Below are 47,284 nucleotides of genomic sequence, written 5' to 3'. Positions count from 1 at the left end.
GGGGGGCCGCCTGGTCAAATGCGACGGGGGCGTGCTCGGCCGGCCCCCCCCGCCCCGGGGGCCCCGCGCTCCCCCGGGGGGGGGGGGGGCCCCCCGCCCCCCCCCACCCCCGTCGTCGTGTCCGTACAGCCGTGCGTCTTGGCGTGTCCGTTCAGCCGTGTGTCTTGGCGAGGAGTTCGAGCACCTCGTCCGTGGTGCCCGTCTCGCCCAGCCGCGGGAAGATCCGCTCCACGCTGCCGCGGTGCGCCTCCGCGTCCATGTCCGCCATCGCGTCGGTGGCCAGCGTGACGTGGTAGCCGTGCTCGTGGGCGGCGCGCGCGGTCGACTCCACGCCGATGCTGGTGGCGATGCCGGTCAGCACGATCTGCGTCACCCCGCGGCGGCGCAGCTGCACATCGAGGTCGGTGCCGTGGAAGGCACCCCAGTTGTGCTTGGTGACGGTGATGTCGCCGGGGTGGCCGGCCAGTTCGGGCACGATCACGTCCCAGCCCTCGGGACGGCTGCCGCCCCCGGAGCGCGCCGCCTCCGTACGGCCGGGCACGGCGTCGGCGAAGTCGGCGGCGAAGGACACCCGGACCAGGACGACGGGCAGGTCCCGGGCGCGGAACGCCTCGGCGAGCTGCACGCTGCGCGCGACCACTTCGGGGCCCGTGTGGGGCGCGGTCGGGGCGGCGGCGATGCCTGCCTGGAGGTCGATGACCACGAGGGCGGTACGGGGGTCGAGGGCGGTGAGCGCCATGGGGTTCAGGCCTTTCGGGGCTTTGGGGGACAACGGGGATTACGGGGCTCTGGGGTTTCAGGGGGGCGGGGGATCAGAGGGTCGGGTGTTTCAGGTGTTCCCCGGATTCCGGGAGGTGGGGTGTTTCAGGTGCTCCCGGGTTCCCGGGGCGTGAGCCGGGCCAGCGACCGGTCCGGGAGGGTGCTCACGAGGAGCAGCACCGAACCGGCGATCATGAACAGGGCCAGGCCGTGCAGCCCGCCCGTGTCGGCGCGGTGCGGGAAGTACCCGGCGGTGGCCGCGGAGGCGCCCAGCGCGCCCAGGTACATGAAGGTGCGCAGCAGTCCGGCGGCCGAGGCGATCCGGGCCGGGTCGGCCTGCCGGTAGAGCGCGTTCTGGTTGGCGAGGCCGATCAGCCCCTGGGGGATGCCCATCACGGCCCCGGCGGCGAGCAGCAGCCACAGGGGGCTGCGGGAGCCGATCAGCAGCAGGACGCCGCAGGCGGCGACCTGGACGGCGGCACCGGTCACGAGTTTGACGCGGACGGCCTCGCGGCGTCCGGTGAGGGTGGAGACGACGAGCGCGGCGCCCGACAGCGGCAGCAGCACCAGCCCGGCCGTCGAGGCGCTGAGCCCGCGTCCCTCCTCCAGCCACTGCGTGTAGCCGTACATGAAGGCGTACGTGGTGGTGTAGCCGAGCAGTTGGCGGACGTAGGTGGCCAGCAGCGGCGTGTTGCCGCCCAGCACGCGCAGGTCGATGAACGGCTGCCGCGCCCGCAGCTCCCGCACCGCGAAGGCGGCACCCACCGCGGCGGCGAGCACGGGCAGGTACCAGCGGTCCGCCCGCGGTGCCATGAGGAACAGCATCAGCGAGACGAGCGTGCAGGCGAACAGGACCATGCCCGCCGCGTCGATGTCCCGCCGGGAACGCCCGGCTCGCCCCTGCGCCCCCTTCGGCTCCCTGGGCAGCCGCAGGGCGCCGAGGACCAGGCAGGCCGCCGAGAGCGGCACGTTGACCGTGAACACGGCACGCCAGCCGCCGGCGCCGATGAGCAGCCCGCCGAGGGCGGGGCCGACCACGGCCACCGTCTGGTTGGCGACGGCGAGCGCGGTGAGGATGCCGGCCGGACTGTCCCGCCCGGTGCGTTCGGCCTCGCGCCGGGTGAGCTGCATGGACGCCGGATACGCCGCGGACGTCCCGAGACCGAGCAGCACCCGTGCCCCGATGAGCGCGCCGAGCGAGGGCGCGAGCGCCCCCAGCAGCCCGGCGACGCCGACCAGACCCGTACCGGTCAGGTAGAGGCGGCGGGGACCGTACATGTCCACCAGCCGCCCGATGACGGGCTGTCCGACGGCCGTCGCCAGGTAGAGCGCCGACACCAGCCAGACGGTCTGCGCCGGGGGCGCCCCGAAGGCGGTGCCGATCGGGACGAGGGCCACCGCGATCATGGAGGAGTTGACCGGGTTCAGCACCGAACCCAGGAGCATCGGGGCGATCAGCCGGCGGTCGAAGGCGTCGGGGGCCGGGCGTATGCCCGCGCGCTCGCCGGCCGCCCGGCGGGCGAGCCTGGCCTTCACGACCGCGTCAGCCGTTCCATCAGGCCGAACGCCTCGAGGAGCGTCTGCCGTTCGGCCTCGGTGAACCGGTCCTCCAGGGCGCGGGTCAGCCATTCCTCACGGATCTGCCGGTCGCCCTCGATGCGCTCGCGACCGCCCTCCGTGAGGGTGACGAGCTGGCGCCGGCCGTCGTCGGGGTCGGGGCTGCGCCGGATGAGGCCGCGCTGCTCCAGGGCGGCCAGCGTCGTCGCCATCGACTGCGGCCTGACCCCCTCGGCGGAGGCGAGCGCGCTCGCCGTGGCGGCCCCGTGCTTGCCGACCAGGGTCAGCGCGGACACCTGGGACGGTGTGAGGTCCTCGTCCTGGGCGACCTCACGGATGCGGCGGCGCAGCCGGCTGAACACCACCCGCAGGTCACGCGCGGCCCGGGCGGCGGAGGCGGAGATCCCGTCGGGTGCTTCGGTGGACTTCTGCTCCATGCGGTCACCGTAGACCCGTCAGTCTGGACTGTCCAGTTGCAACTGTTCAGTTCATCTGCTCAACTCAAGCTGTCCAGCTTCGGCTGCCCATCGCCGACTGCTCCGTGCTGTTCCGGCTGGTCGGTTTCAGCTGCTTCAGCTGCTCAGTTCCGACTGTGTTCTTCTCCGCGCTGCGCACTTCCTGCCGCGATACGCTGACGGCGTGCGTCTGCTCCTCACCTCGGACACCCACCTCCCCCAGCGCGCACGCGATCTGCCCGCTCAGCTGCTCGCCGAACTCCCGCGCGCCGACGTCGTCTTCCATGCCGGAGACTGGGTCGACACCGCCACCCTCGACCTGCTGGAGAGCCGCAGCCGCCGGCTGATCGGCGTGTACGGCAACAACGACGGCCCCGCCCTGCGCGCCCGGCTCCCCGAGGTGGCCCACGCCGACGTGGGCGGCCTGCGGTTCGGTGCCGTGCACGAGACCGGGCCCGCCCGAGGCCGCGAGGCCCGGTGCGCCGCGCGCTTCCCCGACCTCGACGTGCTGGTGTTCGGCCACAGCCACATCCCCTGGGACACCACGGCGCCCTCCGGGCTGCGGCTGCTCAACCCGGGGTCCCCGACCGACCGCCGGCGCCAGCCCCACTGCACCTACATGACCGCCACGGTCACCGACGGCCGCCTCACGCAGGTCGAACTGCACCGGCTGCCACCGCGCCGGGCCGGGTGAGGGAGGACGTGCGCGTCACCCTGCGGACGGGTTCGCCGCGCGCCGTCAGGGGCGGATGGTGCGCAACGGCCTGATGGTGCTGCTGTGACCAGCTAATTCCAGTGAATTTCCGGATTCAGGAGACTTTTCGGAATTGGATGGTTTGTTCCCTTGAGGAGGGGTAGGCGGCCCACAACGGATGAGGCGTGCACGCCTCTGCGGCACATGTGCGGCACACCCCGCTGGAAGGAGGTCCGTGAGAGCTGTACGCAGCCACCGGGCCGCTTTCGCGCACGGAGCGGCCCGGATCTCGCCGAGAATTCGGAAACGAGAAAGGGAAGTGTGACCTCGGGGCGGCCCCTCACCGGGCCGCCCTCCTCCGTACCGCCGCGACGACCAACGCAGCCACCGCCGCAGGGCGTGCTCGCGGCGTGCTCAAGCGGATCCGTTCACGTGGATGGCTCCCGCTGTCGCCGTCAGGGGAGCACCGGTGCCGCCCCAGCGCAGCGAGATGATCTCGGCCGCGACGGACACGGCGACCTCCTCCGGCGTACGGGCACCGAGATCGAGGCCCACCGGGGAGCGCAACCGGGACAGTTCGGCCTGCGTCAGCCCTGCCTCCAGCAGACGCTGCACGCGGTCGTGGTGGGTGCGGCGGCTGCCCATCGCGCCGACGTAGGCGGCGGGCCGGCGCAGCGCCTCCTCCAGCAGGGGCACGTCGAACTTCGGGTCATGGGTCAGGACGCAGATCACCGTGCGCTCGTCGGTGTCCGTCGCGTGCAGATAGCGGTGCGGCCACTCCACGACGACCTCGACGGCGTCCGGGAACCGCTTCGGCGTGGCGAAGACCGGGCGGGCGTCGCACACCGTCACCCGGTAGCCGAGGAAGGCGCCGATCCGGGCTACCGCGGCGGCGTAGTCGATCGCGCCGAACACCAGCATCCGCGGGGGCGGCGCGAAGGAGTGGAGGAACACGGAGACGGCGTCCTCGCGGCGCTCGCCGCGCGGCCCGTAGTGCCGCGTCCCGGTGGCGCCCAGGGCGAGTTCGCCACGGGCGTCCGCCGTGACCGCCACGTCCAGGCCGGGCTCGCCCAGCGTCCCCGCCACCGTGTCCGGCCACACCGCGAGCGTCGCCCCGCGCGGCGCCGGGCCGTCGACCACCGTCGCCACGGTCACCGGCTCCCCGGCGGCGACCGACGCCGCCACCGCCCCGAAGGCCGGGTCCGACTCCGCGGTCACGGGCCTGACCAGCACACCGATCTCGCCCCCGCAGGTCAGCCCGACCGCGAACGCGTCCTCGTCGCTGTAGCCGAACGTCGCCAGGCGTGCCTCGCCGCTCGCCACCACCTCCTGGGCCAGGTCGAAGACCGCGCCCTCCACACAGCCCCCGGACACGCTGCCCACCACCTCGTCGTCCGGACCCACTGCCATCGCCGCACCGGGGTCGCGCGGTGCGCTGCGGCTGACGGTGACGACGGTGGCGAGCCCGAACGGCACGCGCGCCGCGTACCAGCGTTCGAGCACCGGGAAGATGTCACGCACGTTCCCGTACCTCCTCCCTGTCACTGTTGTCCTTCTCGCCCTCCCCGTCGTCCTCCCTGTCCTCCCCGTTGTCCTCCCTGTGCTCCCCGTCGTCCTTCACGTCCTCCCTGTCCTGCCTCTCCTGCCTCTCCTCCCTCTTCTTTCCCTTGCTCTTTCCTTCCGGCTCCGCCTCCGCGCCCCGCACCACCGCGGCCAGTCGCTCCAGGGCGGCCAGGCTGTGGCCCTCGACGAAGGCGTCCACGCTCGGCAGGGCCGCCGCCATGCCTCGCGTACGGTGCCATGGAGCCGCTGACGTCGACCAGGAGCACCACCCGCCGGGGCCGCTCCGCCCGTGCGTGCCGTCGCAGCAGTGCGGGCTCTCCGCCGCGCCGCAGCAACTCCCGCACGGTGCGGTGCGGATCGACGTCCCCGCGCCGGGCCGGGCGCCGCCGCGCGGTGCGCCGCGGCTGACCGCGCAGCGCGAACGCCGCCAGCAGCCGGCGTGCCTGGGGCCGTTCGGCGGGGTCGAGTCCGGCGACGTCACGGTGGCGCAGCACCTCGGCCGCACTGGCGAGCGAGGCGACGGGCGGCCCTTGCCGCCGGTCCTCCGCATCGCCCCCGTGCCGTCCGGCGGGCGCCTCCCGCACGCGGGGCCGGAGCCGGGGCGGGGGAGCGGTTCGTCCGCGCCCGGGCGCCGGCTCCCCGGAGGCCGGACCGAAGTACGCGCCGAACACCCGCTCCTACCGTTCCAGATCGTCCCGGTCCCCGCACAGGGTCAGCCGCCCCGCCCAGTACACGTCCGCCCGCATCCCCGGACGCAGCGCGTCCACCGCGCGCAGGAATGCGTGGACCCGCTCGGTGGGTCATGGGCCCTCCAGAGACCGAATGGGCGTACGTGAGGGAAATCAGCGACCAGCGTGGTGTACGTCACTCTATGACCGGGCCCCGGGCACGGCGAGTGGTGCGACGCGGTTCACGACAACCCCCTCCACCGCGCAGAGCACCTGTCAGAACCTGCCCCCGCGCCCGGAACCGCGTTTGACCCTGCCCCTACGTCAGGCTTCACGCTGTACGCCGACGAAAGGGCAGGTGGATGAGCTACTCCGTGGGACAGGTGTCGGCGTTCGCCGGGGTGACGGTACGGACGCTGCACCACTACGACCGGGCGGGGCTGCTGTCGCCCGGCGGCCGCAGCCACGCCGGGTACCGGCTGTACGACGACGCCGACCTGGCACGCCTCCAGCAGATCCTCTTCTACCGGGAACTCGGCTTCTCCCTCGACGAGATCGCCGACATCCTCAAGGACCCGCAGGCCAACGCGCTGGAACACCTGCGGGCACGGCAGCGGCGGCTGGGCGAGGAGATCGCCCGGCTGCGGCGGCTGGCCGAGGTGGCCGAGCGCGCCATCGAGGTCCAGCAGACCGGCGTGTCCCTCACCCCCGAGGAACGCTTCGACGTCTTCGGCGAGATCGCCTTCGACCTCAGCTACGCCACCGAGGCCCAGCTGAAATGGGCCGACTCGCAGGGACAGCGGGAGTCGATGGCACGGGCCGCCGCGCACAGCAAGGAGGACTGGAGGCAGCTCATGCGCGAGGCGGGCGCCTGGCGCGCCGAACTGCTCGCCGCCTTCGACGACGGCGAGAGCGCCGACGGGGAACGGGCCATGGACCTCGCCGAGGAGCACCGCCTGCACATCTCCCGCTGGTTCACCTCCTGCCCGCCCGACATGCACCGGCGCATCGCGGACGACATCGTCGCCGACCCGCGCGCCTTCGCCCTCGTCGTCCCGCCCTCGCAGCAGCGCCCCGGCCTCGCCGCCTACCTCGGCAGGGCCGTGCACGCCAACGCCGCCCGCCGCACCGAAGACGGGGAGGACCGATGAGAATACTGATCGCCGCGGCCGGATCGCGGGGCGACGTCGACCCCTACACGGGCCTGGGCGCCGGGCTGCGCCGGGCCGGACACGACGTCGTCCTGGCCGCGCCCGACACGTTCGCGCCGCTGGCCCGCCGCGCCGGTCTGGACTTCCGCGGCCTGCCCGCCGACCCCCGGGCCCACGGCGACGTCACGGGCCGGCGGGGCCTGATGCGCAGCGCCGCCGCGTTCGTCGACCGGCTCGCGCGGGGCTTCGCCGACGCGGTGCGCGAGGACACCGACCTGCTCGTGCTGTCCACCATCACCGCCCCGCTGGGCTGGCACCTCACCGAGGCGACGGGCATCCCGAGTATCGGCGCTTACCTCCAGCCCACCACGCCGACCGGCGACTTCCCGCCCGTCGTCACCGGCACCCGCTCCCTGGGCCGCCTCGGCAACCGCGCCGCCGGCCGCCTCGGCGTGCGCATGGCCGACCGTCTCTACGACGAAGCCGTCGCCGGGCTGCGCCGCGACCTCGGCCTGCCGCCGCTCGGTCCCGCCGCCGCGCGACGCCGTCAGGAGGCCGCGCGCTGGCCGGTCCTGCACGGTTTCAGCGAGGCCGTCGTACCCCGCCCGGCCGACTGGCGGCCGGGACTGGACGTCGTCGGCAACTGGTGGCCGTACGTCGGCCCGGACGAGCGGCTGCCCGCCGAACTGGAGGACTTCCTCGCGGCCGGACCGCGGCCGGTGTTCGTCGGGTTCGGCTCCATGGCGCGCGGCGAGGGGGAGCGGCTGAGCGAACTGACGGTGGGAGCCCTGCGCCGGGCCGGGCTGCGCGGCGTCCTCCAGCGCGGCAGCGCCGGGCTGGCCGCCACGGGCGACGACGTCCTGACCGTCGGCGACGTGCCGCACGCCCTGCTCTTCCCGCGCGTCGCCGCCGTGGTGCACCACGCCGGGGCGGGCACCTCGGCGGCGGCGCTGCGCGCCGCGGTGCCCTCCGTGCCCGTGCCGGTCGCGGCCGACCAGCCGTTCTGGGCGGCCCGGCTCACCGCGCTCGGCGCCGCCCCCGGGCCCCTGCCGTTCGCGGAGCTGACCGCCGAACGACTGGCGGCGGCGCTCGACTCGGCCGTACGGGACGCCGGTCGCGCACACACCCGTGCCGCCGCCGGCGTCGCCGAGCGCCTCACGGCGCAGGACGCGGTGGCCCGGACAGTGGAGACGATCGAGCGAGTGGCACAGGAGGCGGGGCGGTGAGCCCGCGCTGACGGCTCCCTCAGCCGGTCAGCCCGTCGACCGCGTGGAGGACCGGGGCGACGCCGTCCTCCTCGCGGATGCGGGCGCCCAGGCGCTCGGCGCGCTCGCGGTGAGCCGGGTCCCGGGTGGCCCGGACGAGAGCGGCGGCCAGGCGGTCCGCGGTCAGGCCGCGCAGCGGGACGGCGCACGGCGCCACCTCGAGGGAGACCAGGCGCTCGGCCCAGAAGCCCTCGTCGAACTGGACCGGCAGCGGCACCGCCGGAACCCCGGCACGCAGCCCCGCGGCGGTCGTGCCCGCGCCGGCGTGGTGCACCACGGCCGCCATCCGCGGGAACAGCGCCGCGTGCGGCACCTCGCCGATCGTCAGCATGTCCTCGCCGGCCGCCGCGAGCCCGCCCCAGCCGCGCTGCACCACCCCGCGCAGCCCGGCCCGGCGCAGCGCGCGCACGATGGTGCCGCTCAGCCGCTCGGGATCGGGCACGGTGGCGCTGCCGAGCCCGACGAAGACCGGCGCCGGCCCCGCGTCCAGGAACTCCCGCACCCGCGCGGGCAGCAGGTCGTCGCGGTCGTAGGGCCACCAGTAGCCGCACACCCGCAGCCCCGGCCGCCAGTCACGCGGCCGGGGCACCACCAGCGGACTGAACCCGTGGAACACCGGCAGCCGCAGCCCCGCCCGGATCCGGCGGCCGGTGCCCAGGCGGGCGGGCGGCAGGCCCAGCCGGGCGCGCACGGTGGGCACGGCCGCCGAGAACACCCGCTCCACCGCGAGGTTCACCCCGTGCCCCGCGAGCCGGTTCGCCGCCGCGCCCCAGTGGCCGCCGCCGAGCAGCGGCGGCGCGAACTCGCGGGTCGGCGAGAGCGGTTGCAGGTGCGTGCCCATGCTGGGCAGGCCCAGCGCCTCGGCGATGGCGTGCCCGACCGGGCCCAGCGACCCCGACAGCAGCAGGACGTCGCTCTTCCCGGCTGCCACGACCAGGTCGTCCGTCATCCGGGCCAGCGCCGCCCGCACGATCCCCACGGCCCGCAGCATCTTGCCCACGTCCGTCGCACTGCGGTGCAGCCCCCGCCCGCGCGTGGACTCCAGTTCGGCCCGCGGATCCACCGGCAGCGCGTGGAAACCGAGGCCCGATCCCGCGACCAGCGGCTCGAAGCACCCGTGGGTGACCAGGGTGACCGCATGACCCGCCCGGGCCAGGCCGTGCCCCAGTCCCGTGAAGGGGGCCACGTCTCCCCGGGAACCCGCCGTCATGATCGTTACGCGCACGTCGGCCAGTATGGCCGCGCCACCGCCCGCCACCGGCGAACGACCCGTCCACGTCGGCGCGGCCACCCGCGCAGCCGCAGGAGCGCCACCGGCCGGGCGCCCCGGCGCCCGGCCGGTGCCCTCAGGCCCCCAGCTGCCGGGCGGCGGCCTCCACCGTCTGCTCCAGGAGCGTGGCGATGGTCATCGGACCGACCCCGCCCGGCACCGGCGTGATCAGCGAGGCGCGCTCCACCGCGGAGTCGAAGTCCACGTCCCCGACGTTGCCCGCGTTGTAGCCCGCGTCGATGACCACCGCACCCGGCTTGACGTCCTGGCCGCGCACCAGCCCGGGCCGGCCCACGGCCGCCACGACGATGTCTGCCTCCCGCACCACCTGCGGCAGCTCCCGGGTCCGCGAGTGGCAGTACGTCACCGTGGCGTCCCGGGCCAGCAGCAGCATGCCCACCGGCTTGCCGAGGATCGCGCTGCGCCCCACCACCACCGCCCGCTTCCCGGCCGGATCGACGTCGTAGGCGTCCAGCAGCCGCAGGATGCCGCCGGGCGTGCAGGAGACGAACCCCGGCAGGCCGAAACTCATCGTGGCGAAAGAGGCGAAGGTGACGCCGTCGACGTCCTTCTCGGGGGCGATCGCCTCGAACGCGGCCCGTTCGTCGATGTGGTCGCCGACGGGGTGCTGCAACAGGATGCCGTGGACCGACGGGTCCGCGGACAGCGCCCGCAGCGTGCCGACCAGCTCCTCGGTGCCGGTCGTGGCGGGCAGCTCGACGTGCCGGGAGGCGATGTTCGCCGTGCGGCACCGGTTCTGCTTCATCCTGACGTAGGTCGCGGAGGCGGGGTCCTCGCCGACCAGCACCGTGGCCAGACACGGCCGGGTGCCCGTGCGGGCGGTGAGGTCGACGGCCTTGTGCGCGGTCTCCTCGACGATGCGCCGGGCGAGCGCGGTGCCGTCCATGAGGCGGGCTGGGGACATGTCCACTCCTGAGCGTTCGGCGGATCGCCCAGGCGCGCGGCTGTGACTTCGGCGGGGGCCGCTCCCCGGTGGTGCTCCACCTCAGCGCCAGTCACGGCCCGGCCCGAGCCTATGCCAGGACCCCGCCGGCACTCAACGCCGGGGTGCGGCCCCGCTCACCGGCGGCGGCCGCGGCGCCGGCGCGGCGCGTACGGCACCGGGGGTCCGGCCCCGGGCCGCGCCGCGCGCAGCACCGACCGCAGCAGGACGGACGTCAGGGACCGGGCCGCCGCACCGGCCGGGCGGGGCCGGCGAAACAGCGGGGAACGCGCCTGCCCCAGCCCGGCCCGGGCCGAAAAGGACCAGGTCAGCCTGGAGCTGACCTGGAACCTCGCGGCCCTCCTCGTCACTCGTCCCATGCCTGGATCATCATCTGGTCGGTGATCTTGCCGTCGCGCAGCGAGATCATCGACTCGGCGAGCACCCGGACGCCGTCCGGATACGCGCAGGACTCGACGTACGCGGCGTGGTCGCCCTGGACGACGCACTGCTCCAGCCGGTGCGTCATGTCGCGGCCGTAGACGTCGTCGAGCATCGGGCCGATCTCCGCACGGCCCCTGAGGACCTTGGGGTGACTCGGCTGGGTGTCGCGGTCCACGATGCGTATCTCGGCGTCGTCCGCGTAGAGCGACAGGAGCGTGGACGCCGTGTGTCCCTCGATGCCCCGGCGCAGCGCACCGGTGTCGAACGCGGGACCTGCCGTGGTCGCCATGCCGGCCTCCTACGAGCCCCGGGGCCCCGAAGCCGCGGGCCGTTCACGGGGCTCTCCTTCGAGCGTCCTCCGGCCCGCCGCCCCCGGCAAGCGCGGCTGCCCGGCCCGCACGGCTTGGTCGCGGTGGATGCCGGGGGCGCAACGGCTCTCGTTGCGACGGTGGGCCGGGGCGCGTCGGCTTCCGTCCCGGCGATCGGCCGTGGCGCACCGGCTTCCGTTCCGGCGGGCGGCTGGGGTGCACCGGCTTCCGTTCCGGCGGTGGCACCGGGGTGATGGTGCACCGGCTTCCGTTCCGGCGGTGGCACCGGGGTGATGGTGCACCGGCTCCCGTTCGGGCGGTCGGTCGGTGGCCGTGCCGGTTCCTTCCCGGCGGGCGGGTCGCAGCCGTGCGCGTCCTGGTGGGCCGGGGGCTCGTCCTGACGGGTGAGCGGCGGGCCGCGCCCGTGTCCGGCCGGCCCCCGGCGGCGTTGCTGAGGGCATGATCTCCACTCGACGTATCGTCGCCGTCGCCGCTCTCGCCGCCTCTGCGACGGGGCTCGCCGCGCTGCCCGCGAGCGCCGCCGAACCGGCCGTCCCGGTGGTCGGCCGGGCGGTGCCCGTGGGCCTGCTCGACTCGCTCGCGCGCACCGGCCTGCCCGCCGGCCGCCGGCACGAGGTGCCCCCGGTCTCCGACCAGCTGTCCGCGCTCCACCACGTGAAGGACCTGAACGAGCTGAGCCGGCTGAACGCGGTCACCGGCCTGGTCTCCCCGCTGTTCGGACTGGTGCCCGCGGTCCGGTGACGAGCCGTGCGTCCCCGTGCGGCGACCGGGTGGCGGCGGCCCCGGATCCCGTGCCGCCGCCGCCCGGTCACGGCGTAGGGTCACAGGGACGGACAACGGCCGACGGAAGGGAACCACCACCATGGCGCAGGAAGTGCGCGGCGTGATCGCACCCGGGAAGAACGAACCCGTACGGGTCGAGACGATCGTCGTGCCGGACCCGGGGCCCGGGGAGGCCGTCGTACGGGTCCAGGCCTGCGGTGTGTGCCACACCGATCTGCACTACAAGCAGGGCGGCATCAACGACGAGTTCCCCTTCCTGCTCGGCCACGAGGCCGCCGGCGTCGTGGAGTCGGTCGGCGACGGCGTCACCGACGTGGCGCCCGGCGACTTCGTCGTCCTCAACTGGCGTGCGGTGTGCGGCAGGTGCCGCGCCTGCCTGCGCGGGCGGCCCTGGTACTGCTTCGACACCCACAACGCGCGGCAGCGGATGACCCTCACCGACGGCACCGAACTCTCCCCGGCCCTCGGCATCGGCGCCTTCGCGGAGAAGACCCTGGTGGCGGCCGGGCAGTGCACCAAGGTCGACCCCGCCGTCTCCCCGGCCGTGGCCGGACTGCTGGGCTGCGGCGTGATGGCAGGCCTCGGCGCCGCCATCAACACCGGCAACGTCGGCCGCGGTGACTCGGTGGCCGTCATCGGCTGCGGCGGCGTCGGGGACGCCGCGATCGCCGGGGCGTACCTGGCCGGCGCCGCGAAGGTCATCGCCGTCGACATCGACGACCGCAAGCTGGAGACCGCCCGCACCATGGGCGCCACGCACACCGTCAACTCCAAGGACCACGACCCCGTCGCCGCCGTCCGCGACCTCACCGGCGGTTTCGGCGCCGACGTCGTCATCGAGGCGGTCGGCCGCCCGGAGACGTACCGTCAGGCGTTCTACGCCCGCGACCTGGCCGGCACCGTCGTCCTGGTGGGCGTGCCGACTCCGGAGATGAAGCTGGAGCTGCCGCTGCTGGACGTCTTCGGACGCGGCGGTGCCCTGAAGTCGAGCTGGTACGGCGACTGCCTGCCCTCCCGGGACTTCCCCATGCTGATCGACCTGCACCTGCAAGGGCGGCTGCCGCTGGAGAAGTTCGTGTCGGAGACCATCCGGCTCGACGAGGTGGAGCAGGCGTTCGAGCGGATGCACCACGGCGACGTGCTGCGCTCGGTGGTGGTGCTGTGATGGCGGCCCGCATCGAACGCCTGGTCACGGCAGGGCAGTTCACCCTCGACGGCGGCACCTGGGACGTCGAGAACAACGTGTGGATCGTCGGTGACGACCACCAGGCGATCGTCATCGACGCCGCCCACGACGCCGAGGCCATCGCCGCCGCCGTGGGCGACCGGCGGCTCACCGCCATCGTGTGCACCCACGCCCACAACGACCACATCGACGCCGCCCCGGCCCTCGCGGACCTCACCGGCGCGTCGATCTGGCTGCACCGCGACGACCTGCCGCTGTGGCGCATGACCCACCCCGGCCGGGAGCCCGACGAGCACCTGATCGACGGTCAGGTCGTCGAGGCGGCGGGAGCCGACCTGTCGGTCATCCACACGCCCGGCCACGCCCCGGGTGCCGTCTGCCTGTACGACCCCGGCCTCGGCGTCGTCTTCACCGGCGACACCCTCTTCCAGGGCGGCCCCGGCGCCACCGGCCGGTCCTACTCCCACTTCCCGACGATCATCGACTCGATCCGCGACCGCCTGCTCACGCTGCCGCCCGGGACGAAGGTCCTCACCGGCCACGGCGAGGCGACCACCATCGGCGCGGAGGCCCCGCACCTTCAGGAGTGGATCGCCCGCGGGCACTGACGCCGGCGGGTGCGGCCCGGCGCCTGATCACGCCATCGCGTCCCACCGCGTGATCCGTTCCGCAATGGCGACAGAAGATGTCCGGCTTCCACGCGACCCTCGTCGAGCACACCGCACCACGAGAGCCACGAGAGTCACGGGAGGCCGGACACATGTCACGTCCGTCACGTCCACTGGAAGGAAGGGTCGCGCTCGTCGCGGGCGCGACCCGGGGAGCGGGCCGGGGCATCGCGGTGGAACTCGGCGCAGCCGGGGCCACCGTGTACGTCAGCGGGCGCACCACCCGCGCCCGCCGCTCGGAGTACGACCGCCCCGAGACCCTGGAGGACACCGCCGACCTGGTCACCGAGGCCGGCGGCCACGGCATCGCCGTCCCCACCGACCACCTGGAACCCGACCGGGTACGCGCCCTCGTCGACCGCATCGCCCGCGAACAGGGCCGCCTCGACGTGCTCGTCAACGACATCTGGGGCGGCGAGAAACTCTTCCAGTGGGACACCCCCGTGTGGGAGCACGACCTGGACAACGGCCTCAGGCTGCTCCGCCTCGCCGTGGAGACGCACGCCGTCACCAGCCACCACGCCCTGCCGCTGCTGCTGCGCCACCCCGGCGGCCTGGTCGTCGAGATGACCGACGGCACCGCCGAATACAACCGGGACACCTACCGGATCAACCTCTTCTACGACCTCGCCAAGGCGTCCGTCCTGCGCATGGCCTTCGCCCTCGGCCACGAACTCGGTCCGCGCGGCGCCACCGCGCTCGCCCTGACCCCCGGCTGGATGCGCTCGGAACTGATGCTCGACCACTTCGGGGTGCGCGAGGAGAACTGGCGCGACGCCCTGGAACAGGCCCCGCACTTCGCCATCTCCGAGACGCCCCGCTACGTGGGCCGCGCCGTCGTCGCCCTCGCCGCAGACCCGGACGTGGCCCGCTGGAACGGAGGGTCCCTCTCCAGCGGGGCCCTCGCCCGGGAGTACGGCTTCACCGACCTGGACGGCAGCCGCCCCGACGCCTGGCGCTACCTCGCCGAGGTCCAGGACCAAGGGAAACCGGCGGACCCGACCGGCTACCGCTGACCGGCCGCGGGCGGCTGCTCCCCGGTCAGCGGCCAGCGGGCCGAGTGGCCCGGCGGCAGCTCCAGATCGGTGCGTACGGCGGCGTAGTAGCCCTGGCGTGCGGCGCGCTGCCGCTCCATCAGCGCCTGCCACGCCCCGGGCTCCAGCCGCCCCTCGCGCAGGGACCGCTCCATGTCCATCACCACCAGCACCCAGGTCCGGGCCTTCTCGACCACCTGCGTACTGCCCAGCATGATCAGTGCCTCACCGGCGGGGTCCCGGGCCAGGGCGGCCTCCGTCAGCAGCGGCTCGGCCTCGCTCAGGGGCAGCGGATGCGGATGCGGGTCGTTGCCGAGGTGGGCGGCCACCCGGTAGGCCAGCGTGACCGACTTCTTCAGCGACCGCGCGTACTCCGAGTACACCGCGAGCCGCCGCTCCTCCCAGCGCGTGGCACGCTCGCGGGCGAACCGGGCGCGGTCACTGCGCACGACCGCCAGGTACGAGCCGAGCGCGCCGATCACGACGCCTATGAGCGCGGGGAGTTGCTGCAAGAACGCGGACATGCGGTGCACGCTATCCGCCCGGCCGGCCGGCTGGGGCAGTAGGTTCGGGCGCATGACGGACACGAGGCGTTTCGAGGGGCACGGGGTTCTCGTCACCGGGGCGGCGCGCGGCATCGGCGCGGCCACCGCGCGGCGGCTGGCCGAGGAGGGCGCGCGGGTCCTCGTCACCGACGCGGACGGCGCCGAGGCGGAGAAGACCGCGGCGGAGCTGTGCGAACGGGGGCTCGCCGCCCGGGCGTTCGCGTGCGACGTGGCCGAGAGGGCGTCGGTCGAGGCGGCCGTGGCCCACGTGGTGGACGCGTTCGGCGCGCTCGACGTCCTCGTCACCTGTGCCGCCCACTGCACCCCGGACACCCCGCTCTTCGAGGACGGCACGGACGAGGCGTGGGACCGCGACCTCGACATCACCCTGACCGGCGTCCACCGCTGCTGGCGGGCCGCGCTGCCGCACCTGGCGGCGTCCGGCCGGGGCGCGATCGTCGGCATCGGCTCGGTCAACGGCCTCCGGGACTTCGGCAACCACGCCTACAGCGCCGCGAAGGCGGGCCTGGTCTCGCTCACCCGCACCCTCGCCGGGCACGCCGCCGCGCGCGGGGTGCGCGTGAACCTCGTGGTGCCCGGAACGATCCGCACCTCGGCATGGGAAGGCCGGGAGGCCGACCTGGAGCGCATCCGCCCGCTGTACCCGCTGGGCCGGGTCGGTGAACCGGAGGACATCGCCGCCGCCGTCGCCTTCCTCGCCTCCCGCGACGCCGCCTGGATCACCGGTACCACGCTGACCGTCGACGGCGGCCTCACCGCGGTCGACACCGGCTTCCACACGGCGGTCCACGCTGTAGGCCGCGCCGGCGGTGCCCCGGCCGGTGACCGGGACGACAGGGCTTAGGACGGGGCGGCGGCCGGTCCGCTCCCGTCGCCGTCCGCCGGGCCGTCGAGTCGGGGCAGGGCCCGGTGGAGCCGGCGCAGCAGTTCCCGGGCCGCCGGTCCGGCCGGGCCGTCCGTGCGCCAGGCCAGGGCGACCCGGCCGCGCGCCCGCGCGTCGTCGAGCCGGAGCGTACGCAGCCGGGTGCCCGTCTCGGGGCGGGGCAGCACGGCGACGCCGAGGCCGCGCTCGGCGAGCCGCAGCAGCGCGTCCGGTGCGGCGGCCTCGAACGCGATACGTGGCCGGAAACCGGCGTCGGCGCAGATCCGGTCCAGCACGCCGCGCACCCCCGTGCCCACCGGGAGGCTGATCAACGGGTGGCCACGCAGCGCCACGGGCGGGAGCGGGGCGGCACCGGTGCACACCTCCAGCAGCCGATGGCCCGGGGCCACCGCCGCCACCAGCGGCTCGTCGACCACGACGGTGAAACCCACCCCCGGCGGGTCCCCGTCCGCGAGCCCGGCCACCGCGATGTCGAGTTCGCCGCGGCGCAGCGCCGTCAGCATCCGCTCCGAGGTGTCCTCGATGAGCGAGACCTCCACCGCGGGGTGGGCGGCGTGGAAGCCGGCCAGCAGCCGGGGCACGTCGATCGCGTGCCCCAGCGCCCCGGGCACCAGCCCGAGCGCGACGCGCCCGCGCAGCAGCCCGGTGAACTCCGCGACCGCCTGCCGCGCCCCGTCGGCCGCGGCCAGGGCCGCCCGCGCGTACGGCAGTACGGCCTCGCCGACCTGCGTCGTCCGCACCGAGCGGCCCGAGCGGTCCAACAGCGGCTGCCCCAGCTCCCGTTCGAGCCGCCGTATCTGCGCGCTCACCCCCGGCTGCGCCATATGCAGCCTCTCGGCGGCCCGCGTGAAGTTGGCCTCCTCCACCACCGTGACGAAGTACAGCAGCTGCCTGAGTTCCATAACCGGCGATGCTAGCCACGGGACGCATCGGTTCTTGGACGTGCGCGCCGCCCGCCAAGATCCTTGATGTATGAGGACAACGGACGAGATCACCGCGGTCATCGCCGCCGAACGCCTGGACCTGGCCGACCTGTTCGCCGCGCTGACGCCCGCCCAGTGGGAGGCCGGCAGCCTCTGCGCGGGGTGGCGGGTGCGGGAGGTCGTGGCCCACATGTCGATGGGCTTTCGCCACTCGCTCGGCAGTGTGCTGTGGCAACTCGTGAAGTCCCGCGGCAGTCTGCACCGCATGACGGACCGGCTGGCCCGCCGCGACGCGGCCCGCCACTGCGACGCCCGGCTCGCCGCGTTCCTGCGGGAGCACGCCCACCACCCGTGGCGCCCGCCGGTCGGCGGACTGCGCGCGGCGCTCGCGCACGACGTCGTGCACGGGCTGGACGTGACCGTCGCCCTCGGTCATGACCGGACCGTGCCCGAGGAGCGCCTGCTGATCGTGCTGGAGGCCATCGACCCCCGGGCCTTCCGCGTCTTCGGCACCGATCTGCGGGGGGTCCGCCTGGTCGCCGACGACCTGGACTGGTCCTTCGGCACCGGTGCCCCGCTGTACGGCGCCGCCCAGGACCTGCTCCTGGTCGCCTACGGCCGCAACCTTCCCGCCGGACGGCTGCGCGGCGCCGAGTGTCACCGTTTCGTCTCGAAGTGAGCCGCTTTACAACCGAAGCGCCCGCCCGGCGGTCTAGCTGTCCGACACACCACGGACACCCGAACCAACCGAGGGGGAAGCCCGCCATGAGGCACATGGCCAGACGCGGAGCCGTCGTACTCGGCGTCACCGGACTGGTGGCGCCGCTCGCGCTCGCGCTCGGCACGGCTCCGGCGCAGGCGGCGACGAGCTGCACCACGTCGACCGGGCCGTACCAGAAGAAGGTCGAAAAGTTCCTCGGCCGACCCGTCGACGGCCGCCAGTCGGCCGCCGACTGCAAGGCGATCAAAGCCTTCCAGAGCAAGCACGGCATCACCCCCACCATCGGGTACGCGGGCCCGGTCACCTGGGGCGTGATGGATCTCATGAACAAGCAGAAGGCCGTCGGGAAGAACCCGAACAAGGACGGCAAGTGCCCGACCAACAAGGGCCGCATAGCCTGCGTGAACCTCACGCTCCAGCTCAGCTGGATACAGGACGGCAAGCGGCTCGTGTACGGTCCCGTGCCGGTGCGCACCGGACGCGACAAGTACGAGACCCGTACCGGCCTGAAGAAGATCTACTGGCGTCACATCGATCACGTCTCGACGCTGTACCACGTGAAGATGCCCTACAGTCAGTTCTTCGACGGCGGTCAGGCGTTCCACTCCGTGGGACTGAGCATGTGGAACCCGCCGGGCTCGCACGGCTGCGTCAACATGACGCCGAAGGACGCCAAGAAGTACTGGTCCCTGCTGAAGAAGGGCGATGACGTCTTCGTCTACGGCCGCAAGCCGGGCACCTGAGAACCGGTGCGGGGCGGGCGTGTTGTCGTGGATCGACGTGATGAGCAACACGGTCCGGTATGTCCGAATCGGTCGCACTTACTCACAATGCCTTCACGTCGATCGGCATATGCTTCACAGCATGTCCACCACTGTTGAAGCCGCCTCCGAGCGATCGGCCGCGGAGGTCAACGAGGAGATCCGTGCCCTGTGGCGCCGGTCGGGCGGGACACTGACCACCGAGCAGCGCGAGGTGTACCAGCGCCTCGTCCTGGAGTGGGCCACGGCCGCTCCGGACTCGGACCGGGCGGCCTGACCCGCCGTCCCTCCCGCCCGCTGCCCTGGCACCACCGCCGGGCACCGGCCCCCTCCGCGGTCTTCCGTGACCACCCCTTCGTTCCTTCCCGCCCCGGCCCTGCGAGCCGGGGCGCACTGTCATACAGCTACCGGTCGCGGTACCGGTTCACCGACGGCGCCGGCCCGCCGGACCCGGGCCGCCGCCGTGGTCGGTGACCGCGATCACCGTGCGCCCGTCGGCCCCGACCCAGCCGCCCGCCGTACGCCCCGTGCCCAGTGCCGTCATCAGCTCGGCGCCCGGCGCCCGGCCCGCGCCGGACGATGCCGTGGCGCGAGATGTGACGGAGGTGACGGGGGCCGCGTCGGCCGCCGCCGCCCGGGTGGGCATCGCTCCTTCGGGGAGGAGGGCCCCGAGCGCCGTCAGCCGCGTCATCCGCCGGACGGCCCCGCGTCGTGCGTGCCTCATGCCTGGCTCCCGAACCCCGGTCACACGGTTCCACCCGCGGGGCGCGCCGGTCCGCGGGCCGCCCGCTCTCCATGCGGGGCCCGACCGCGCGGCGTTCCGCGGACGGGGGTCCGGCAGGATCAGGCGTCCGGCAGGGGCCGGGACCGGGCCCGGGGGCCGGGGGCGGCCTAGGATGCCGCCCATGGACGAGAACCCGGTGGCGCGGCTCGGGGCCGGCAAGTACGTGCTGATCACCAGTTACCGCAGGAACGGGACGCCCGTGGCCACCCCGGTGTGGGTCGTGCGCGACGGCGCCGCCCTCGGCGTGTGGACGGCGGCCGACTCCTGGAAGGTCAAGCGGATCCGCCACCGCGCCGACGTGCTGGTCGGCCCGTGCGACCTGCGCGGGAACCCGACCGGTGAGCAGGTGCCCGCGACCGCGGAGATCTGCGACGGCGCCACCACCGCACGCTACCGGGCCCTCATCGCCCGCAAGTACGGCCTGGTCGGACGGCTCACCCTGCTCGGCAGCCGGCTGCGCCGGGGCGAGCGGGGAACCGTCGGGATCCGGGTGACCCCCACGCGCTGACCGGCGCGCGGGAGCCACCCGGTGGTGGCGCGGACGGTCCTACGAGGCGTCGAGGACCGTGCCCGTCAGCACCGGAGCGCCCTCGTGCACCTCCCCGTCGTCGTCGGTCAGCTGGAAGCGGACCTTCTCCGGCTGCTCCTTCACCTGGTCCCTGACCGTGGGCAGGCTGACCTCGGTGCTCACCTCGCCCGCCGGCACCGGGACCCACAGGTACAGGTTCTGGACGGCGGACAGCGCCCGCTCCGGGTCGGGCGACTCACCGCCGCTGGTGTCCTGGAGCCACTGCGGGTCGACGTCCTTGGTGGACAGCTCCGGACCGTCCGTGACGGGCCGGACGACGAAGACGGCCCCGATGTCGGAGTCGGCCGGCGCGGACAGGTTCACCCGCCACTTCAGCGTCGCCCCCTCGGCGACCCGGTCGGCGACGGGCGTCACCGTGACCGTCGGCTGCGGGTCGTCGTTCCGGGCGGTCACCCCGCCGCGGTACGAGCCGACCACCGCGCCGCGGACCGCCTTGACCACGATGTCGTTCGCCAGGTCCTGGCCGTAGCGGGTGTTGCCCCGCACCCGGACCGGTACGTCGATGTCGTGCCCGCCGGGCCGTACCGTCACCAGCCGGTCCGTCGCCCGGTTCGTCACCGGGTCGAGGGTGTACACGCGTACCCGGCCGCTGCCGTGCCCGGACACCCGCACGGGCACCCGGTAGGTGCGCACGCCCGAGTCGCCCTCCTTGACCGTGAGCCGGCCCACGTCGACGCGGGGCAGCGCGGCCGGCCGCACCGCCGGGGTGCCCGGCCGCCAGCCCCAGGCGTCCATGAGCCAGGCCTGCCCCGCACGGGTGCGCGGGGTCAGCTCCAGTGCCGTGACCCGCCCGAGGTCCAGCTCGGCGCGGACGGCCGAGGTCAGCGGGACGCGCACCTCGCGCGCCCAGTAGGAGGCCGTGCGGTCGGTGCCGGGCAGGCCGTCGGCACGGACCCGGCCGAGCGTCACCCGGTGCCCGGAGGCGTCGGTGACGGCCACGTCCAGCTGGGTGCCGTTGCTGTTCGGCGGGACGAACACGCGCAGGGCGAGCTTGTCGGCACCCTTCAGCGACACGGGCGAGCCGGGCCGGATCCGTACCGCCGAACCGGCGGCGGACCAGCGCAGCGCCACCGCGCGGCGACCGGTCTCGCGGTCGGTCTCCCACTGCGCGAAGTGCGGTGAGCGACCGGGCGTGTCCGCGCCGAGGCAGGCGGCCGACGCGGACGGGTCCACCGCCGAGCACAGCCGGCCGGCGCCGGTCACCGTGGCCGGGCCGTCGGGCAGGAAGCCGCCGGTGCGCGCGGCGCCGACGGCGTGCGTGAGCACCCGCGCCGGGTCGGCGGAGGCCGCGCGGACGCCGGTGCCGTCGAGCAGCGGGCGCACCCGGTCGTCCCCGGCGACGAACAGCCGGGCCGCGGCGGCGATGTAGGTGGCCCCGGCCCGGTGCTGCTGGTCCGCGGTCAGGCGGGTCCTGGTACCGGGGGAGCAGACCGGATCGCGCTGGTCCGGGTCGTCGTAGAAGTCGTCCTCGGCCGGCGCCTGCGCCTTGCCCGGGGTCCACTCGGTGTTGAAGAAGTTGTGGTCGGCGCCGACCACGTACACGGCGCTGTGCAGGGCGGTGCCGCGGCTGACGCCGCGGGTGCCGTCGGCGTACACCTCGCCCTGCAGGTCGGAGACGTCACCGTCGCAGCCGGGCAGGATCGTCGCGGACGGCACGTCGGCGACCGGATTCTGGCCGAAGACCGTCGGGCCGATCAGCACGGTGCCGCTGATGTGCCAGCGGGTGCGGCCGTGGTAGCCGTCCTGGTCGGCGGGCGGGGGGTAGAGGCTGTCCATCGCGGCCCGGTTGACGCCCTCGCCGCCGCGTGAGTGCCCGACGAGCAGGACGCGCGACAGGTCGGCCCGGGGCGCGCGGCGTACGGCGTCCGGTGCCGAGGCCGGGCGCGCGGCCCAGTCGGCCCAGTCGGCCAGGTGCTGCCGGACGAGCGAGGAACGGGCCTGGGCGCCGCCGTCCTCGGCCGCCCAGTCCTGCCCGTTGATGCCGTTGGCCGAGATCGACACCGTCACGTAGCCCTGGGAGGCCAGCAGCCTCTGGTCCTGGAGGTAGCCGCGGTAGCTCGGGATGGGCAGCGTCCCGGCCGGGCAGGGCCAGTCGCCGGGGACCTCGTCGGTGTGCGGCTTGTAGCACGTGGCGTGGCGGCCGTGCAGGAACAGCGCGAGCGGGCGGCGGCCGGTGGCACCCTGCGGCGCGACCACCACGGCCCGCATCTCCACGGGGTCGGCGAAGCCGGGCAGCCGGACCGACTTGAGCTGGTACTCACCGCTCGTGGTGCGGTACGGGCCCGGCTTGCCCGGGTCGACCTTGCTCGCGGGGAGCGGGGCGGGCGGCTGAGCCGCGGCCAGGGCGCCGCGGCCGGGCGTGTGCGCGGCGCCGCCGGCACCCTCGGCGTCCAGCCTGCGGCCGGCCGCGCGTACTTGAAGTCCCTTCAGCTCCTTCACATCCTGCGCTCGTGCCGTGTCCAGGCCGAGCCGGAACGTACGGCCGTCCCCGCCGGGCCGTGGCCGGCCGAGCAGCCGGTCGCCCGCGTAGAACTCGACGCGTGCGTCGCCCATGGGCACCGCGGTGCCCGAACGCCACTCCAACTGCCGTGACGTGCCGGAGCCGGTGACGCGCCATCCGGGCGGAAGCCCGGTGTCGCCGTCGACGGCTGCCGTGAACGGCCGTGCGGCGGGCGGCTGCCGGTCCGGCGCCGCCTGCGCTGCCGCGGGCGCCGCCCCCGCCATGGCGAGCAACGCCACGGCGGTGACCCCTATTCGCCGGGCACGGATCAATGGTCCCCTCCTCGGAACACGGACTTCCTCCGCTGCATGAACTCGGGCGCCCCGGCTGTCCCAGGGGCCACTGACGTCCCGGAGGACGGCGCCTGAGTGCTGTGGGTTGCCTGTGCGTCGCAGGTGAGCGGCGGCAGCGGCATGATCACGCCAGTCGGCCCGCCCGGCCGTGACGTCCACGCCTCGCCGGTCGTTCCTGGGACGAGAGGGCTGAACAGGAACGAAGAAGACCGAGTGGACCGAGTGGGACCGAAGAGGGCGGAAGGCGGCTGAAGGCGCGAGAGGGCGGCGCGAACCGGAAGAAGCCGTGCGAGAACACAGGAAGTCGAGATGGCGGAGCTGAGGCCGTGAGGGCGCCGGCGGTGTGTGGCCGGGCCGCGGGGGAGTGGCTGAGCGCCCGTGCGGGCCGGTGCCTGGCCGGGTCCCTCGCGCTGTACGTGCTGACCGCGCTCCTGTCCCCGGCCGATCCCCTGGACCTGCGGGTCTACCGCACGCTCGCGCCGCACGTGCTCTCGGGCGGCCTCTACGACCACGTGGTGCGCACCGGGCCGCCCATCCCCGAACTGCCCTTCACCTACCCGCCGTTCGCCGCGCTGGCCCTGCTGCCGCTGGCGCACCTCCCCTGGACGGCGGCGATCGCCCTGTGGCGGGCCCTCTCCCTCGCCGCCGTGCTCGTCCTCACCGCGGGCGCCCTGCGACTGCTGTGCCCGCGCCCGGGGGGCCGCGTCCGGGACCGCGCGCTGCTGTGGGCCGCCGCCGGACCCTGGCTGGAACCGGTGCGCCACACCCTCGACCAGGGGCAGATCAACCTGCTGCTGGGCGCGGTCGTCGTGGGCGCGCTGGCGTTTCGCCGCGGCGCGGCCTGCCGGGGCATGGCCGTCGGGCTGGCGGCTTCCCTGAAACTGACGCCGGGCGTCGGCGGCCTGTACCTGCTGGCGACCCGTCAGTGGCGGGCCGCCCTCTGGGCGTTCGCCGCCGCGGTCGCGTCCGTCACGCTCGCCTGGTGCGTCGCCCCAGGTGAGTCGGCGCGCTACTGGTCGGTCCTCGTGACCGACACCCGGCGTGTCGGCCCGGTCGGGTCGGTGCGCAACCAGTCCCTGCGGGGCGCGCTCACCAGGCTGCTCGGACCGGACGTGACGGCCTCCGCGCTGTGGTGGACCGTGCTCGCCCTCGTCACCCTGGCGGCGGCCCGCGCCCTGCTCGCCGCGGTGCGGCGGGACGATCCGCTCGGCGCCCTCGTCACGGTGGAGCTGTACGGACTGCTGGTGTGTCCCGTCTCCTGGAGCCACCACTGGATCTGGTGCCTGCCCGCCATGATCTGGCTGGCGCACGGCCCGCACCGCGGGCGAGCGCTGAGCCGGGCGGCGCTCGCCGTGTGGGCGGCGGCCACCGGCGCCCGCCTGGTGCCGCGCCTGATCGGGGTCGAGGACGGGCTGCCCCGGTCCGGCCCGTACCCGCTGACGCTGGCCTGGCCGGGCTGCGTCTACGTCGTCTGCGCGGTGCTCACGCTCCTCGCGCTCGCCCTCGCGGTCCGGCCCGCCGAGGGCCCGGAGCGGGTGCGTGCCCCGGGGAGCGAGCCGTCCTCGGCCCGGACGGACGGTTCGCTGCTGCCCTGACGGCGCCAGGGCACGGGCGTACGGCGCCGGGTGTCCGGGCGCGCGGGTGCCGCCCGGGCCCGGCCGGGGTCAGCTCCAGGCGCGGTACGGCTCGTCGACGAGCTGGAAGACCGGCTCGCCGCGGACCGGATCCTGTGCGGTGGTCAGCCGGACCCGGTCGCCGCCGTGGATGCCGATGAGCGGGCCCGTCACCCGGCCGCGCACGACGAAACCCTCGCTCATCTCTATCAGGGACACATTGCGCGCGGCGGGTGTGTTGCGGTGCACCACCGTGGAGTGCCGGACCGTGCCGGTGCCCTCACTGTGCTCGGTGCGCAGCTCGCTGCCGCGGCACACCGGGCACAGCAGCCGGTGGTACATGGCCGTGCCGCACCAGGCGCAGCGCTGGAAGCAGAGCGCTTCGCGGCCGCCGGAGCCGGGTTCGAGCAGGCCGGTGGCGGAACCGGCGGCCGGACGCGTCGCGTTTCCTGAAGCGTGGTACACGCTGGTCAACTCCCTGCACTGGGCCGGAATCCCGCGTGCGCGGGGCACCCGTGCACGCCTGTGCCCGGTCGCCGTGCCACCGTGCACGGCGACAGGCTATGGCACTGAGTGCCAGACGTAAAGGCACTGGGTACCGTCATCCGGTGGGGGAGCGGCCCGGAGGGTCCTCGGCGAACGCCGACTCGACCTCCCGTACCACCTGCCACAGGGGTGTTCCCCGCCGGGCCAGGACGACGACCACGTCCCCTGCGCCCCGGGCCTCTGCCCCGCCCGCAGGGCAGGCCGAGGGGCTGGCTGCGGGGCCGGCCGGGGCGGGGGCCGGGGCGGGCGCTGCGGCGGGTGCGAGGGGCGTGGGCGTGGGCGACGCGGCGGGTGCGTGGAGTGTGGACGGCGCGGCGGGAGCGGCAGGTGTGGTGCCGAAGACCTTCCGCACCTGGTCCAGCGCCCGGTCCACCGCCGCGCGCGCGTCCCCGCGCCCGCCCGAACGCAGCCAGGAGCGCAGGGCGTTGTTGTGCGCGGCGACCACCGAGGCGGCGATCATGTCCGCCCGCAGCGTGCCGTCGCCCCGCCCGGCGAACCGGTCGCGCAGATACCCGGCGAGGGCCCGCTCGTAGCGCCACACCACCGACAGCTCGTACGCCCGCAGTCCGGGCACCTGCCGGGTCAGCCGGTAGCGCTGCACCGAGAACGGCGGGTTCTCCGCGTACATCAGCAGCACCAGCCGGGCGGCGTCGCAGACCCGGCGCACCGGGTCGTCGTCCTGCCCGGAGGCGGCGAGGAAAGCCGTCATGTCGGCCAGGCACCGCTCGTGGTCGGGGAAGACCACGTCCTCCTTGGAGGGGAAGTAGCGGAAGAAGGAACGCCGTCCCACCCCGGCGAGGGCCACGATGTCGTCCACGGTGGTCTGTTCGTAGCCGCGCTCCAGGAACAGCCGGAACGCCGCCGCCACCAGGGCGTCCCGCATGGGCGGCCGCGTGCTCGCCGCCCGCGCCTTCTCGCCGCGGCCGGGCGCCGCGCTCCTGGAGCTCATGGAGGGGAACGTAGCACCCCCTGACCGGCGCGACGGCACTCGGTGCAGGCTCTGGAGGGAACTCAGTTCCCTCTGATCGGCCCGGCTGCCGGACGGCAGGCTCTTCGCGGGTGAGCGGGTGAGCGGGTGAGCGGGTGAGCGGGTGAGCGGACCCGGGGTGTGCTGGGCCGGTGTCATCCGGACGGACGCGCGGTGCACGGGCGCGGCGCGGGGAAGTGGTAGGGCATGAAGGGCTTGGACGCGTTCGCCGACCGGTTGGACCCCGACATGTACGTGGTGACGGCCACCGCGGACGGAGAGCGGGCGGGCTGCCTGGTCGGGTTCGCCTCGCAGTGTTCCATCGGCCCGCCCCGGTTCGTGGTGTGGCTCTCCAAGGCGAACCGGACCTTCCGGGTGGCCCGGCGGGCGGACCGGCTCGCCGTGCACGTGCTGACCCGGGAACAGCACGCGCTGGCCGAACTGTTCGGCGGGCACACGGGCGACGACGGCGTGGACAAGTTCGCCCACGTCCGCTGCACGGCGCGGGAGGACGGCGCCGTCGTCCTCGACGACGCGCCCGCCTGGTTCGTCGGACGCGTCCTCCTGCGCACCGACGCCGGCGACCACGTGGGCTTCGTACTCGACCCGGTGGACTCCGGCGCCCGCGGCGCCCCGGCCGGACCGCTGCTGCGCCTGTCGGACGCGCTCGACATCTCCCCGGGTCACCCCGCCGACTGAGAGCGGTGGCTACGCCGGTTCCCCCGGCGCGCGGATGTCCAGGACGCAGACGTCGTCGCGCCGTTCGCCCTCCAGCATCGCGGTCAGCAGCGGTACGAGGGAGCCGGGGGCCCCGGCGTGGTGGGCGCGTGCGGTCCGGGCGAGCCGTTCCAGGCCCCGGTTGATGTCCTCGCCGGGCCGCTCGACCAGACCGTCGGTGTAGAAGAGCAGCCGGTCCCCGGGCTCCAGCAGGCACTCGGCCTCCTCGAAGACCGGTGACTCCGTCGCGCCGAGCAGCACACCGGGCGGACGCCGAAGGTAGCGCGGCTCGCCCCGCCGCAGCAGCAGCGGTGGCAGATGGCCCGCCTGCGCCCAGACGAGCCGCCGCTCGGCCGGGCGGTAGCGCCCCAGGACGAGGGTGGCGGTGCCCTTGGTGTCACGGGAGTGCAGCAGCAGCGTGTTGAGGCGGGCCAGCGCGCCGGTCAGCGACGAGCCGGTGAAGAGCATGCCCTTGGCGGTGAACCGGAGCTGCGCCATGGTGGCGACCGCGTCGATGCCGTGCCCGGCGACGTCACCGACGACGAACAACGCGTCCCCGTCCGGCAGTTCGATCGCGCTGAACCAGTCCCCGCCGACGTGGGTCCCGCTCTCCGCGGGCAGATAGGCGACGTCGACCTGAAGCCCGGCCAGGCGTACCGGGCGGCGCGGCAGCGGCAGCAGCGCGTGCTGCAACCGTCCCGCCAGCGTCCGCTCGGCCCGCAGGATCCCGTCCTGCGCGAGCATCGTCCGCTCGCTCTCCACCAGGGCCAGCTCCGCGCTGCGCTGCGCGGTCAGGTCCTGGACGAAGCCGTGGACCTCGGCCGGCGCGCCCGTGGCGTCCGGGACGGCCTCGGCGACAGCCCGCAGGTGCCGCACACCGGCCGTCGTCCTGATCCGGAACGGCACGTCGCACGACGTGCCCCCGGCGAGCAGCGCCCGCACGGCGCGGCCGAGTGCCGGTGCGTCCTCCGGCAGCGCGAGGCCCGGCAGCTCGGCCAGCGGGACCGGCCCGAGCCCCGGGTCGCGGTCGCACAGCAGGTACACCTGCGGCGACCAGGCCGCCTCGTCGGTGACCAGGTTCCAGGTGGCCCAGCCGAGACGGCCGAGACGCTGGAGGTCGGCCAGGCGCTGCTGCTGCCGGTCCGAGGTGGCGTACCGCAGCCAGGTCACCACCAGGGCGTCGCCCAGCCGGGCGGCCCGCACCGAGTACGTGGACAGTCCCGGCCCACACGCGCCCGCCTCCTGCTGCGCGAACGGCTCGCTCTCGTAAGGCTCGCCGGTCTCCAGCACGCTCAGCCAGCCCCTCTTGAGCGGCTCCTCGGCGGCGGCCGGCCAGCATTCCAGGAACCGCCGCCCGACCAGGTCCTGCCCAGCGCCGCCGAGGACCCCGGCGGCCTGCGCGGTGGCGGCGTCGACGCGGTAGTCCTCGACGTCGCCCGCGGGCGACCGCACGGGGGTGAGCAGCAGCGCCGCGCCGGGCAGGGCCTCGAACAGGGCCCGTGCCGCCGCCCTCGCCCCGGCCTGTGGCTGTTCCGGCCGCCGCCCGAAGTCGCGCAGGCGGGCCGCGCAGAGCCAGGAGACGCCGCGCAGCAGTTCCCGGGCGTGCGGAGCGAACGGACCTTCGCGGGTGCGCAGCACGCCGAGGGCCACGTCGCCGTGGTCCGCCCCGGGCACGGGCAACCAGGCGCGCGAGGGCCGGCGCTCGCCCGGGTGGCCGACCCGTGGGCGCACCGCGGCGTCATCGTCCAGCCAGCGCGGCTCGCCGGCCACGAGGGCGTCCACGGCGGCACCCCCGTCTTCGGCAGGCATGTGCCGCCACCGCTCGGCCGGTGCGCCGTCCGTCGCCGCGTACCCGATGGGCACCGGCGCGCCCGCGGGCTGTCGCCGGCAGAGCATCACGGCGTCCGCGCCGACGGGCGCCGCGAGGTGCTCCAGCAGGCACACCGCGAGTTCCTGGGGCGATTCCGCCTGGGCCAGAGCCCGGCCCAGTTCGGCGAGGACGGCGACGCCGTCGGCCTCGCCGGCGCCGGTGGCATGGCTCAGCGGGGGCACCAGGGTGCCCAGCGTGATCCGGCACTCCTCCACCAGCGTGCGGCGCGCGGCCTTGGCCCGTCGCAGCAGATCCTCGTGGGCGGCCTCGGGGGAACAGCCGGTCAGCGCCATCAGCGCCCCTTTGGCCCGCTCGACGACGGCCGCGGCGTCCGCCGCCTCGTGCCGCCGGTCGGCCTCGGCCTGCCGCCGGTCGGCCTCGGCGTGGCCCGCCTCGGTGCGCGGGGGCCCGGCCACCCCTTCGGCCGGCGCCGCCGCCTCGGGTACGGCGCCGGGCTCCGCGGGGGGCACGGATTCACCGGTCACGCGACGAGCATCGCACATGTGGACCTGTCCGATCCCGGTCTGATCACATACTTCTCGGGGCCGTGCATCGCGGGGGGCTTCCCGGTGCGAGGGGCGACGGGGTCCGGTGGGGGCGCCGGTCCTCAGCGGCCCGCGCCGCGCTCCATCAGGGCCTCGGTCACGGCCCGTACGCTGCGCGCGATGTGCTGGAGTTGCAGGAGTTCCCCGGCGTAGAGCTTGATCGTGTGTTCGATCACGGACTCGGGCAGACCCAGGCGGGGCAGGTCGGCGCGCGCGGTCTGCAGGGCGGTGCGGGCCACCCGGACCTCCTGCTGGACCTGTATCTGCGCGTGGCGGGCGAGCAGCACGGGGTGGCGCAGCAGGGCGGGATAGCTGCCGTAGCGGGCGGGGACCAGTTCGCGCAGCCACCTGGTCGCCGAACGCTCCCAGTCGTAGCTGCCGGGTGTCTTGACCTGGCAGGGCCAGTCCGGGCCGACGCGCGTGGTCGTCACAGGCATGATCATCGCTTCCGGGTGTGCGGCGTCGTGGAGGGCGGGGCGGTGCGTGGGCCGCCGGGCCGCGATCCGTGAGCAGTATTTATATATGCCATCCGCTTTGCAAGGCGTATGAAAACATTCATGCCCGGATTGGGGTGGCCGATCCTCTTACGCTCCGACCACTGCCGCGCGCACCGACCCCAAAGGCCGCGGGCGGCCACGCCGCGCTTCCGGGGGGGTCCCGTCATTCCTTGAGGAAGAACTGGTGCTGGTCGGCGATCTGCTCGTACTTCTCCAGCCGGGCCTGGGTGCGCTCGGGGTCGGCGTCCGTCATGGCCTGCAGCAGGGCCGCGCAGACGATGCCCGGCGCGGCGTAGGAGTCGAAGACCAGCCGGGAACCCGTGCCGGTGGCGAAGGTGACGTCGGCCTCGTCGGCGACCGGGCCCAGCGCCAGATCGGTGATCAGGGCCACCTTGAGTCCGGCACCGCGGGCGACGCGGACGGCGGTCAGGGTCTCGTGCGCGTGCCGTGGCAGGGAGAAGGCCAGCACCCAGGTCCCCCCGGCCTCACGGGACTGCAGGAGAGCGTCGTAGGCGACGCTGCCGCCGAGCGTCACCAGCCGCACGTCCGGGTGGATGCGCCGGGCGGCGTACGCGAAGTACTCGGCGAGCGAGACCGAGATGCGCAGCCCCAGCACGGTCAGCGGCGCCGACCGCGACAGTTCGCGGCCGACGGTGATCACCCGCTCCGGGTCGGCCAGGTCCCGGCGCAGGTTCTCCAGGTTCTCGATCTCGGCGTCGACCGCCGCCTGCAGTTCGTTGCCCCGGTCCTCCTCGACCGTGCCGGGGCCGCCCGCGAGGGTCCTGAGCGCGATGGACTGGAGCTTCTCCCGCAGCGCCGGGTACCCGCTGAAGCCGACCGCGCCCGCGAACCGCGTCACCGAGGGCTGGCTGACACCCACCCGGTCCGCCAGTTCGGTGATCGGGAGGAAGGCCGCCTCCGCGATGTTCTCGATCAGGTACTGGGCGATGCGGCGCTGCCCGGGAGACAGCTGGGGCCCGTCGAAGAGCGCCCTGAGCTGCGAGGCCGGTGCGGCCTCGGCCTGCCCGGCCGACCTGCCCGAGGTGATGGCGGACGCCTGCGCGCGAGCCTGCTGCGGCGATGGCACCGAGGCGCCTCCTTTGTCTCCCACAGCGCTTCAACATAGCTCACTCAGTGTCATGGGCGGTGCTCGCGCGAGGGGACCCGGACACGGCGTGAGCCCCGCCCGCCGGCCGGCGGGCGGGCGGCGGCAGGACCCTGGAGCGGTCGGGCAGGACCGCCGCCGGGACGACCAGATCCGCGCGCGGGCGGGTGGTCGCCACCAGGTCCGCGTTGCGCCGGTCGGTGCCCCGCACCCAGGCGACGGCCTCCTCGTGGCCCTTGCCGAACTCCTCGTGCCGGGCGACGAGACGGCGCACGCGCTCCTCCTCGTCGAGGTCGCAGAACCACACCTCGTCCAGTTGCGCACGCACCCGCGCCCAGGGGCCGGTGTCCAGCAGCAGGTAGTTGCCCTCCGTCACCACCAGCCGGGCCGACGGCGGCACCGGGACCGCGCCCGCCAGCGGCTGTTCGAGGACGCGTTCGAAACCGGGCGCGTAGACGGTCTCGGCATCGCCGGCGCCGTACCCGGTGTACTCCTCGCGCAGCCGCCGCAGCAGCGCCGCGTACCCCGCCGCGTCGAAGGTGTCCGGCGCGCCCTTGCGGCTCCGCCGTCCGAGTCGGTCGAGTTCGGCGTCGGCGAGGTGGAAGCCGTCCATCGGGACGTGCGCGACCCAGGGGTCACCCGCGTCGTTCAGGGCCCGCACCAGGTGCTCGGCCAGGGTCGACTTGCCGGCCCCGGGGCTGCCCGCGATGCCGAGGACGGCGCGGTGCCCGTCGCGCGGGAGGGCGCGGGCGCGGTCGAGGAGGTCGTCGAAGGTCAGCGGCACACGCGCCAGTGTGTCACCGTACGGAGAGTCGCACGGAGCGTCGTGCGGGGATCCGTCGTGCGGGGATCCGTCGCGCGGGGATACGTCGCGCGGGGATACGTCGTGCACGGAGCCGTCGTGCACGGAGCCGTCGTGCACGAAGCCGTCGTGCACGGAGGAGCCGTCGTCCACGCGGCCGTACGGAGATCCGGGCGAAGTGCGTCCGATGTGGCGTGCGACACCCCGTCAACGCCGTGTCGTGGGGAAGGGTGCCTGTATGACAGAGCTCGGTCTGCCCGAAGAAATTGTGGCCTGCCTCTTCGATCTCGACGGGGTCGTCACCAAGACGGCGGTGGTGCACGCGGCCGCCTGGAAGGAGACGTTCGACGCGTTCCTGCGCGAGCGGGACGGCGCGGACTACCGTCCCTTCGACGCGGTCGCCGACTACGACGAGTACGTCGACGGGCGGCCCCGCGCCGACGGGGTGCGCACCTTCCTCGCCTCCCGGGGCATCGAACTGCCCGAGGGGACCCCCGACGACCCGCCGGACGCGCCGACCGTCAACGGCGTCGGCAACCGCAAGAACCAACTCGTCCTGGAGAAGATCCGCACCGAGGGCGTGGAGGCCTACGACGGCACCCTGCGCTACATCGCGGCGGTGCGGGCAGCGGGCCTGAGGACCGCGATCGTGTCCTCCAGCGCCAACACCGTCGACGTGCTGCGCTCCATCGACGCCGAAGGCCTGTTCGACGTACGCATCGACGGAGTGGTCGCCCGCGAGCGCGGACTCCCCGGCAAGCCGCACCCGGACACCTTCCTCGCCGCCGCCCGCGACCTCGGCGTGGAGGCGGCCCGGGCCACCGTCTTCGAGGACGCCCTGGCCGGCATGGACGCGGGCCGCTCGGGCCGCTTCGGGTACGTGGTCGGCGTCGACCGCGTCGGGCAGAAGGACGCCCTGTACGCGCACGGCGCCGACGTCGTCGTGGAGGACCTCGCCGAACTCCTCGCCCGAAGGGGACCTGCCGGTCAGGGAGGTGCCGCGTGATCACCCACCGTTCCTACGCCGTCGAGCCGTGGACCGTGCGCGAGACGGAGCTGAGCCTGGACGTGCTCGCCCAGAGCGAGTCGGTCTTCGCCCTCTCCAACGGCCACGTCGGCTGGCGGGGCAACCTCGACGAGGGCGAACCGCACGGCCTGCCCGGTTCCTACCTCAACGGCGTCTACGAGGTGCACCCGCTGCCGTACGCGGAGGCCGGCTACGGATATCCCGAGTCCGGCCAGACCGTCATCAACATCACCAACGGCAAGGTGCTGCGGCTGCTCGTCGACGACGAGCCGTTCGACCTGCGCTACGGCCGGCTCGTCTCCCACGAGCGCGTCCTGGACCTGCGCGGCGGGATGATGGAGCGGACCTGTGAATGGATCTCCCCGGCCGGCACCCGTATCCGGGTGCGCTCCACCCGGATGGTCTCGCTCAGCCAGCGCTCCATCGGCGCCATCGCCTACGAGGTGGAGCCGGTCGACTGCTCGGTCCGCGTCGTCATCCAGTCCGAACTCGTCGCCAACGAGCAACTGCCGCAGGCCAACGGCGACCCGCGCGCGGCGATGGCCCTGCAGGCCCCGCTGGAGCCGGAGGAGGACTTCGCCTCCGGCAACCGGCTGCGGCTGGTGCACCGCACCCGGCGCAGCGGGCTGCGCGTGGCGGTGGCCGCCGACCACGTCGTCACCGGCCCCGAGCGCACCACGACCGGCAGCGAGAGCCACCCGGACCTCGCCCGGCTGACGGTCGCCTCCGTCCTGGAACCCGGGCAGAAGCTGCGGGTGGAGAAGCTCGTCGCCCACGGCTGGTCCGGCACCCGTTCGCGGCCCGCGATGAGCGACCAGGTGGACGCCGCCCTCGCCGCCGCCGCGCACGGCGGCTGGACGGCCCTGGCCGAGGAACAGCGGGCGTACCTGGAGGACTTCTGGGCGCGCGCGGACGTCGAGGTGGACGGTGACGAGGAGATCCAGCAGGCCGTGCGGTTCGCCCTCTTCCACGTGCTGCAGGCGGGCGCCCGGGCCGAGGAGAGGGCCATCCCCGCCAAGGGGCTGACCGGTTCGGGCTACGACGGGCACGCCTTCTGGGACACAGAGATGTTCGTGCTGCCGCTGCTGACCTACACCTCGCCGAACGCCGTGGCCGAGGCGCTGCGCTGGCGGCAGAACACCCTGCCCGCCGCCCGGGAGCGCGCCGCCCAGCTGGGGCTGCACGGCGCCGCGTTCCCCTGGCGGACCATCGAGGGCGAGGAGGGCTCGGCGTACTGGCCCGCCGGCACCGCCGCCTTCCACGTGAACGCCGACATCGCGCACGCCGTGGTGCGGTACGTGGCCGCCACGGGCGACACGGACTTCGAACGCGGCACCGGGATGGAACTGCTGGTGGAGACCGCCCGGCTGTGGCGTTCGCTCGGCCACCACGACCACCGGGGCACCTTCCACATCGACGGTGTCACCGGACCCGACGAGTACAGCGCGGTCGCCGACGACAACACGTACACCAACCTGATGGCCCGGGCGAACCTGCGCGCCGCCGCCGACGTCGTCGAGCGCCACCCGAAGGAGGCCGAGCGGCTCGGCGCCGACGACGAGGAGAGCGCCGCCTGGCGGGACGCCGCCGAGTCCATGAACATCCCGTACAACGCGGAACTGCGGGTGCACGAGCAGAGCGCGGGCTTCACCCGCTACCAGCGCTGGGACTTCGCCTCCACCCGCGCCGACCAGTACCCGCTGATGCTGCACTTCCCCTACTTCGACCTCTACCGCAAACAGGTGGTCAAGCAGGCGGACCTGGTGCTGGCCATGTACACCTGCGGCAGCGAGTTCGACGAGGAGCACATCGCCCGCAACTTCGCCTACTACGAGCCGCTGACCGTGCGCGACTCCTCCCTCTCGGCGGCCGTGCAGGCGGTCATCGCCGCGCAGGCGGGCTTCCTGCGCCTCGCCTACGACTACGCGTCCGAGGCGGCCCTGATGGATCTGGAGGACCTGGAGCACAACACCCGCGACGGGCTGCACATCGCGTCGCTGGCCGGCACCTGGATGGCGCTGGTGGCGGGCTTCGGCGGCACCCGGCGGGCCCGCGACACCCTGGAGTTCGCGCCCCGCCTGCCGGAGCGGTTCAGCCGGCTGGCCTTCAGCATGCTGTTCCGGGACCGCCGGCTGCGCGTGGAGTTCACCCAGGAGACCGCCACGTACACCCTGCTGTCCGGACCGCCGCTGACGGTCCGCCACCACGGCGAGGCGGTCCCGCTCCAGCCGGACACGCCCGTCACCCGCCCGGTCCCGCAGCCCCGGCACCTGCCGGCCCCGGACCAGCCCCTGCACCGCAGGCCCGGAGCGCGCTGACCGGGCACGCCGCGCCGCCGATGCCGGTCGCTCGGCCGCCCGGGTTCAGGCGAGGCCGAGCGGCAGGAGGCGCAGCAGGTCGTCGGTGGCGTCGGCGGCGCCGAGGACCGGCAGGGCGCCGAGGGCGAGCACCGCGGCGGCGACCGGCCACAGGGGCGGCGGCGGCGCCGAACGCAGGGCCGCGATCCGGCGGGTGACGGCGCGGTCGGTGAGGGGCAGCGTGCCGGCCGGCCCGGCCGCCCGGCCGGCCGTGAGGGCCGCGCGGGCCAGCGCCCGCGCGGTGGCGGTGCGGTCGCCGACCGCAGCCGCGGCCCGCTCGTCCGCCCAGCGCTCGACGAGGAAGGCGACCGTGGGGCGCACCCGGCCGAGCAGCGGGTCGGCTGCCACAGCCAGCGTCACGGCGGTCACCAGCCGCGCGTGCCGGTGGGTGAGGTGGGCGCGTTCGTGGGCGAGCAGCACCCGGCGCTCCTGGGGCCGCAGCGCGCCGAGCATCGCGGCCGTCACCAGGATCCGGCCGGGGGAGCCGGGGATGGCGAACGCCCGCGGCACGGGCGAGGCGGCCACGATCAGTTCGGTCTCCCCGGGGTGCCCCGCGCACAGCCGCCGCAGCGCCCGGCGGGTGCCGAACTCGCCGCGGACGGCGCGCCCCAGCCGGATGCCGACGGCCACGAGGGCCAGGCAGGCCAGGACCCCGATCACCTCGGGAACCGGCTCCGGCAGGCGGCGGCCGTCCCCGCCGGAGCGCGCGAGGAACGCGGGCGCGTCGCCGGCGAGGGTGAGGGCGAGCAGCGCGAGGGACCAGACGGTCGCGCCCGCGCTCCCCACGGCGGCGGCGGTCAGCACGCGCGCGGCCGGCGCGGGGGCCACCCGGCGGCCGACCGCGGGGCTGATCACCGAGAGCAGCACGGACAGTGCCGGGGGGATGTAGACGTCGATCCTCATGCGGGTCCTCCCGCCAGCAGCTCGCGCAGGGCCCGCTCCTCCTCGGCGCTCAGCCCGGTCACGAACTGCTGCAGCGCCGCGATCGGATCGGGACCGCGGTCCAGGGCCTCGTGCATGGCCTGGGCGGTCAGCTCGGCGGCGTTCTTCGCCGGCCGGTAGGCGCCCCGCCGCCCGTCGACCTCCCGCAGCACCAGCCCCTTGTCCCAGAGCCGTTTGAGGATGGTGTGCACGGTGTTGTAGGCCAGGTCGCCACCGATCTCCAGCTGGATCTCGGCCGGGGTCAGCGGGCGCTCCGTGGACCACAGTGCGGCGAGGACCTCGCTCTCCAACTCGCCCGGACTGCGCCGTTCCGTCCTGCCGTGAGGCCCTCTGCCAGCCATGCCCTCAACCTTACAGCGCGTAGGGATGTCGGGTGTCCGGCGGTGTCCCGCCCGGCGAAGCGCCCCGAGCCGGGTTAGCTTGTCCTTGGTCCTCGACCTGTCCGTGAACCGCAGATCCGAACACTTTCCTCATCTTTTGGGCTTTTCCATACGAGTTCGCCGATTCTTTCCGTGATGTTTTCCCGACGATTCCCTGACGTCCTGCCCGACTCCCGCACCCGTCCCGCACACTGTGGAGTCAGAAACCCTACCGTGCGTAGGGATGAGGGGTGGAGATGGCCGACAACACGCACGCCATACTCGCCGGATACCGGCGTCCCGCACCGAGGGCGGGTGACGGCCGGGCGCGCCGCCGGGGCGACCCACCGGTCGCGGCGGTGGCCGCCGCCTTCACCCTCGCCCAACTGCTCCTGGTACGCCCCGCGATGGGCCTCGGCTGGGACGAGACCGTCTACGTCAGCCAGGTCAGCCCGCACGCACCGGCCGCCTTCTTCAGCGCCCCCCGGGCCCGCGGCGTCTCCCTGCTGGTCGCCCCCGTCGCCTCCTGGTCGTCCTCCACCGTGCTGCTGCGCGTCTTCCTCGCCCTGCTGTCGGGCCTCGCGCTGTACCTGGCCCTGCGGGTGTGGCGCGACCACTTCCCCGCCCGCGTCCGCGCCCTCGCCGGCGCCCTCTTCGCCTCCCTGTGGGTGACTCTCTTCTACGGCCCGCAGGCCATGCCCAACTACTGGGTCGCCGTCGGCGCGCTCGCCTGCGCGGGCTGCTTCGTGCGCGCCCGCGCCGACCCGCAGGACCGCGCCGCCCTCGCGGGCCTGGCCGGCACCGCCGCCCTCATGGCGCTGATGCGTCCCATGGACGCGGTCTGGGCGGTGCTCCCGCTGCTGGCCCTCGCGCTGCCCGGCCGCCACTTCAAGCCGCTCATCGCCCTCCTGGCCGGACTGGCCGCGGGCTCCGCCGAGTGGATCGCCGAGGCCTACGCCGACTACGGCGGCCCGCTGCGGCGGCTCGCCGACGGCTCCGCCATCCAGGGCGGCCTCGGCTGGCACTTCGCAGTGACCGACCAGCTGCGCAGCCTGGGCGGCCGGACCCTGTGCCGCCCGTGCACCGGAGCGCTGCCGAACCCCCTGGTCACGGCCTGGTGGTACGCCCTGCCGGTCCTCGCCCTCCTTGGGCTGCTGTGCGCCCGGCGCGCCCGGCGCAGCGGTCCCACGCTGGTGGCGCCGGCCTGCGCCGCCACGGCGGCCTTCCCCTACCTGTTCCTGATCGGATACGCCGCGCCCCGCTTCCTCCTGCCCGCCTACGCCCTCCTCGCCCTCCCGGTCGCCGACGCCGTCGCCCACCTCGTCACCACGCCACAGGGCCACTGGCGGCCGGTCGCCCTGAGCGTCGCCGTCCTGGCCCTGGCCGTGCACCTCGCCGTCCAGTACGCGGTCCTCGACCACACCGTCACCCGCACCACCGACGACCGCCGCGCCTGGAACCGCACCGCCGCGGCCCTGCACGGCCTCGGCGTCCGCCCGCCCTGCCTGCTCACCGGGGAGGAGGCCCTCCCCATCGCCTTCTACGCCGGCTGCGGATCCGCGGCGACGGACGGCCCCAACGCCAACTCCACACGCACCGCCATCGAGGAGACCGCACGGCGCATCCCGGTCGCCACGCTCGCCCCCGCGGGCGCCTCCCCGCCCGCCTACGCCCGCGGCTGGCCCGTCCACCGGCTCGGCGACCTGCTCCTGTACGTCGCGCCGACGGCGCAGAAGGGCCCCGCCACATGACCTCCCCGCTGCTCACCCGTCCCGCCGTCCTGCGCCGCCGGACCTGGTGGCACACCGGGGTCATGCTCGCGGTCCTGCTGTGCGCCGCCTACCTCGGGCAACGGCACTGGCCCGTGGTCGAGTCCGGCGCCGACAGGCTCGCCGTCGCCGACCAGGGCTGGCTGCTGGTGGGCGCGAGCGCGGCCATGGCCACCTGGGGGTGCGCGGCCCTGGCCCAGCAGGGAGCCGTGGCCGAACGGCTGCCCCGCACCCGGCTCGTCGCCGCCCAGTTCGCCGCCTCTGCCGCCAACCACGTCCTGCCCGCGGGCCTGGGCGCGGGCGCCGTCAACCTGCGCTTCCTCATGCGCTTCGGGCTGCCCGCCGCACGTGCGGCCGGCGCCCTCGCGGTCAAGGCCGCCGCGGGCGCGCTGGCCCGGTCAGCCCTGATCGCCGTCCTCGCCGCGGCCTGCCCGGGGGTGCTGCGCCTCCCGCACGTCCCCGTCACGGCGGTGGCCGGCGTCCTGGCCGTTCTCGTCCTGGTCGCGGTGGTGCTGCGCGGCCCGCTGCGGTCCCGGTGCGCCCGCGTGGCCGCGACGGTGGGCGCGGACATCCGGGCCGTGCACTCCCGGCCCCAGCGGGCCGCCGCGCTGTGGGGCGGCTCGCTCGCCTTCGCCGCCGCGCACTCCCTCGTCCTGATCGCCGTCGTCGAGGCCGTAGGGCTGCCCCTGCCCCCGGCCCGGGTGGCACTCCTCTACCTCGCCGCGAGCAGCGCCGCCGCCCTGCTTCCCACGCCCGGCGGACTGGGCTCCCTGGACGCCGCGCTCGCCTTCGCCCTGACCACCTCGGGCGCCCCGGCCGCGGCGGCGGCCTCCGCCGTCCTCGGCTACCGGCTCCTGACGGTCTGGCTGCCCCTGGTGCCGGGCCTGCTGGTGCTGGGCGTCCTGATCCGCCGCCGGGCGGTGTGAGGCCGGGCGAGTGCGGCGGGCGGGGGCGGGGGAGTGTGGTGCCGGGTGAGTGCGGCGGGCGGCGGCGGGGTGTGGTGCCCGGTGAGCGCGGGCGGTCGTGATGTGTGGGTTCGTCGCCCGGCAGCCCACGCCCGACTCACGCCGCGTGCGAGCGCCCCGCCCCGCCCGAAGGCTCCTGCGGCACGGCCTCCGCCGCCGTCCGGCCCGCGGCGCGCGTCGTCAGCGCGGCGACGAAGCGCGGGGGCAGCCACTTGACGGCCGCGCACAGGCACACGCCAAGCCAGCCCACGGCGAACAACCAGCCGCCGACGACGTCGGTGAACCAGTGCACCCCGAGATAGACCCGGGTCAGCCCCACGAGCGCGCCCCAGCAGCCGACGGCCAGGCACAGCGCCGTCCGGCCGCGCGGAGCGCGCAGGAGTATCGCGAGGACCACCAGGCCGGCGGTCACCGCCGACGTGGTCGTGTGCCCGGACGGGAAGGACCAGCCCGAGGCGTGCGTCGCCCAGTCCTGGTGCGGCGGACGCGGACGGGCGACCAGCTCCATCACCCCCTGGCGCGCGGCCTGCCCCACGGCCAGGCAGAAGACGCCGACGGCCGCCGCGGCCGTACGCTGCCGCGCCGTGCGGCCCAGGAGCGTCCCGGCGGCCAGCGCGACCAGCACGTACGGGACGACGCCCGTGCCCGTGGCGGTCAGCCCCCGCGCCACGGCCACCACCACCTCGGGACGGTGGCCGACCGACCAGGACAGCAGCGTCTGGTCCACCCCCAGCGGCGCGCCGTGCCCGCCCGCGGCGACCAGGGCGACCACGGTGAACGCGGCCCAGGCACCGAGCGCCGCACTGCCCGCGAAGTCCGCGGTGTCCCGGTGCCTCATGAGACCAGCAAGGGGCGCAGCCGGGTCGCCGCGATCCGCCGGGCCAGCTCTTGCGGACGGCGTACCAGCACCTTCATCACCACGAAGGCCACCAGCGCGCCGGCGGCGAGCCCGGCCAGCACGTCGTGCGGGTAGTGGGCACCGACCCAGACCCGGGAGAGTGCCATCGCGACGGCGGCCACCACGGCGATCACCCCGAGACGGCGCGACACGAAGAAGAGTGCCACCGCCGCCGCGGCGGCGATCGCCGCGTGGTTGCTGGGGAAGGACCAGTCGGTGGGCGCGGGACAGGCCTCCAGGGTGACCGCGTGCAGGGTCCGGCAGGGCCGCACCTCGTGCACGGCGAGCTTCACGAGCGAGTTCACCACGTAGGCGAGGACGACGACGACCGGCACCGCCAGTGCCGTCACGGCGGACGCGGCGTCCACGCGGCGCGCCCGCCACCAGCCCGCCGCCATCAGCACGGCGAACACCGCGAGCCCGTACGCCGACCACACCGAGACCGTGTCGTCGAACCACGCGGGGGAGCGGCGGGCCAGGTCCACCACGTCGGTGTAGAGCGAGCCGTCGACCGACGCGCCCGACAGGGCGAGCATCATCCGCGCGCCTCCCTGGTCTTCGCGGCGCGCCGGGAGCGCAGCACCTCGGCGGCGAGCGGGATCAGCGACACCACCACGATCAGCGCGATCACCGGGAGCAGGTACTTGTCGATGTTCGGCACCGACGAACCGAGCGCGTACCCCGCGAGGGTCAGGCCGAGGCTCCACACGAGACCGCCGGCCACCTGCCACAGCGTGAACGTCCGCACGGGCACGCCCAGCGCGCCGGCCATCGGGTTGAGCACGGTCCGCACCACCGGCACGAAGCGGGCCAGCACGATGGCCTTGGCGAACCCGTACCGCTCCAGGAGTTCCTCGGCGCGCCGGGCGCCCTCGTGCAGCCTGGACGAGCGACTGCGGGCGAGCAGGGCGCCCCCGGCCTTGCGGCCCAGCAGGTAGCCGCACTGCGACCCCGCGAGCGCGCCCACGGCGGCGGCGAGCAGCAGCGGGGCCAGCGACAGCCGCACCCCCCGGTCGGCGGTGCCCGTGCACAGCAGCCCCGCGGTGAACAGCAGCGAGTCGCCCGGGAGGAAGAAACCGACGAGCAGTCCCGTCTCGGCGAACATCACCACCCCGACACCCAGCACGCCGAAGGCGGCCAGCAGCGACTGGGCGTCCAGCACGTTGACAGCGAGCTGTGACGACAGGAGCGGGGGTGCGATCATCGGCGCGGGCTCTTTCCGTCGGGGGAGGGCGGGACCGCGGGCACGCGTGGGGCGCCCGGGGCGGCGGCCGGGAGTGACTACAAATCTGTAGACCGTCTACTGCACTGTAGACGAAAACGACCGGGGCGGCGTTCCCGTGATCGTCCGGGCGGGTGAACCGGCGTGGAGGCCGGGTGAATCGGGCATCGAGGCCGGACGCGTCGGCGTCGAGGCCGGACGCATGGGCGCAGGCCGGGTGGCGGGGCCCGTGGATCGCCCTCGGTCCGTTGCGGTTTTGCCTTGCCATTGCCGCCCCATGACCTTTTGACTACATGCGTGTAGTCATGATGGGGTCCGAAGTAAGGCATGCCTTCGCTAACTCGGTCCCACCGTGGCCGGGGCGGTGTGCCGGGGAGGGCCGCACGGCATGTGGGACGACGCGTTTCCGAGCTTCCTGATCGGACTGCGGGAGGGACTCGAAGGCGGACTCATCGTCTCCATCCTGGTCGCGACCCTGGTCCGGGCCGGTGCCAGGTCCCGGCTGCCGCAGGTGTGGACCGGCGTCCTGGCGGCCGTCGCGCTCGCGCTCGGCTTCGGCGCCGTCCTCACCTTCACGGCTGCCTCCCTCTCGGCGACGGCGCAGGAGGCGTTCGGCGGCGCGCTCAGCGTGGTGGCCGTCGCCTTCGTCACGGCGATGGTCTTCTGGATGCGCCGTTCGGCCCGCAGCCTCTCCGGTGAGATCAAGCAGAAGGTGACCGGCGCGCTCGCCATGGGCGCGGGCATGCTGATCCTCACCTCCTTCCTCGCCGTGGGCCGCGAGGGCCTGGAGACGGCCCTGTTCCTGTGGACCACCGCACGCGCGGCCGGTGAGTCCGCCGGTCCGCTGGCCGGCGCCGGGATCGGACTCGTCCTGGCGGCCTGCCTGTGCTGGGGCCTGTACCGGCGGGTCCTGAAGATCAACCTCACCAAGTTCTTCACCGCGACCGGCGCCGTCCTGATCGTGATCGCCGCCGGCGTCCTCGGCTACGGCCTGCGCGACCTCCAGGAGGGCGGTGTCCTGCCCGGCTCCACCGCCTACGCCGTCGACCTGAGCGGCGGCATCGACGCGAGTTCCTGGTACGCCACCCTGGTCCAGGGCGTCCTCAACCTGACCCCGACGATGACCTGGGTCCAGGTCGTCGCCTACGTCGGCTACCTCGCCGTGGTGATGACCCTCTTCGTGCGGGGCGTACGCGCGAGCGGTGCGGGTGCGGGCAGCGCCCCGGCGAGCAGCCCGAAGCCGGCCGCCGCCGTCGCGCCGGCCGCGCCCTCCGCCGACCTCCCTGCCGCGCCCGCCGACCCGGCTGCCGCCACGTCCGACCGGGGGCCCGTGACGGGGACCCGCCCGGCACATTCGTCCGAGTCCGAGTCCGAGTCCGAGTCCGAGCCCAGCCCCCAGCCCGGGTCCGAGCCCGGGTCCGGTTCCGGGTCGGCCGCGCCCGCCGCCCCCGTGCGGCGCCGTCGCCCCGCCTGGGTCGTCCCGGTGGCCGTCGTCGCCGTGCCCGCGGTCGTGGCGGGACTCGTCGTGGCCCTCGGCCGGCCCAAGCCCGCCGGTGCGCAGACCGTCGCCGTCTCCGAGACGGAGTGCGGCAACGGCTTCACCGCACCGCGGACGGGCCGGCAGACCTTCCAGATGCACAACACCGGCTCGAAGACCTCCGAGGTCTACCTGATCGACCCGGCCAGCAACGCCGTCTACGGCGAGATCGAGGGGCTGGCCCCCGGCACCACCCGCGACCTGGTCGCCACCGTCGCGGGCGGCAGCTACGCCTGGCGCTGTGTGCCCACCGGCGGCAAGGCGGTCACCTCCAAGGCCGTGCGGGTGAGCGGCGGCGCGGGGGCCAAGGCGGTCGTCCCCGTCTCCGAGCAGGACCTGGCGGGCCCGCTCCGGCAGTACCGGCACTACGTCGACGCCGGCCTGGCCACCCTGGTCACCCAGACCGCCCGGCTGAACGACGACATCCAGGGCGGCCACCTGGACGCGGCCCGCGCCGACTGGCTGACCGCCCACCGCACGTACTCCTCCCTCGGCGCCGCCTACGGCACCTTCGAGGACTTCGACAAGAAGATCGACGGCAGGCCGGACGGCCTCGCGGGCGGCGTCGCGGACAAGGACTTCACCGGCTTCCACCGCATCGAGTACGGCCTGTGGCACGGGCAGGACGCCGGCCTGCTCAAGGCACCGGCCCGGCTGCTCGCCGCCGACGCGGCAGGCCTGCGCAAGGCCTTCCCCGGCCAGGACTTCGACCCCGGCGACCTGCCGCTGCGCGCCCACGAGATCCTCGAGAACACCCTCCAGTTCGAGCTGACCGGCGACGCGGACCAGGGCAGCGGCACCGAGCTGGCCACGACCGACGCCAACCTCACCGGCACCGGCGAGCTGCTCACCGTACTGAAGCCGCTGCTGACCAGCCGCGCCCCGCACCTGCTGCCCACCGTCGAGCGGGACACCGCCCGGCTGCGCGCGCTGCTCGACGCGGCGCACCACGGCGACACCTGGACCCCGCTCGACCGGCTCGACGCCGCCGGCCGGGCCCGCCTGGACGGGGCCACCGGGCAGCTCCTGGAAGACCTCGCCCCCGTGCCGGACCTGCTGGAGATCCGCAAGTCCGCCTGACGCCCCACCGCGCGCCGTGCACCATCCCCCGAACCGTCCCGAGCCGACCCCGGTCCACACCGAAGGGAACCCCTCCATGCCGTCCGCCGCCACGCCCACCCCGCCGGGCGGCTGCCCCGCCGGTCACGGCCGCCGCACCTTCGTCCGGACGGCCCTCGGAGCCGGGGCCGCCGGCGCGGTCCTGGCCGGCGGCGGGCTCGCGCTGAGCCAGACCGGCACCGGCCAGGCGCATGCCGCGGACGGCTCCGAGCCGACGCGGATCCCCTTCCACGGCGCCCACCAGGCCGGGGTCGTCACCCCCGCGCAGGCCGCCGCCGCCTTCGTCTCCTTCGACGTCATCGCCGACGACCGCCGGGAACTGGCGGACCTGTTCAGGACTCTCACCGAGCGGGCCCGTTTCCTCACCGCGGGCGGCGCCCCCACGGACCTCGGCGTCGGCGCCCCGCCCTCCGACAGCGGCATCCTCGGCCCCGAGGTCCCCGCCGACGCCCTCACCGTGACCGTCGGCGTCGGGGCCTCCCTCTTCGACGACCGCTACGGCCTCGCCAAGGCCAGGCCGCGCCGGCTCACCGCGATGCGCACCTTCCCCAACGACAACCTCAGGGCCGCCGAGTGCCACGGCGACCTGTCCCTGCAGATCTGCGCGAACCGCCAGGACACCGTGCTGCACGCGCTGCGCGACATCGCCCGGCACACGCGCGGCGCCCTCCAGATCAAGTGGCGCATCGACGGTTTCCAGAACACCCCGCGCCCCACCGGAACGCAGCGCAACCTGCTCGGCTTCAAGGACGGCATCGCCAACCCGGACGTGACCTCCGCCCGGGAGACGGACCGGCTGATCTGGGTGGGCGAGGGCCAGGGCGAGCCCGCCTGGGCGACCGGGGGCAGCTACCAGGTCATCCGGATCATCCGCATGCTCGTGGAGTTCTGGGACCGGGTGTCGCTGACCGAGCAGGAGAAGATGTTCGGCCGCCGCAAGGACACCGGCGCCCCGCTGGACGGCGCCCAGGAGAGCGACGTCCCGAACTACGCCAAGGACCCGCACGGCACGGCGATCCCGCTGGACTCCCACATCCGGCTCGCCAACCCGCGCACCGCCGCGACCGACGCCTCCCGCCTGCTGCGCCGCGGCTACAACTACGACCGGGGCGTCGACAACGTCGGCAACCTCGACATGGGCCTGGTCTTCTGCTGCTACCAGCAGGACGTGGTCCGCCAGTTCGAGGCCACCCAGACCCGGCTGATCGACGAGCCCCTCGTCGACTACATCTCGCCGACCGGCGGCGGCTACTTCTACGTCCTGCCGGGCGTACGCGACTCCGCCGACTGGCTCGGCCGCGGCCTGCTGGCGGCCTGACCGCGCCGCACCGCTCTGACCGCGCCGCACCGCTCTGACCGCGCCGCACCGCCCTGATCCGCCCGACCACCCGACCGGCCGCTCCACGAACCCGACCTGTCCGGCCTGCCCGACCGGCCTGACCTGCCCCCACCGGCCTGACCTGCCCGGTCGCGGCCTACCGTGGCGCGGGCCGGGGCCGTGCCGGACTTTCCCCTCCCATGGTCAAGACCAATCACGGCCTTTACTGCACATCATGCGCAGATGGGAGAGCATGGCAGAAGGCTGCCCCGGCGCGGCCTTTCGCACCATCCACCGAAGGAAAGCCCCTCCCATGACGGCCGCCCCTGGTCCCACTCCGCTCCTCCCCGCCACGGCCGAGGCCAAGCGTTCGCCCTGGCACCGCGTCCGCACCTCCATGACGCGGCAGGAGTGGACCAGGGTCGGCGGCATGGCCGCCTTCGTGCTCGCCCTGCACGTCATCGGCTGGTTCACCCTCGTGTGGATCGTGGCGCCGGAGCACTACAGCATCGGCACCAAGTCCTTCGGCATCGGCATCGGCGTCACCGCCTACACGCTCGGCATGCGGCACGCCTTCGACGCCGACCACATCGCCGCCATCGACAACACCACCCGCAAGCTGATGAACGAGGGGCAGCGGCCCCTGTCGGTCGGCTTCTGGTTCTCCCTCGGCCACTCCAGCATCGTCTTCGGCCTGGCGTTCCTGCTCTCCCTGGGCGTCAGGGCGCTGGCGGGCCCCGTCCGCGACGACAACTCCCAGCTGCACGACGTCACCGGCCTGATCGGCACGACCGTCTCCGGCACCTTCCTCTACGTCATCGCCGCCATCAACCTGGTGATCCTGGCCGGCATCTGGAAGGTGTTCCGGCAGATGCGCTCGGGGCACTTCGACGAGGCCGCCCTGGAACAGCAGCTGAACAGCCGCGGGTTCATGAACCGCATCCTCGGCCGGGTCATGAAGTCGATCACCAAGCCCTGGCAGATGTACCCGCTGGGCCTGCTCTTCGGACTCGGCTTCGACACGGCCACCGAGATCGCGCTGCTGGTGCTGGCGGGTTCCGGCGCCGCCTCCGGGCTGCCCTGGTACGCCATCCTGTGCCTGCCCGTGCTGTTCGCGGCGGGCATGTCGCTGCTGGACACGATCGACGGCTCGTTCATGAACTTCGCCTACGGCTGGGCGTTCTCCAAGCCCGTCCGCAAGGTCTACTACAACCTCACCATCACCGGCCTGTCCGTGGCGGTCGCCCTGATCATCGGCACCGTCGAACTGCTCGGCCTGCTCGCCGAGAAGCTCGCACTGCACGGCTTCTTCTGGGACTGGGTCGCGGGCCTGGACCTCAACGTCATCGGCTTCGTCATCGTCGGACTGTTCTTCGTCACCTGGGTGCTCGCCCTGGTGGTCTGGAAGGCCGGCCGCATCGAGGAGAAGTGGACGGCCGGCCTGGCCGCGTCCACGGAGTCCACCCCGAGTGATCACGAGGCCCCGGGTACGCGTGTGACCCGGTGAACCGGCGGCAGCGGGATTGGAGCGCGCGCGGCGGGAAACGCGGAGCACGACACCGCGACCCCGAGCCGCCGAGAAGGAGGCATCCGTGAGCACCGATCCGATGGCCGACGACGCCTACCAGCCCACCGGGAGCAACGAGGAGCAGGAGGACGCCGCGCCGCTGGACATGCAGGACGCGATCGGCGAGCGGACCTACGACGACACCCTCGACGAGGGCTACTCGCCGCCGGAGAAGCCGCTCGGCGTCGACAAGTACGGCACCACGGCGGCCGAACAGCACGAAGGTGAGAGCCTCGAACGGCGGCTGGCCCAGGAACGGCCCGACGCGGGGGAGACCGACGGCGACGACGTGGGCGACCTGCCCGGCGGCGAGGGTGAACCGGTCGACCCGGAGGCCGGGGACGCGCGCGCCGGGCGCCTGGTCGCCCCGGACGAGGGCGCGCACACCGACACCACCAAGGAGGAGGTGGCCTTCGACGCGGGCATCGACGGCGGGGCCGCGGGCGCCGAGGAGGCCGCCGTGCACGTCGTCGAAGACGACAGCACCCTGCCCGGCGAGGACTCGCGGCGCTGACGGCACCCGCCGCCGGCCATCGGCCCCCGAGCCGGTCGAGCTGCCGCAGCACAACTCGGGCACGGGCCGGACCCGTGGGACCCGTGCGGAGGCCGCCGGCACCGTGACCCGCCGGGAAGGCCCGTGCCACGGGGAACGGGGCGGGGGCCGGGGCCCCCGGCCCCCGCCCCCCCGGCTGGTGTTTGGGGGTGGCCTCGCGGTGCGGCCCCCCCACGCCGGCGCCGCACACGGGGCACGAG

Annotated in this window: 45 protein-coding genes and 1 pseudogene; 22 read left to right on the top strand and 24 right to left on the bottom strand. The window is 74.5% G+C overall.

Going from position 1 to position 47,284, the window contains the following annotated elements:
- Positions 1 to 151: 151 nt before the first annotated feature.
- The 3 genes from ACFC02_RS22715 to ACFC02_RS22705 all read right to left on the bottom strand — a co-directional run bounded on the left by ACFC02_RS22715 (position 152) and on the right by ACFC02_RS22705 (position 2,753).
- A complete protein-coding gene (locus ACFC02_RS22715; protein WP_376360152.1) occupies positions 152 to 739 on the bottom strand; it encodes a hydrolase in 588 nt (195 codons plus the stop codon).
- 125 nt (positions 740 to 864) lie between these two features.
- Entirely contained in the window at positions 865 to 2,295 is a 1,431-nt protein-coding gene (locus tag ACFC02_RS22710; protein WP_376360150.1) for an MFS transporter, read from the bottom strand.
- On the bottom strand, positions 2,292 to 2,753 hold the full coding sequence (locus tag ACFC02_RS22705) for a MarR family transcriptional regulator (protein WP_360961745.1): 462 nt from the start codon (positions 2,751 to 2,753) through the stop codon (positions 2,292 to 2,294). Before ACFC02_RS22705 ends, ACFC02_RS22710 begins: the two co-directional genes overlap by 4 nt.
- A 202-nt stretch (positions 2,754 to 2,955) precedes the next feature.
- On the opposite strand from ACFC02_RS22705, the gene ACFC02_RS22700 reads away from it, so the two are divergent.
- Positions 2,956 to 3,465: a metallophosphoesterase family protein gene (locus ACFC02_RS22700; RefSeq protein WP_376360146.1), complete on the top strand. Its 510-nt coding sequence runs from the start codon at positions 2,956 to 2,958 to the stop codon at positions 3,463 to 3,465.
- Between the two features lie 414 nt (positions 3,466 to 3,879).
- Here the strand turns inward: ACFC02_RS22700 and ACFC02_RS22695 are convergent, their stop codons facing one another.
- The 3 genes and pseudogenes from ACFC02_RS22695 to ACFC02_RS22685 form a co-directional block, all read right to left on the bottom strand.
- Positions 3,880 to 4,986: an XdhC family protein gene (locus tag ACFC02_RS22695; RefSeq protein WP_376360143.1), complete on the bottom strand. Its 1,107-nt coding sequence runs from the start codon at positions 4,984 to 4,986 to the stop codon at positions 3,880 to 3,882.
- Positions 4,979 to 5,227 carry a hypothetical protein gene (locus ACFC02_RS22690; RefSeq protein WP_376360161.1) on the bottom strand — a complete coding sequence of 83 codons (249 nt, stop codon included), beginning with the start codon at positions 5,225 to 5,227 and terminating at the stop codon, positions 4,979 to 4,981. The genes ACFC02_RS22695 and ACFC02_RS22690 overlap by 8 nt, the downstream gene beginning before the upstream one ends.
- Before the next feature lie 82 nt (positions 5,228 to 5,309).
- A pseudogene (locus ACFC02_RS22685) lies at positions 5,310 to 5,522 on the bottom strand (hypothetical protein); the annotation flags it as partial.
- Positions 5,523 to 6,058: 536 nt separating this feature from the next.
- On the opposite strand from ACFC02_RS22685, the gene ACFC02_RS22680 reads away from it, so the two are divergent.
- On the top strand, positions 6,059 to 6,847 hold the full coding sequence (locus tag ACFC02_RS22680) for a MerR family transcriptional regulator (RefSeq protein WP_376360140.1): 789 nt from the start codon (positions 6,059 to 6,061) through the stop codon (positions 6,845 to 6,847).
- The gene (locus tag ACFC02_RS22675; RefSeq protein WP_376360137.1) at positions 6,844 to 8,073 is read left to right on the top strand and encodes a glycosyltransferase; all 1,230 of its coding nucleotides are present in this window, start codon (positions 6,844 to 6,846) and stop codon (positions 8,071 to 8,073) included. The genes ACFC02_RS22680 and ACFC02_RS22675 overlap by 4 nt, the downstream gene beginning before the upstream one ends.
- Before the next feature lie 19 nt (positions 8,074 to 8,092).
- Here ACFC02_RS22675 and ACFC02_RS22670 read toward each other — a convergent pair whose 3' ends face one another.
- The 3 genes from ACFC02_RS22670 to ACFC02_RS22660 form a co-directional block, all read right to left on the bottom strand.
- A complete protein-coding gene (locus ACFC02_RS22670; protein WP_376360158.1) occupies positions 8,093 to 9,322 on the bottom strand; it encodes a glycosyltransferase in 1,230 nt (409 codons plus the stop codon).
- A gap of 136 nt (positions 9,323 to 9,458) precedes the next feature.
- On the bottom strand, positions 9,459 to 10,307 hold the full coding sequence (locus ACFC02_RS22665) for a bifunctional 5,10-methylenetetrahydrofolate dehydrogenase/5,10-methenyltetrahydrofolate cyclohydrolase (RefSeq protein WP_376360134.1): 849 nt from the start codon (positions 10,305 to 10,307) through the stop codon (positions 9,459 to 9,461).
- Between the two features lie 385 nt (positions 10,308 to 10,692).
- Positions 10,693 to 11,058 carry a nuclear transport factor 2 family protein gene (locus tag ACFC02_RS22660; protein ID WP_376360131.1) on the bottom strand — a complete coding sequence of 122 codons (366 nt, stop codon included), beginning with the start codon at positions 11,056 to 11,058 and terminating at the stop codon, positions 10,693 to 10,695.
- Between the two features lie 478 nt (positions 11,059 to 11,536).
- Between ACFC02_RS22660 and ACFC02_RS22655 the strand changes: the two genes are divergently transcribed.
- The 4 genes from ACFC02_RS22655 (at position 11,537) to ACFC02_RS22640 (ending at position 14,751) form a co-directional block, all read left to right on the top strand.
- Positions 11,537 to 11,839 carry a hypothetical protein gene (locus ACFC02_RS22655; RefSeq protein ID WP_376360128.1) on the top strand — a complete coding sequence of 101 codons (303 nt, stop codon included), beginning with the start codon at positions 11,537 to 11,539 and terminating at the stop codon, positions 11,837 to 11,839.
- Between the two features lie 121 nt (positions 11,840 to 11,960).
- Positions 11,961 to 13,046: an S-(hydroxymethyl)mycothiol dehydrogenase gene (locus ACFC02_RS22650; protein WP_376360125.1), complete on the top strand. Its 1,086-nt coding sequence runs from the start codon at positions 11,961 to 11,963 to the stop codon at positions 13,044 to 13,046.
- Complete coding sequence (locus ACFC02_RS22645; RefSeq protein WP_376360122.1) at positions 13,046 to 13,675, top strand: MBL fold metallo-hydrolase; 630 nt, start codon at positions 13,046 to 13,048, stop codon at positions 13,673 to 13,675. Before ACFC02_RS22650 ends, ACFC02_RS22645 begins: the two co-directional genes overlap by 1 nt.
- Positions 13,676 to 13,827: 152 nt before the next feature.
- Positions 13,828 to 14,751 carry an SDR family oxidoreductase gene (locus ACFC02_RS22640; protein WP_376360119.1) on the top strand — a complete coding sequence of 308 codons (924 nt, stop codon included), beginning with the start codon at positions 13,828 to 13,830 and terminating at the stop codon, positions 14,749 to 14,751.
- Here ACFC02_RS22640 and ACFC02_RS22635 read toward each other — a convergent pair.
- Positions 14,742 to 15,293 carry a hypothetical protein gene (locus ACFC02_RS22635; RefSeq protein ID WP_376360116.1) on the bottom strand — a complete coding sequence of 184 codons (552 nt, stop codon included), beginning with the start codon at positions 15,291 to 15,293 and terminating at the stop codon, positions 14,742 to 14,744. The two genes, ACFC02_RS22640 and ACFC02_RS22635, sit on opposite strands and share 10 nt — an antisense overlap.
- Positions 15,294 to 15,345: 52 nt before the next feature.
- On the opposite strand from ACFC02_RS22635, the gene ACFC02_RS22630 reads away from it, so the two are divergent.
- Positions 15,346 to 16,179, top strand: a complete 834-nt coding sequence (locus ACFC02_RS22630) for an SDR family NAD(P)-dependent oxidoreductase (protein ID WP_376360113.1) — start codon at positions 15,346 to 15,348, stop codon at positions 16,177 to 16,179.
- On the opposite strand, the gene ACFC02_RS22625 is transcribed toward ACFC02_RS22630, so the two are convergent.
- Positions 16,176 to 17,120 (bottom strand): LysR family transcriptional regulator, encoded by a 945-nt coding sequence (locus ACFC02_RS22625; protein ID WP_376360111.1) that lies wholly within the window; start codon positions 17,118 to 17,120, stop codon positions 16,176 to 16,178. The two genes, ACFC02_RS22630 and ACFC02_RS22625, sit on opposite strands and share 4 nt — an antisense overlap.
- Before the next feature lie 70 nt (positions 17,121 to 17,190).
- Here ACFC02_RS22625 and ACFC02_RS22620 point away from each other — a divergent pair, with 70 nt between their 5' ends.
- The 3 genes from ACFC02_RS22620 to ACFC02_RS22610 all read left to right on the top strand — a co-directional run bounded on the left by ACFC02_RS22620 (position 17,191) and on the right by ACFC02_RS22610 (position 18,900).
- Entirely contained in the window at positions 17,191 to 17,820 is a 630-nt protein-coding gene (locus ACFC02_RS22620; protein ID WP_376360108.1) for a maleylpyruvate isomerase family mycothiol-dependent enzyme, read from the top strand.
- 86 nt (positions 17,821 to 17,906) lie between these two features.
- Positions 17,907 to 18,605: a L,D-transpeptidase family protein gene (locus ACFC02_RS22615; RefSeq protein ID WP_376360105.1), complete on the top strand. Its 699-nt coding sequence runs from the start codon at positions 17,907 to 17,909 to the stop codon at positions 18,603 to 18,605.
- A 109-nt stretch (positions 18,606 to 18,714) separates the two neighbouring features.
- Positions 18,715 to 18,900, top strand: coding sequence for a hypothetical protein (locus tag ACFC02_RS22610; protein WP_376360102.1), 186 nt, complete (start codon positions 18,715 to 18,717; stop codon positions 18,898 to 18,900).
- Positions 18,901 to 19,047: 147 nt separating this feature from the next.
- Here the strand turns inward: ACFC02_RS22610 and ACFC02_RS22605 are convergent, their stop codons facing one another.
- Complete coding sequence (locus tag ACFC02_RS22605; RefSeq protein ID WP_376360099.1) at positions 19,048 to 19,347, bottom strand: hypothetical protein; 300 nt, start codon at positions 19,345 to 19,347, stop codon at positions 19,048 to 19,050.
- 181 nt (positions 19,348 to 19,528) lie between these two features.
- Between ACFC02_RS22605 and ACFC02_RS22600 the strand changes: the two genes are divergently transcribed.
- Entirely contained in the window at positions 19,529 to 19,915 is a 387-nt protein-coding gene (locus ACFC02_RS22600) for a PPOX class F420-dependent oxidoreductase (RefSeq protein WP_376360096.1), read from the top strand.
- A 39-nt stretch (positions 19,916 to 19,954) separates the two neighbouring features.
- On the opposite strand, the gene ACFC02_RS22595 is transcribed toward ACFC02_RS22600, so the two are convergent.
- Positions 19,955 to 22,768 (bottom strand): alpha/beta hydrolase family protein, encoded by a 2,814-nt coding sequence (locus tag ACFC02_RS22595; RefSeq protein ID WP_376360093.1) that lies wholly within the window; start codon positions 22,766 to 22,768, stop codon positions 19,955 to 19,957.
- Between the two features lie 347 nt (positions 22,769 to 23,115).
- Here ACFC02_RS22595 and ACFC02_RS22590 point away from each other — a divergent pair, with 347 nt between their 5' ends.
- Positions 23,116 to 24,384 carry a glycosyltransferase 87 family protein gene (locus ACFC02_RS22590; protein WP_376360090.1) on the top strand — a complete coding sequence of 423 codons (1,269 nt, stop codon included), beginning with the start codon at positions 23,116 to 23,118 and terminating at the stop codon, positions 24,382 to 24,384.
- 69 nt (positions 24,385 to 24,453) lie between these two features.
- On the opposite strand, the gene ACFC02_RS22585 is transcribed toward ACFC02_RS22590, so the two are convergent.
- The gene (locus ACFC02_RS22585; protein WP_376360087.1) at positions 24,454 to 24,867 is read right to left on the bottom strand and encodes a Zn-ribbon domain-containing OB-fold protein; all 414 of its coding nucleotides are present in this window, start codon (positions 24,865 to 24,867) and stop codon (positions 24,454 to 24,456) included.
- A gap of 136 nt (positions 24,868 to 25,003) precedes the next feature.
- Positions 25,004 to 25,897, bottom strand: coding sequence for a TetR family transcriptional regulator (locus ACFC02_RS22580; RefSeq protein ID WP_376360084.1), 894 nt, complete (start codon positions 25,895 to 25,897; stop codon positions 25,004 to 25,006).
- Between the two features lie 225 nt (positions 25,898 to 26,122).
- Here ACFC02_RS22580 and ACFC02_RS22575 point away from each other — a divergent pair, with 225 nt between their 5' ends.
- Positions 26,123 to 26,614 carry a flavin reductase family protein gene (locus tag ACFC02_RS22575; protein ID WP_376360081.1) on the top strand — a complete coding sequence of 164 codons (492 nt, stop codon included), beginning with the start codon at positions 26,123 to 26,125 and terminating at the stop codon, positions 26,612 to 26,614.
- Between the two features lie 9 nt (positions 26,615 to 26,623).
- Here the strand turns inward: ACFC02_RS22575 and ACFC02_RS22570 are convergent, their stop codons facing one another.
- From ACFC02_RS22570 to ACFC02_RS22555, 4 genes are all read right to left on the bottom strand, one after another.
- Positions 26,624 to 29,005: a PP2C family protein-serine/threonine phosphatase gene (locus tag ACFC02_RS22570; RefSeq protein WP_376360078.1), complete on the bottom strand. Its 2,382-nt coding sequence runs from the start codon at positions 29,003 to 29,005 to the stop codon at positions 26,624 to 26,626.
- A 104-nt stretch (positions 29,006 to 29,109) separates the two neighbouring features.
- Positions 29,110 to 29,490, bottom strand: a complete 381-nt coding sequence (locus tag ACFC02_RS22565) for a hypothetical protein (protein ID WP_376360075.1) — start codon at positions 29,488 to 29,490, stop codon at positions 29,110 to 29,112.
- A 217-nt stretch (positions 29,491 to 29,707) separates the two neighbouring features.
- Positions 29,708 to 30,631 (bottom strand): MurR/RpiR family transcriptional regulator, encoded by a 924-nt coding sequence (locus ACFC02_RS22560; RefSeq protein WP_360961660.1) that lies wholly within the window; start codon positions 30,629 to 30,631, stop codon positions 29,708 to 29,710.
- A 40-nt stretch (positions 30,632 to 30,671) separates the two neighbouring features.
- Complete coding sequence (locus ACFC02_RS22555; RefSeq protein ID WP_376360155.1) at positions 30,672 to 31,433, bottom strand: nucleoside/nucleotide kinase family protein; 762 nt, start codon at positions 31,431 to 31,433, stop codon at positions 30,672 to 30,674.
- A gap of 256 nt (positions 31,434 to 31,689) precedes the next feature.
- Between ACFC02_RS22555 and ACFC02_RS22550 the strand changes: the two genes are divergently transcribed.
- On the top strand, positions 31,690 to 32,457 hold the full coding sequence (locus ACFC02_RS22550; RefSeq protein ID WP_376360071.1) for an HAD family hydrolase: 768 nt from the start codon (positions 31,690 to 31,692) through the stop codon (positions 32,455 to 32,457).
- Positions 32,454 to 34,796, top strand: coding sequence for a glycoside hydrolase family 65 protein (locus ACFC02_RS22545; protein WP_376360068.1), 2,343 nt, complete (start codon positions 32,454 to 32,456; stop codon positions 34,794 to 34,796). The genes ACFC02_RS22550 and ACFC02_RS22545 overlap by 4 nt, the downstream gene beginning before the upstream one ends.
- Positions 34,797 to 34,841: 45 nt before the next feature.
- On the opposite strand, the gene ACFC02_RS22540 is transcribed toward ACFC02_RS22545, so the two are convergent.
- Together ACFC02_RS22540 and ACFC02_RS22535 are read right to left on the bottom strand one after the other, a co-directional pair.
- Positions 34,842 to 35,738 carry a M48 family metalloprotease gene (locus ACFC02_RS22540; RefSeq protein WP_376360065.1) on the bottom strand — a complete coding sequence of 299 codons (897 nt, stop codon included), beginning with the start codon at positions 35,736 to 35,738 and terminating at the stop codon, positions 34,842 to 34,844.
- Entirely contained in the window at positions 35,735 to 36,118 is a 384-nt protein-coding gene (locus ACFC02_RS22535) for a BlaI/MecI/CopY family transcriptional regulator (protein ID WP_360961646.1), read from the bottom strand. Before ACFC02_RS22535 ends, ACFC02_RS22540 begins: the two co-directional genes overlap by 4 nt.
- Positions 36,119 to 36,393: 275 nt before the next feature.
- Between ACFC02_RS22535 and ACFC02_RS22530 the strand changes: the two genes are divergently transcribed.
- Together ACFC02_RS22530 and ACFC02_RS22525 are read left to right on the top strand one after the other, a co-directional pair.
- Entirely contained in the window at positions 36,394 to 37,887 is a 1,494-nt protein-coding gene (locus ACFC02_RS22530) for a hypothetical protein (RefSeq protein WP_376360061.1), read from the top strand.
- Positions 37,884 to 38,831, top strand: coding sequence for a lysylphosphatidylglycerol synthase domain-containing protein (locus tag ACFC02_RS22525; RefSeq protein ID WP_376360058.1), 948 nt, complete (start codon positions 37,884 to 37,886; stop codon positions 38,829 to 38,831). The genes ACFC02_RS22530 and ACFC02_RS22525 overlap by 4 nt, the downstream gene beginning before the upstream one ends.
- Before the next feature lie 136 nt (positions 38,832 to 38,967).
- Here the strand turns inward: ACFC02_RS22525 and ACFC02_RS22520 are convergent, their stop codons facing one another.
- The 3 genes from ACFC02_RS22520 to ACFC02_RS22510 are packed head-to-tail and all read right to left on the bottom strand — an operon-like array spanning position 38,968 to position 40,972.
- Positions 38,968 to 39,708 carry a phosphatase PAP2 family protein gene (locus ACFC02_RS22520; protein ID WP_376360055.1) on the bottom strand — a complete coding sequence of 247 codons (741 nt, stop codon included), beginning with the start codon at positions 39,706 to 39,708 and terminating at the stop codon, positions 38,968 to 38,970.
- A complete protein-coding gene (locus ACFC02_RS22515) occupies positions 39,705 to 40,307 on the bottom strand; it encodes a phosphatase PAP2 family protein (RefSeq protein ID WP_376360052.1) in 603 nt (200 codons plus the stop codon). Before ACFC02_RS22515 ends, ACFC02_RS22520 begins: the two co-directional genes overlap by 4 nt.
- Positions 40,304 to 40,972: a DedA family protein gene (locus tag ACFC02_RS22510; protein WP_376360049.1), complete on the bottom strand. Its 669-nt coding sequence runs from the start codon at positions 40,970 to 40,972 to the stop codon at positions 40,304 to 40,306. The genes ACFC02_RS22515 and ACFC02_RS22510 overlap by 4 nt, the downstream gene beginning before the upstream one ends.
- Positions 40,973 to 41,378: 406 nt before the next feature.
- On the opposite strand from ACFC02_RS22510, the gene efeU reads away from it, so the two are divergent.
- The 4 genes from efeU to ACFC02_RS22490 all read left to right on the top strand — a co-directional run bounded on the left by efeU (position 41,379) and on the right by ACFC02_RS22490 (position 47,045).
- Entirely contained in the window at positions 41,379 to 43,607 is a 2,229-nt protein-coding gene (gene efeU, locus ACFC02_RS22505; protein ID WP_376360046.1) for an iron uptake transporter permease EfeU, read from the top strand.
- Between the two features lie 76 nt (positions 43,608 to 43,683).
- A complete protein-coding gene (gene efeB, locus ACFC02_RS22500; protein ID WP_376360043.1) occupies positions 43,684 to 44,964 on the top strand; it encodes an iron uptake transporter deferrochelatase/peroxidase subunit in 1,281 nt (426 codons plus the stop codon).
- A gap of 313 nt (positions 44,965 to 45,277) precedes the next feature.
- Positions 45,278 to 46,471, top strand: coding sequence for a HoxN/HupN/NixA family nickel/cobalt transporter (locus tag ACFC02_RS22495; RefSeq protein ID WP_376360040.1), 1,194 nt, complete (start codon positions 45,278 to 45,280; stop codon positions 46,469 to 46,471).
- Positions 46,472 to 46,556: 85 nt separating this feature from the next.
- Positions 46,557 to 47,045, top strand: a complete 489-nt coding sequence (locus ACFC02_RS22490; RefSeq protein ID WP_376360037.1) for a DUF5709 domain-containing protein — start codon at positions 46,557 to 46,559, stop codon at positions 47,043 to 47,045.
- The last annotated feature ends 239 nt before the right edge of the window (positions 47,046 to 47,284 follow it).

The sequence above is a fragment of the Streptomyces sp. NPDC056160 genome, from assembly GCF_042268205.1.
Lineage (GTDB): Bacteria > Actinomycetota > Actinomycetes > Streptomycetales > Streptomycetaceae > Streptomyces.
The sequence above is the reverse complement of the archived record's forward strand: the minus strand, read 5'-3'. Positions and strand labels throughout refer to the sequence as shown.

What these genes read in the sequence shown, in the direction of transcription:
- ACFC02_RS22715 (WP_376360152.1), bottom strand. Translation starts at nt 739, where the DNA reads ATGGCGCTCACCGCCCTCGACCCCCGTACCGCCCTCGTGGTCATCGAC.
- ACFC02_RS22705 (WP_360961745.1), bottom strand. Translation starts at nt 2,753, where the DNA reads ATGGAGCAGAAGTCCACCGAAGCACCCGACGGGATCTCCGCCTCCGCC.
- ACFC02_RS22680 (WP_376360140.1), top strand. Translation starts at nt 6,059, where the DNA reads ATGAGCTACTCCGTGGGACAGGTGTCGGCGTTCGCCGGGGTGACGGTA.
- ACFC02_RS22675 (WP_376360137.1), top strand. Translation starts at nt 6,844, where the DNA reads ATGAGAATACTGATCGCCGCGGCCGGATCGCGGGGCGACGTCGACCCC.
- ACFC02_RS22670 (WP_376360158.1), bottom strand. Translation starts at nt 9,322, where the DNA reads ATGACGGCGGGTTCCCGGGGAGACGTGGCCCCCTTCACGGGACTGGGG.
- ACFC02_RS22665 (WP_376360134.1), bottom strand. Translation starts at nt 10,307, where the DNA reads ATGTCCCCAGCCCGCCTCATGGACGGCACCGCGCTCGCCCGGCGCATC.
- ACFC02_RS22660 (WP_376360131.1), bottom strand. Translation starts at nt 11,058, where the DNA reads ATGGCGACCACGGCAGGTCCCGCGTTCGACACCGGTGCGCTGCGCCGG.
- ACFC02_RS22655 (WP_376360128.1), top strand. Translation starts at nt 11,537, where the DNA reads ATGATCTCCACTCGACGTATCGTCGCCGTCGCCGCTCTCGCCGCCTCT.
- ACFC02_RS22650 (WP_376360125.1), top strand. Translation starts at nt 11,961, where the DNA reads ATGGCGCAGGAAGTGCGCGGCGTGATCGCACCCGGGAAGAACGAACCC.
- ACFC02_RS22645 (WP_376360122.1), top strand. Translation starts at nt 13,046, where the DNA reads ATGGCGGCCCGCATCGAACGCCTGGTCACGGCAGGGCAGTTCACCCTC.
- ACFC02_RS22640 (WP_376360119.1), top strand. Translation starts at nt 13,828, where the DNA reads ATGTCACGTCCGTCACGTCCACTGGAAGGAAGGGTCGCGCTCGTCGCG.
- ACFC02_RS22635 (WP_376360116.1), bottom strand. Translation starts at nt 15,293, where the DNA reads ATGTCCGCGTTCTTGCAGCAACTCCCCGCGCTCATAGGCGTCGTGATC.
- ACFC02_RS22630 (WP_376360113.1), top strand. Translation starts at nt 15,346, where the DNA reads ATGACGGACACGAGGCGTTTCGAGGGGCACGGGGTTCTCGTCACCGGG.
- ACFC02_RS22625 (WP_376360111.1), bottom strand. Translation starts at nt 17,120, where the DNA reads ATGGAACTCAGGCAGCTGCTGTACTTCGTCACGGTGGTGGAGGAGGCC.
- ACFC02_RS22620 (WP_376360108.1), top strand. Translation starts at nt 17,191, where the DNA reads ATGAGGACAACGGACGAGATCACCGCGGTCATCGCCGCCGAACGCCTG.
- ACFC02_RS22615 (WP_376360105.1), top strand. Translation starts at nt 17,907, where the DNA reads ATGAGGCACATGGCCAGACGCGGAGCCGTCGTACTCGGCGTCACCGGA.
- ACFC02_RS22610 (WP_376360102.1), top strand. Translation starts at nt 18,715, where the DNA reads ATGCTTCACAGCATGTCCACCACTGTTGAAGCCGCCTCCGAGCGATCG.
- ACFC02_RS22605 (WP_376360099.1), bottom strand. Translation starts at nt 19,347, where the DNA reads ATGAGGCACGCACGACGCGGGGCCGTCCGGCGGATGACGCGGCTGACG.
- ACFC02_RS22600 (WP_376360096.1), top strand. Translation starts at nt 19,529, where the DNA reads ATGGACGAGAACCCGGTGGCGCGGCTCGGGGCCGGCAAGTACGTGCTG.
- ACFC02_RS22580 (WP_376360084.1), bottom strand. Translation starts at nt 25,897, where the DNA reads ATGAGCTCCAGGAGCGCGGCGCCCGGCCGCGGCGAGAAGGCGCGGGCG.
- ACFC02_RS22575 (WP_376360081.1), top strand. Translation starts at nt 26,123, where the DNA reads ATGAAGGGCTTGGACGCGTTCGCCGACCGGTTGGACCCCGACATGTAC.
- ACFC02_RS22570 (WP_376360078.1), bottom strand. Translation starts at nt 29,005, where the DNA reads ATGTGCGATGCTCGTCGCGTGACCGGTGAATCCGTGCCCCCCGCGGAG.
- ACFC02_RS22565 (WP_376360075.1), bottom strand. Translation starts at nt 29,490, where the DNA reads ATGATCATGCCTGTGACGACCACGCGCGTCGGCCCGGACTGGCCCTGC.
- ACFC02_RS22550 (WP_376360071.1), top strand. Translation starts at nt 31,690, where the DNA reads ATGACAGAGCTCGGTCTGCCCGAAGAAATTGTGGCCTGCCTCTTCGAT.
- ACFC02_RS22540 (WP_376360065.1), bottom strand. Translation starts at nt 35,738, where the DNA reads ATGAGGATCGACGTCTACATCCCCCCGGCACTGTCCGTGCTGCTCTCG.
- ACFC02_RS22535 (WP_360961646.1), bottom strand. Translation starts at nt 36,118, where the DNA reads ATGGCTGGCAGAGGGCCTCACGGCAGGACGGAACGGCGCAGTCCGGGC.
- ACFC02_RS22530 (WP_376360061.1), top strand. Translation starts at nt 36,394, where the DNA reads ATGGCCGACAACACGCACGCCATACTCGCCGGATACCGGCGTCCCGCA.
- ACFC02_RS22525 (WP_376360058.1), top strand. Translation starts at nt 37,884, where the DNA reads ATGACCTCCCCGCTGCTCACCCGTCCCGCCGTCCTGCGCCGCCGGACC.
- ACFC02_RS22520 (WP_376360055.1), bottom strand. Translation starts at nt 39,708, where the DNA reads ATGAGGCACCGGGACACCGCGGACTTCGCGGGCAGTGCGGCGCTCGGT.
- ACFC02_RS22515 (WP_376360052.1), bottom strand. Translation starts at nt 40,307, where the DNA reads ATGATGCTCGCCCTGTCGGGCGCGTCGGTCGACGGCTCGCTCTACACC.
- ACFC02_RS22510 (WP_376360049.1), bottom strand. Translation starts at nt 40,972, where the DNA reads ATGATCGCACCCCCGCTCCTGTCGTCACAGCTCGCTGTCAACGTGCTG.
- efeU (WP_376360046.1), top strand. Translation starts at nt 41,379, where the DNA reads ATGTGGGACGACGCGTTTCCGAGCTTCCTGATCGGACTGCGGGAGGGA.
- efeB (WP_376360043.1), top strand. Translation starts at nt 43,684, where the DNA reads ATGCCGTCCGCCGCCACGCCCACCCCGCCGGGCGGCTGCCCCGCCGGT.
- ACFC02_RS22495 (WP_376360040.1), top strand. Translation starts at nt 45,278, where the DNA reads ATGACGGCCGCCCCTGGTCCCACTCCGCTCCTCCCCGCCACGGCCGAG.